Source organism: Methylosinus sp. LW4 (assembly GCF_000379125.1).
Taxonomy (GTDB): Bacteria; Pseudomonadota; Alphaproteobacteria; order Rhizobiales; family Beijerinckiaceae; genus Methylosinus.
The window spans coordinates 1805250-1861308 of the sequence record NZ_KB900626.1 but is presented as its reverse complement, the minus strand read 5'-3'; the positions used below and the strand labels follow the sequence as shown (position 1 = coordinate 1861308).

Annotated in this window: 54 protein-coding genes and 1 tRNA gene (2 of these 55 only partly in view); 37 read left to right on the top strand and 18 right to left on the bottom strand. The window is 65.3% G+C overall.

Going from position 1 to position 56059, the window contains the following annotated elements; translation table 11 throughout:
• The 21 genes from METLW4_RS0109465 to ssb form a co-directional block, all read left to right on the top strand.
• Window positions 1-704: the 3' portion of an ATP12 family chaperone protein gene (locus tag METLW4_RS0109465; RefSeq protein ID WP_018265969.1), read on the top strand. 118 nt of this gene lie to the left of the window's left edge; only the last 704 of its 822 coding nucleotides appear in the window; its start codon lies beyond the left edge, outside the window; it ends in the stop codon at window positions 702-704.
• 195 nt (window positions 705-899) lie between these two features.
• On the top strand, window positions 900-1265 hold the full coding sequence (locus tag METLW4_RS0109460) for an NADH-quinone oxidoreductase subunit A (protein WP_018265968.1): 366 nt from the start codon (window positions 900-902) through the stop codon (window positions 1263-1265).
• Window positions 1256-1840 (top strand): NuoB/complex I 20 kDa subunit family protein, encoded by a 585-nt coding sequence (locus METLW4_RS0109455; protein WP_018265967.1) that lies wholly within the window; start codon window positions 1256-1258, stop codon window positions 1838-1840. Before METLW4_RS0109460 ends, METLW4_RS0109455 begins: the two co-directional genes overlap by 10 nt.
• Before the next feature lie 98 nt (window positions 1841-1938).
• On the top strand, window positions 1939-2541 hold the full coding sequence (locus tag METLW4_RS0109450) for an NADH-quinone oxidoreductase subunit C (RefSeq protein WP_018265966.1): 603 nt from the start codon (window positions 1939-1941) through the stop codon (window positions 2539-2541).
• A gap of 73 nt (window positions 2542-2614) precedes the next feature.
• Window positions 2615-3805: an NADH-quinone oxidoreductase subunit D gene (locus METLW4_RS0109445; RefSeq protein WP_018265965.1), complete on the top strand. Its 1191-nt coding sequence runs from the start codon at window positions 2615-2617 to the stop codon at window positions 3803-3805.
• Window positions 3805-4431, top strand: coding sequence for an NADH-quinone oxidoreductase subunit NuoE (gene nuoE, locus METLW4_RS0109440; RefSeq protein WP_018265964.1), 627 nt, complete (start codon window positions 3805-3807; stop codon window positions 4429-4431). The genes METLW4_RS0109445 and nuoE overlap by 1 nt, the downstream gene beginning before the upstream one ends.
• Before the next feature lie 7 nt (window positions 4432-4438).
• On the top strand, window positions 4439-5743 hold the full coding sequence (nuoF, locus tag METLW4_RS0109435; RefSeq protein ID WP_018265963.1) for an NADH-quinone oxidoreductase subunit NuoF: 1305 nt from the start codon (window positions 4439-4441) through the stop codon (window positions 5741-5743).
• Between the two features lie 9 nt (window positions 5744-5752).
• A complete protein-coding gene (nuoG, locus tag METLW4_RS0109430) occupies window positions 5753-7816 on the top strand; it encodes an NADH-quinone oxidoreductase subunit NuoG (RefSeq protein WP_018265962.1) in 2064 nt (687 codons plus the stop codon).
• Between the two features lie 10 nt (window positions 7817-7826).
• Entirely contained in the window at window positions 7827-8846 is a 1020-nt protein-coding gene (gene nuoH / locus METLW4_RS0109425) for an NADH-quinone oxidoreductase subunit NuoH (RefSeq protein ID WP_018265961.1), read from the top strand.
• A 12-nt stretch (window positions 8847-8858) separates the two neighbouring features.
• Window positions 8859-9347 carry an NADH-quinone oxidoreductase subunit NuoI gene (nuoI, locus tag METLW4_RS0109420; protein WP_018265960.1) on the top strand — a complete coding sequence of 163 codons (489 nt, stop codon included), beginning with the start codon at window positions 8859-8861 and terminating at the stop codon, window positions 9345-9347.
• A gap of 49 nt (window positions 9348-9396) precedes the next feature.
• Window positions 9397-9999: an NADH-quinone oxidoreductase subunit J gene (locus METLW4_RS0109415; RefSeq protein ID WP_026191389.1), complete on the top strand. Its 603-nt coding sequence runs from the start codon at window positions 9397-9399 to the stop codon at window positions 9997-9999.
• Window positions 10000-10012: 13 nt separating this feature from the next.
• Window positions 10013-10321, top strand: coding sequence for an NADH-quinone oxidoreductase subunit NuoK (nuoK, locus tag METLW4_RS0109410; protein ID WP_018265958.1), 309 nt, complete (start codon window positions 10013-10015; stop codon window positions 10319-10321).
• A 6-nt stretch (window positions 10322-10327) separates the two neighbouring features.
• Window positions 10328-12373, top strand: coding sequence for an NADH-quinone oxidoreductase subunit L (gene nuoL, locus METLW4_RS0109405; RefSeq protein WP_018265957.1), 2046 nt, complete (start codon window positions 10328-10330; stop codon window positions 12371-12373).
• Window positions 12373-13884 (top strand): NADH-quinone oxidoreductase subunit M, encoded by a 1512-nt coding sequence (locus tag METLW4_RS0109400; protein ID WP_018265956.1) that lies wholly within the window; start codon window positions 12373-12375, stop codon window positions 13882-13884. The genes nuoL and METLW4_RS0109400 overlap by 1 nt, the downstream gene beginning before the upstream one ends.
• 13 nt (window positions 13885-13897) lie before the next feature.
• Complete coding sequence (gene nuoN, locus METLW4_RS0109395; RefSeq protein ID WP_026191388.1) at window positions 13898-15331, top strand: NADH-quinone oxidoreductase subunit NuoN; 1434 nt, start codon at window positions 13898-13900, stop codon at window positions 15329-15331.
• A gap of 5 nt (window positions 15332-15336) precedes the next feature.
• On the top strand, window positions 15337-16140 hold the full coding sequence (locus METLW4_RS0109390; RefSeq protein WP_018265954.1) for a biotin--[acetyl-CoA-carboxylase] ligase: 804 nt from the start codon (window positions 15337-15339) through the stop codon (window positions 16138-16140).
• Window positions 16137-17807, top strand: coding sequence for a ribonuclease J (locus tag METLW4_RS0109385; protein ID WP_018265953.1), 1671 nt, complete (start codon window positions 16137-16139; stop codon window positions 17805-17807). Before METLW4_RS0109390 ends, METLW4_RS0109385 begins: the two co-directional genes overlap by 4 nt.
• A 40-nt stretch (window positions 17808-17847) precedes the next feature.
• Window positions 17848-18252, top strand: a complete 405-nt coding sequence (mce, locus tag METLW4_RS0109380) for a methylmalonyl-CoA epimerase (RefSeq protein WP_018265952.1) — start codon at window positions 17848-17850, stop codon at window positions 18250-18252.
• A gap of 46 nt (window positions 18253-18298) precedes the next feature.
• Window positions 18299-18532, top strand: coding sequence for a DUF1467 family protein (locus METLW4_RS0109375; protein WP_018265951.1), 234 nt, complete (start codon window positions 18299-18301; stop codon window positions 18530-18532).
• Window positions 18533-18648: 116 nt separating this feature from the next.
• A tRNA-Lys gene (locus tag METLW4_RS0109370) sits at window positions 18649-18724 on the top strand.
• 323 nt (window positions 18725-19047) lie between these two features.
• Window positions 19048-19569 carry a single-stranded DNA-binding protein gene (ssb, locus tag METLW4_RS0109365; RefSeq protein ID WP_018265950.1) on the top strand — a complete coding sequence of 174 codons (522 nt, stop codon included), beginning with the start codon at window positions 19048-19050 and terminating at the stop codon, window positions 19567-19569.
• Window positions 19570-19670: 101 nt separating this feature from the next.
• Here ssb and METLW4_RS0109360 read toward each other — a convergent pair whose 3' ends face one another.
• The 5 genes from METLW4_RS0109360 to METLW4_RS0109340 form a co-directional block, all read right to left on the bottom strand.
• A complete protein-coding gene (locus tag METLW4_RS0109360; protein WP_018265949.1) occupies window positions 19671-21728 on the bottom strand; it encodes a YgiQ family radical SAM protein in 2058 nt (685 codons plus the stop codon).
• Between the two features lie 63 nt (window positions 21729-21791).
• Window positions 21792-22112 (bottom strand): type II toxin-antitoxin system RelE/ParE family toxin, encoded by a 321-nt coding sequence (locus METLW4_RS0109355; protein ID WP_018265948.1) that lies wholly within the window; start codon window positions 22110-22112, stop codon window positions 21792-21794.
• Window positions 22109-22390, bottom strand: coding sequence for a ribbon-helix-helix domain-containing protein (locus METLW4_RS0109350; RefSeq protein WP_026191387.1), 282 nt, complete (start codon window positions 22388-22390; stop codon window positions 22109-22111). The genes METLW4_RS0109355 and METLW4_RS0109350 overlap by 4 nt, the downstream gene beginning before the upstream one ends.
• A gap of 81 nt (window positions 22391-22471) precedes the next feature.
• The gene (locus tag METLW4_RS0109345; protein WP_018265946.1) at window positions 22472-22870 is read right to left on the bottom strand and encodes an ArsR/SmtB family transcription factor; all 399 of its coding nucleotides are present in this window, start codon (window positions 22868-22870) and stop codon (window positions 22472-22474) included.
• Entirely contained in the window at window positions 22867-23526 is a 660-nt protein-coding gene (locus tag METLW4_RS0109340) for a peroxiredoxin (RefSeq protein ID WP_018265945.1), read from the bottom strand. Before METLW4_RS0109340 ends, METLW4_RS0109345 begins: the two co-directional genes overlap by 4 nt.
• Before the next feature lie 90 nt (window positions 23527-23616).
• On the opposite strand from METLW4_RS0109340, the gene METLW4_RS0109335 reads away from it, so the two are divergent.
• The 3 genes from METLW4_RS0109335 to METLW4_RS0109325 are packed head-to-tail and all read left to right on the top strand — an operon-like array spanning window position 23617 to window position 27078.
• Window positions 23617-24537, top strand: coding sequence for an MBL fold metallo-hydrolase (locus METLW4_RS0109335; RefSeq protein WP_018265944.1), 921 nt, complete (start codon window positions 23617-23619; stop codon window positions 24535-24537).
• A gap of 53 nt (window positions 24538-24590) precedes the next feature.
• Window positions 24591-26282, top strand: a complete 1692-nt coding sequence (locus tag METLW4_RS0109330) for a bifunctional protein tyrosine phosphatase family protein/NAD(P)/FAD-dependent oxidoreductase (protein ID WP_018265943.1) — start codon at window positions 24591-24593, stop codon at window positions 26280-26282.
• 10 nt (window positions 26283-26292) lie between these two features.
• The gene (locus METLW4_RS0109325) at window positions 26293-27078 is read left to right on the top strand and encodes a sulfite exporter TauE/SafE family protein (protein WP_018265942.1); all 786 of its coding nucleotides are present in this window, start codon (window positions 26293-26295) and stop codon (window positions 27076-27078) included.
• On the opposite strand, the gene METLW4_RS0109320 is transcribed toward METLW4_RS0109325, so the two are convergent.
• The 4 genes from METLW4_RS0109320 to ribA form a co-directional block, all read right to left on the bottom strand.
• On the bottom strand, window positions 27075-30284 hold the full coding sequence (locus METLW4_RS0109320) for an efflux RND transporter permease subunit (protein ID WP_018265941.1): 3210 nt from the start codon (window positions 30282-30284) through the stop codon (window positions 27075-27077). The genes METLW4_RS0109325 and METLW4_RS0109320 overlap by 4 nt on opposite strands.
• Window positions 30281-33379, bottom strand: a complete 3099-nt coding sequence (locus tag METLW4_RS0109315; RefSeq protein ID WP_018265940.1) for an efflux RND transporter permease subunit — start codon at window positions 33377-33379, stop codon at window positions 30281-30283. The genes METLW4_RS0109320 and METLW4_RS0109315 overlap by 4 nt, the downstream gene beginning before the upstream one ends.
• Before the next feature lie 10 nt (window positions 33380-33389).
• A complete protein-coding gene (locus METLW4_RS0109310) occupies window positions 33390-34643 on the bottom strand; it encodes an efflux RND transporter periplasmic adaptor subunit (protein ID WP_018265939.1) in 1254 nt (417 codons plus the stop codon).
• Between the two features lie 142 nt (window positions 34644-34785).
• Window positions 34786-35865 (bottom strand): GTP cyclohydrolase II RibA, encoded by a 1080-nt coding sequence (ribA, locus tag METLW4_RS0109305; RefSeq protein WP_026191385.1) that lies wholly within the window; start codon window positions 35863-35865, stop codon window positions 34786-34788.
• A gap of 376 nt (window positions 35866-36241) precedes the next feature.
• On the opposite strand from ribA, the gene METLW4_RS0109295 reads away from it, so the two are divergent.
• From METLW4_RS0109295 to METLW4_RS0109285, 3 genes are all read left to right on the top strand, one after another.
• Complete coding sequence (locus METLW4_RS0109295; protein WP_018265935.1) at window positions 36242-37597, top strand: aryl-sulfate sulfotransferase; 1356 nt, start codon at window positions 36242-36244, stop codon at window positions 37595-37597.
• A 26-nt stretch (window positions 37598-37623) separates the two neighbouring features.
• Window positions 37624-37938 (top strand): acylphosphatase, encoded by a 315-nt coding sequence (locus METLW4_RS0109290; RefSeq protein ID WP_026191383.1) that lies wholly within the window; start codon window positions 37624-37626, stop codon window positions 37936-37938.
• Between the two features lie 118 nt (window positions 37939-38056).
• The gene (locus METLW4_RS0109285; RefSeq protein WP_018265933.1) at window positions 38057-39529 is read left to right on the top strand and encodes an MBL fold metallo-hydrolase; all 1473 of its coding nucleotides are present in this window, start codon (window positions 38057-38059) and stop codon (window positions 39527-39529) included.
• Between the two features lie 101 nt (window positions 39530-39630).
• Here METLW4_RS0109285 and METLW4_RS0109280 read toward each other — a convergent pair whose 3' ends face one another.
• Complete coding sequence (locus METLW4_RS0109280) at window positions 39631-39951, bottom strand: hypothetical protein (RefSeq protein ID WP_018265932.1); 321 nt, start codon at window positions 39949-39951, stop codon at window positions 39631-39633.
• Window positions 39952-40223: 272 nt separating this feature from the next.
• On the bottom strand, window positions 40224-41108 hold the full coding sequence (locus METLW4_RS24515) for a LysR family transcriptional regulator (protein ID WP_018265931.1): 885 nt from the start codon (window positions 41106-41108) through the stop codon (window positions 40224-40226).
• A 123-nt stretch (window positions 41109-41231) separates the two neighbouring features.
• Here METLW4_RS24515 and METLW4_RS0109270 point away from each other — a divergent pair, with 123 nt between their 5' ends.
• From METLW4_RS0109270 to METLW4_RS0109240, 6 genes are all read left to right on the top strand, one after another.
• On the top strand, window positions 41232-42419 hold the full coding sequence (locus METLW4_RS0109270; RefSeq protein ID WP_018265930.1) for a cupin domain-containing protein: 1188 nt from the start codon (window positions 41232-41234) through the stop codon (window positions 42417-42419).
• Window positions 42420-42490: 71 nt separating this feature from the next.
• Window positions 42491-43645 (top strand): cupin domain-containing protein, encoded by a 1155-nt coding sequence (locus METLW4_RS0109265; protein ID WP_018265929.1) that lies wholly within the window; start codon window positions 42491-42493, stop codon window positions 43643-43645.
• An 80-nt stretch (window positions 43646-43725) separates the two neighbouring features.
• Window positions 43726-44586 (top strand): bifunctional 5,10-methylenetetrahydrofolate dehydrogenase/5,10-methenyltetrahydrofolate cyclohydrolase, encoded by an 861-nt coding sequence (locus tag METLW4_RS0109260; protein ID WP_018265928.1) that lies wholly within the window; start codon window positions 43726-43728, stop codon window positions 44584-44586.
• A 210-nt stretch (window positions 44587-44796) separates the two neighbouring features.
• A complete protein-coding gene (locus METLW4_RS0109255; RefSeq protein ID WP_018265927.1) occupies window positions 44797-45135 on the top strand; it encodes a Rieske 2Fe-2S domain-containing protein in 339 nt (112 codons plus the stop codon).
• A gap of 60 nt (window positions 45136-45195) precedes the next feature.
• Entirely contained in the window at window positions 45196-45657 is a 462-nt protein-coding gene (locus METLW4_RS0109250; protein WP_018265926.1) for an SRPBCC family protein, read from the top strand.
• 240 nt (window positions 45658-45897) lie between these two features.
• Window positions 45898-46311 carry a hypothetical protein gene (locus METLW4_RS0109240; RefSeq protein ID WP_018265925.1) on the top strand — a complete coding sequence of 138 codons (414 nt, stop codon included), beginning with the start codon at window positions 45898-45900 and terminating at the stop codon, window positions 46309-46311.
• Here the strand turns inward: METLW4_RS0109240 and METLW4_RS0109235 are convergent.
• A complete protein-coding gene (locus METLW4_RS0109235) occupies window positions 46262-46720 on the bottom strand; it encodes a hypothetical protein (protein WP_018265924.1) in 459 nt (152 codons plus the stop codon). The genes METLW4_RS0109240 and METLW4_RS0109235 overlap by 50 nt on opposite strands.
• Window positions 46721-46883: 163 nt before the next feature.
• Between METLW4_RS0109235 and METLW4_RS0109230 the strand changes: the two genes are divergently transcribed.
• Both METLW4_RS0109230 and METLW4_RS26430 read left to right on the top strand, forming a co-directional pair.
• Complete coding sequence (locus tag METLW4_RS0109230; RefSeq protein ID WP_018265923.1) at window positions 46884-49496, top strand: HWE histidine kinase domain-containing protein; 2613 nt, start codon at window positions 46884-46886, stop codon at window positions 49494-49496.
• A gap of 14 nt (window positions 49497-49510) precedes the next feature.
• Complete coding sequence (locus tag METLW4_RS26430) at window positions 49511-50083, top strand: biliverdin-producing heme oxygenase (protein WP_157235006.1); 573 nt, start codon at window positions 49511-49513, stop codon at window positions 50081-50083.
• 7 nt (window positions 50084-50090) lie between these two features.
• Here METLW4_RS26430 and METLW4_RS0109220 read toward each other — a convergent pair whose 3' ends face one another.
• Together METLW4_RS0109220 and METLW4_RS0109215 are read right to left on the bottom strand one after the other, a co-directional pair.
• Complete coding sequence (locus METLW4_RS0109220; protein ID WP_018265921.1) at window positions 50091-50897, bottom strand: cyclase family protein; 807 nt, start codon at window positions 50895-50897, stop codon at window positions 50091-50093.
• Window positions 50898-50980: 83 nt separating this feature from the next.
• Window positions 50981-51679 carry an aquaporin gene (locus METLW4_RS0109215; RefSeq protein WP_026191381.1) on the bottom strand — a complete coding sequence of 233 codons (699 nt, stop codon included), beginning with the start codon at window positions 51677-51679 and terminating at the stop codon, window positions 50981-50983.
• A gap of 131 nt (window positions 51680-51810) precedes the next feature.
• On the opposite strand from METLW4_RS0109215, the gene METLW4_RS0109210 reads away from it, so the two are divergent.
• Complete coding sequence (locus tag METLW4_RS0109210) at window positions 51811-52980, top strand: amidase (RefSeq protein ID WP_043332525.1); 1170 nt, start codon at window positions 51811-51813, stop codon at window positions 52978-52980.
• On the opposite strand, the gene METLW4_RS27035 is transcribed toward METLW4_RS0109210, so the two are convergent.
• Entirely contained in the window at window positions 52862-53311 is a 450-nt protein-coding gene (locus tag METLW4_RS27035) for a winged helix-turn-helix transcriptional regulator (RefSeq protein WP_026191380.1), read from the bottom strand. The two genes, METLW4_RS0109210 and METLW4_RS27035, sit on opposite strands and share 119 nt — an antisense overlap.
• A 303-nt stretch (window positions 53312-53614) precedes the next feature.
• Between METLW4_RS27035 and METLW4_RS0109200 the strand changes: the two genes are divergently transcribed.
• A complete protein-coding gene (locus tag METLW4_RS0109200) occupies window positions 53615-54025 on the top strand; it encodes an MAPEG family protein (RefSeq protein ID WP_018265917.1) in 411 nt (136 codons plus the stop codon).
• A gap of 96 nt (window positions 54026-54121) precedes the next feature.
• Here the strand turns inward: METLW4_RS0109200 and METLW4_RS0109195 are convergent, their stop codons facing one another.
• The 3 genes in view from METLW4_RS0109195 to hisD are tightly spaced (at most 4 nt apart) and all read right to left on the bottom strand, a layout consistent with a single transcriptional unit that may run on beyond the window.
• Entirely contained in the window at window positions 54122-54580 is a 459-nt protein-coding gene (locus tag METLW4_RS0109195) for an arsenate-mycothiol transferase ArsC (protein WP_026191378.1), read from the bottom strand.
• Window positions 54581-54584: 4 nt separating this feature from the next.
• Window positions 54585-55109, bottom strand: coding sequence for a UPF0262 family protein (locus METLW4_RS0109190; RefSeq protein WP_018265915.1), 525 nt, complete (start codon window positions 55107-55109; stop codon window positions 54585-54587).
• A protein-coding gene (gene hisD / locus METLW4_RS0109185) for a histidinol dehydrogenase (RefSeq protein ID WP_026191376.1) crosses the window boundary here: on the bottom strand, window positions 55066-56059 show its 3' portion. 308 nt of this gene lie beyond the right edge of the window; only the last 994 of its 1302 coding nucleotides appear in the window; its start codon lies off the right edge, out of view; the stop codon is at window positions 55066-55068. The genes METLW4_RS0109190 and hisD overlap by 44 nt, the downstream gene beginning before the upstream one ends.

The window sequence follows — 56059 nt, the reverse complement described above, 5'->3', positions numbered from 1 at the left end:
AATCGGCCAGCGTCGGCGAGGCCGATGGCGGCTACGCCGTTCTGCTCGACGGGCGGACGGTCAAGACGCCGGCGCGGCGAATATTGACGACGCCATGCTCGCCCTTGACCACGGCGCTGGCCGAGGAATGGGGGGCGCAGGGGGAAAGGCTCAATCCGACGTCGATGCCTTTGACGCGGCTGGTGAACTCGGCGATCGACGGAGTCGCCGACCGGCTCGAGGAAGTCGCCGCCGACGTCGCCAAATATGCGGGCTCCGACCTCGTGAGCTATCGCGCCGACGAGCCGGCCGGCCTAGCAGCGGCGCAGGCGGCGGCCTGGGACCCGCTGCTCGCCTTCGCCAAGCAGCGGCTCGGCGCCGAGCTCGCCGTCACCTCGGGCGTGATGTTCGTCTCGCAGTCGCCGGAGGCGACGGCGGCGGTGGCCGAGGCCGTGCGCGCCTATGCAGGGCAGGGGGCGGAGGCGCCCTTCCGCCTCGCGGCGCTGCACGCCATGACGACGCTGACCGGCTCCTGCCTCATCGCGCTCGCCGTGGCGCTGGGCGAGATGGAGGTCGAGGCCGCCTGGGCCGCCGCCCATGTCGACGAGGACCATCAGATCGAGGCCTGGGGCGCCGACGCCGAGGCCATGGACAGACGCGAGCGCCGATTCGCGGAGATGAAGGCCGCCGCCCGGATCATCGAACTCTTGCCCGGCGACGCCTGATCGATGGGCGCCGGCGCATTTTTTTCCGGCGGGGGCGGGCGGGCGTAAGGTCGGCGCGTCCAATCCCTTCGGTAAAGACGCGCTCGGCTCTTGCTTTGACCTATACGCTGGGTTACGGAACGCGCGGTCAGACGGCGCCCGGGGCTCCCGCCCCGCGTCACATCGCCGCCCCCGCCGCAAAAGTCGGACATCGCCATGCCGAGCCTGCTCGAACAATATTTGCCGCTCGTGATCTTCATCGCCCTCGCGGCGATCATCGCCGGCGCGCTGCTGGTTCTCCCCTTCCTGGTCGCCTTCAAGGCGCCGGACCCGGAGAAGCTCTCCGCCTATGAGTGCGGCTTCAATCCTTTCGGCGACGCGCGCATGAAATTCGACGTGCGCTTCTATCTCGTCGCTCTGCTCTTCATCGTCTTCGACCTCGAGGTCGCTTTTCTCTTTCCCTGGGCGGTCGCCTTCAAGGAGGCGGGCAGCTTCGGCTTCTGGTCGATGATGTTCTTCCTCGGCGTGCTGACCGTCGGCTTCGTCTATGAATGGCGCAAGGGAGCGCTCGAATGGGATTGATCACTCGCCAGAGCCCGACTCTCGTCGCGCCCTCCGCCAAAGGGCTCGTCGATCCGCGCACCGGCAAGCCGGTGGGCGCCGACGATCCCTTCTATCTCGGCCTCAATGACGAGCTCGCCGACAAGGGCTTTCTCGTCACCGCGACCGACGATCTCATCAATTGGGCGCGCACCGGCTCGCTGATGTGGATGACCTTCGGCCTCGCTTGCTGCGCGGTCGAGATGATCCAGGCGGCCATGCCGCGCTATGATCTCGAGCGCTTCGGCTTCGCGCCGCGCGCCAGCCCGCGCCAGTCGGACGTCATCATCATCGCCGGCACGCTGACCAATAAGATGGCCCCGGCGCTGCGCAAGGTGTACGACCAGATGCCGGAGCCGCGCTACGTCATCTCCATGGGCTCCTGCGCCAATGGCGGCGGCTATTACCACTATTCCTATTCGGTGGTGCGCGGCTGCGATCGAATCATTCCCGTCGATATCTATGTCCCCGGCTGTCCGCCTTCCGCCGAAGCGCTCGTCTATGGCGTTCTGCTTCTGCAAAAGAAGATTCGCCGCAGCGGCACGATCGAGCGGTGATCGGTTCGCGCTTCTCCAGGGGAGCGCGCAAGAATGAAGAATGCGATGCGAGCCGACGCGCGAACAGCCGCCGGCTTTCCGTGACGCGAGGGTGAGAAATGAGCGCGGAACTCGAAAAGCTCGGCGAGAAGGTCGCCGCGGCCCTGCCGGGCGTGGTGAAGGGCCTCAAGATCGCCTATGGCGAGCTCACCGTCGAAGTGGAGCGCTCGCGCTGGCTCGACGCCGCGCGCGTGCTGCGCGACGATCCCGAATTCCTCTTCGTCAGCTTTACCGACATCACCGCGGCCGATTACCCGGAGCGCGATCTGCGCTTCGATGTCGTGCTGCACCTCCTCTCGCCCAAGCATAATCAGCGTATCCGCGTGAAGACGCAGACCGACGAGGCGACGCCCGTCGCCTCGCTGACCGGCCTCTATCCGGGGGCCGACTGGTTCGAGCGCGAGACCTATGATCTCTTCGGCGTGCTGTTCGACGGCCATCCAGACCTTCGCCGCATCATGACCGACTACGGCTTCGACGGTCATCCGCTGCGCAAGGATTTCCCGATGTCCGGCTATGTCGAGGTGCGCTACGACGACGAGCGCAAGCGGGTCGTCTATGAGCCCCTGAACCTCACCCAAGAATATCGGAAGTTCGATTTCCTCTCGCCTTGGGAGGGCGTGCAATACGATCTCCCCGGCGACGAGAAGGCGAGCAAGTGAGAGCGCCCGTCATGAAAATCGGCGCGCTCCGCCAGCCTCGCTATTCGCTCTTCCACCGGCTGGGACTGTCACGATGAACGACCAGAGCCTGCGAAACTTCAATCTCAACTTCGGCCCGCAGCATCCGGCGGCGCATGGCGTGCTGCGCCTGATCCTCGAGCTCGACGGCGAGGTGGTCGAGCGCTGCGATCCGCATGTCGGCTTCCTTCATCGCGGCACCGAGAAGCTGATGGAGGCGCGCACCTATCTGCAGAACGTGCCTTATTTCGATCGGCTCGACTATTGCGCGCCGATGAATCAGGAACACGCCTTCTGTCTCGCGATCGAGCAATTGCTCGAGGTCGAGGTGCCGCGTCGCGGCCAGCTGATCCGCGTGCTCTACGCCGAGATCGGCCGACTTCTCTCGCATCTCCTCAACGTCACCGCGCAAGCCATGGACGTCGGCGCGCTGACGCCGCCGCTCTGGGGCTATGAGGAGCGCGAGAAGCTCATGGTCTTCTATGAGCGGGCGAGCGGCGCGCGCATGCACGCCAATTACTTCCGTCCCGGCGGCGTCGCCCGCGATCTGCCGGATCGGCTGGTGGAGGACATCGGCGCATTCTGCGACCCGTTCCTGAAGGTCCTCGAGGATCTCGATGAGCTCTTCATCGGCAACCGCATCTTCAAGCAGCGCAACGCCGACATCGGCGTCATCTCGCTCGAGGATGCGTGGAAGTTCGGCTTCTCCGGCGTGATGGTGCGCGGCTCCGGCGCGCCCTGGGATTTGCGCAAGGCGCGTCCCTACGACTGCTACGAGGAGATGGAGTTCGACATTCCCGTCGGCAAGAATGGCGATTGCTACGACCGTGCGGTGATCCGCATGGAGGAGATGCGTCAGTCGACCTACATTATGAAGCAATGCGTCGATAAGCTGCTGAAGGCCGAGAATCGCGGCCCGGTGGCGACGGTGAACAATAAGATTTGCTCGCCGCCGCGCGCGGAGATGAAGCGCTCGATGGAAGCGCTCATCCATCACTTCAAGCTCTACACGGAAGGCTTCAAGGTGCCGGCCGGCGAGGTCTATGCGGCGGTCGAGGCCCCCAAGGGCGAGTTCGGCGTCTATCTCGTCTCCGACGGCACCGACAAGCCCTATCGCTGCAAGCTGCGCGCGCCGGGCTTCGCGCATCTGCAAGCCATGGATTTTCTCTGCAAGGACCATCTGCTCGCCGACGTCTCGGCGATCCTTGGTTCGCTCGATATCGTCTTCGGGGAGGTCGATCGCTGATGTCCATACGTCGTCTCGCCGAAGAGCAGCCCGCGAGCTTCGAATTCACGCCCGAGAACAAGGCGTGGCTCGAGGCGCAGATCGCCAAATATCCCGACGGCCGTCAGGCCTCCATGGTCGTGCCGGCGCTGTGGCAGGCGCAGAAGCAGAACGACTATTGGCTGCCGCAGAAGGCGATCGAGAAAGTCGCGGACACGCTGGGCATGCCCTATATCCGCGTGCTCGAGATCGCGACCTTCTACACGATGTTCAATCTCGAGCCGGTCGGCAAATTCTACATCCAGCTCTGTGGCACGACGCCCTGCATGCTGCGCGGCTCCGACGAGCTGATCGCCGTGCTGGAGCGCCGCGTCGGCCCGCAGCGTCATGTGACGGCCGACGGGCTGTTCTCCTGGCTCGAGGTCGAGTGCCTCGGTGCCTGCTGCAATGCGCCGATGGTGCAGATCAATGACGACTATTACGAAGATTTGACGGTCGAGAATTTCGAGAAGCTGCTCGACGATCTCGCCGCCGGCCGGCCGGTGAAGATCGGCTCGCAGACGGGCCGCGTCTCCTCGGAGCCGGAAGGCGCGCTGACGAGCCTCACTTCTTTCTACGGCGACGGCGCCAAAGCGCAGGCGGAGTGAACGACCAATGCTCGCCGACAAAGACCGCATCTTCACAAATCTCTACGGCATAGGCGACAAGAGCCTCGCCGGAGCCCGCTCGCGCGGCGCCTGGGACAACACCAAGGCGCTGCTGGAGCTCGGCCGCGACAAGATCATTCAGGAGGTCAAGGATTCGGGGCTGCGCGGCCGCGGCGGCGCCGGCTTCTCCACCGGCCTCAAATGGTCCTTCATGCCCAAGACGCCGGATCCCTTGCGTCCGTCCTATCTCGTCATCAACGCCGACGAGTCGGAGCCGGGCACCTGCAAGGATCGCGAGATCATGCGCAATGATCCGCATACGCTGATCGAAGGCGCGCTGATCGCCTCCTTCGCCATGGGCGCACACGCCTCTTATATCTATGTGCGAGGCGAGTTCATCGCCGAGCGCGTCGCGCTGCAGAAGGCGATCGACGAGGCCTATGAGGCGCGCCTCATAGGCAAGGACAATATTCACGGCTATCCCTTCGATCTCTACGTCCATCACGGCGCCGGCGCTTACATCTGCGGCGAGGAGACGGCGCTGATCGAGAGCCTCGAGGGCAAGAAGGGCATGCCGCGCCTGAAGCCGCCGTTCCCGGCCAATGTCGGCCTCTACGGTTGCCCGACGACGGTCAATAATGTCGAATCCATCGCCGTCACGCCGACGATCCTGCGTCGCGGCGCGAGCTGGTTCGCCGGCATCGGCAAGCCCAACAACACGGGCACCAAGCTCTTCTCCATTTCCGGCCATGTGAACAAGCCGTGCAATGTGGAAGAGGCCATGTCCATTCCCTTCCGCGAGCTGATCGATCGCCATTGCGGCGGCGTGCGCGGCGGCTCGGACAATCTTCTCGCCGTCATTCCCGGCGGCTCCTCGGTGCGCCTCGTGCCGGCGGACCAGATCATCGACTGTCCGATGGATTTCGACAGCCTCGTCAAGCTCGGCTCGGGCCTCGGCACGGCGGCCGTGATCGTCATGGACAAGTCCACCGACATCATTCGCGCCATCGCCCGCATCTCTTATTTCTACAAGCATGAGAGCTGCGGCCAATGCACGCCCTGCCGTGAAGGCACGGGCTGGATGTGGCGCGTCGTCACCCGAATGGCGGAAGGCCGCGCGCACAAGCGCGAGATCGACATGCTGTTCGACGTGTCGAAGCAGATCGAGGGACACACGATCTGCGCGCTCGGCGATGCGGCGGCTTGGCCGATCCAGGGTCTCATCAATCATTTCCGTGGCGAAATCGAGAAGCGCATCGATCGTTATGCGGCTAATCCGCATCCCGATCCTGTGCGCGTGGCGGCGGAGTAAGGCATTCCAATGACCAGAATTCTCGTCGATGGCGTCGAGGTCGATGTTCCGGCCGAATATACGCTGCTGCAGGCCTGCGAGGAGGCTGGCGCCGAGGTGCCGCGCTTCTGCTTCCATGAGCGTCTGTCGATCGCCGGCAATTGCCGCATGTGCCTCGTCGAGGTGAAGGGCGGCCCGCCCAAGCCGCAGGCCTCCTGCGCCATCGCGGTCAAGGATCTGCGTCCCGGCCCAGACGGCGCGCCGGCGGAAGTCTTCACCAAATCGCCCATGGTGAAGAAGGCGCGCGAAGGCGTGATGGAGTTTTTGCTGGTCAACCATCCGCTCGACTGTCCGATCTGCGATCAGGGCGGCGAGTGCGACTTGCAGGATCAGGCGCTCGCCTTCGGCGGTGACAGCTCGCGCTATGCCGAGAACAAGCGCGCGGTCGAGGACAAATATATTGGTCCGCTCGTCAAGACGGCGATGACCCGCTGCATCCATTGCACCCGCTGCGTGCGTTTCACGGCGGAGATCGCCGGCACCAGCGACATGGGCGCGATCGGCCGCGGCGAGGATATGGAGATCACCACCTATCTGCAGACGGCGATGACGTCGGAGCTGCAGGGCAATGTGACCGATCTCTGTCCCGTCGGCGCGCTGCTGCCCAAGCCGCAGAATTTCCGCGCTCGTCCGTGGGAGTATCAGAAGACCGAAACCATCGACGTGCAGGATGCGCTGGGCTCGGCGATCCGCGTCGATGCTCGCGGCCGCGAGGTGATCCGCATTCTGCCGCGTCTCAACGAGGCGGTGAATGAGGAGTGGATTTCCGACAAGACCCGCCAGGTTGTGGATGGTCTGAAGGCGCAGCGCCTCGATCGCCCCTATATTCGCGAGAACGGCCGGCTGCGTCCCGCGACTTGGCAGGAGGCGCTCGCCACTGTCGCCGCCAAGACCAAGGCGACGAAGGCCGAGAAGATCGGCGCGCTCGTCGGCGATCTCGCCGCGCTCGAGGAGATCTACGCGCTGAAGCTCCTCGTCGAGGGGCTCGGCAGCGCTAATCTCGACGCGCGTCAGGACGGCGCCAAGCTCGATCCGCGCTTCGGACGCGCCTCCTATCTCTTCAACGCCACCATCGCCGGCGTCGACGAGGCGGATTCGCTGCTGATCATCGGCTCCAATCCGCGCAAGGAAGCGCCCGTGCTCAATGCGCGCATCCGCAAGCGCTGGCTGAAGGGCGATTTCCACATTTCGCTGATCGGCGAAAAGGCCGATCTGACCTATGATTACGATTATCTCGGCGCCGGCCCCGACGCTCTGGCGCGCTTCGTCGAAAGCGCGCCGACGGGCTCCGCCAAGCGCCTCGTGCTGATCGGGCAGGGCGCGCTGGCGCGTCCCGACGGCCGCGCCATTCTGGCGCTCGCCGCTCAGGCGGCCAAGAAGCATGGCGGATTGTCGGAAGGCTGGAACGGCTTCAGCGTGCTGCATACGGCGGCGTCCCGCGTCGGCGCGCTCGATCTCGGCTTCACGCCGGGGCAGGGCGGCCTCGATGCGGCGGAAATCGCCAAGGCCGGCGCGCTCGATCTCGTCTTCAATCTCGGCGCCGATGAGATCGCGATCGAGCCGGGCGCCTTCGTCGTCTATATCGGCACGCATGGCGACAAGGGCGCGCATCGCGCCGACGTCATTCTGCCGGGCGCGGCCTATACGGAAAAATTCGGCCTCTATGTGAACACGGAAGGCCGTGTGCAGGAGGCGCTGCGCGCGACCTTCCCGCCGGGCGACGCCCGCGAGGATTGGGCGATACTGCGCGCGCTCTCTGGCGCTCTCGGCGCGCCGCTGCCCTTCGATTCGCAAAAGCAGCTGCGCGCCAAGCTCGGCGAGGCGCATCCGCATCTTCTGCGGCTCGATCAGATCGGCTCCGCCTCGGCGGCCGATCTCGAGGCGGTGGCGCTGCAGCCGGCGACCGCGTGGAAGGACGATTTCGCGCCTGCGATCACGGATTTCTATCTCACCAATCCGATCGCGCGCGCCTCGGCCACAATGGCGGAATGTTCGGCGCTGGCGCTGGATCGACTGAAGCAAGCGGCGGAATAGGAGCAAGGACGTGATCGACGGCTGGCTGCTGAACCTTCTCCTGATCATCGTGAAGAGCGTCGTTCTGACGGTCGTTCTGCTGGTCTACCTCGCCTATGCGATCTACATCGACCGCAAGGTCTGGGCCGCCGTGCAGCTGCGCCGCGGACCCAATGTCGTCGGACCCTGGGGCTTGCTCCAGAGCTTCGCCGACATGCTCAAATTCGTGCTCAAGGAGCCGGTGATCCCGGACACGGCCAATAAGGGCGTGTTCCTGCTGGCGCCTTTCGTCACGGCCATGCTCGCCGTCGCCGCCTGGGCCGTCATCCCCGTCAATGACGGCTGGGCGGTCGCCGATCTCAATGTCGGCATTCTCTATATTTTCGCCATCTCCTCGCTCGGCGTCTATGGCATCATCATGGGCGGCTGGGCGTCGAACTCCAAATATCCCTTCCTATCGGCGCTGCGCTCGGCCGCGCAAATGGTGTCCTACGAGGTCTCGATCGGCTTCGTCATCATCACCGTTCTGCTCTGCGCCGGCTCGCTCAATCTCACCGAGATCGTGCGCGCGCAGGATTCGCAATATGGCATTCTCGGCTGGTATTGGCTGCGCCTGCTGCCGATGTTCATCATCTTCTTCATCTCGGCGCTGGCCGAGACGAACCGCCCGCCCTTCGATCTGGTGGAAGCCGAGTCGGAGCTGGTCGCCGGCTTCATGATCGAATATTCGGCGACGCCCTACATGCTGTTCATGCTCGGCGAATATGTGGCGATCCTGACCATGTGCGCCTTGCTGACGATCCTCTTCTTCGGCGGCTGGCTGCCGCCGGTGAACATCGCGCCCTTCACCCTGATCCCGGGCGTCATCTGGTTCGTCCTCAAGGTCACATTCTTCTTCTTCTTCTTCGCCATGGTGAAGGCCTTCGTGCCGCGCTATCGCTACGACCAGCTCATGCGGCTCGGCTGGAAGGTGTTTCTGCCCATCTCGCTCGTCATGGTCATCGTCGTCGCCGGCATTCTGCAATTCGCCGGCTCGGCGGGCGCGAACTAAGGGAGTGACGTCATGAAGCTCGATTCTGCGGCCAAGTCGCTCTTCCTCGCCGAGTTCATCGCCGCCTTCTTCCTGTCGATGCGCTACTTCTTCAAGCCGAAGGCGACGCTCAACTATCCGCATGAGAAGAACCCGATCTCCCCGCGCTTTCGCGGCGAGCATGCGCTGCGCCGCTATCCCAATGGCGAGGAGCGCTGCATCGCCTGCAAGCTCTGTGAGGCGATCTGCCCGGCGCAGGCCATCACCATCGAGGCCGGCCCGCGCCGCAATGACGGGACCCGCCGCACGACGCGCTACGACATCGACATGGTGAAATGCATCTATTGCGGCTTCTGCCAGGAGGCCTGCCCGGTGGACGCCATCGTCGAGGGGCCGAACCAGGAGTTCGCCGTCGAGACGCGCGAGGAGCTCTACTACAATAAGGAGCGCCTGCTCGAGAATGGCGCGCGCTGGGAGCGCGAGATCGCGCGCAACATCGCGCTCGACGCCCCTTATCGCTGAGAAGCAACGAGAGCCGGACGCAACGAGACGCTCGAGAGAGGACGACAAAGTGGCTGTGGCATTCTTCTATCTTTTCTCGGCGGTGCTGATCGCATCGGCTTTCGCGGTGATCGTCTCGCGCAATCCGGTTCATTCGGTGCTCTATCTCATCCTCGCCTTCGTCAATGGCGCGGGGCTCTTCCTGCTCGCCGGGGCCGAATTTCTCGCCATGATCCTCGTCGTCGTCTATGTCGGCGCGGTCGCAGTGCTGTTCCTCTTCGTGGTGATGATGCTGGATGTCGATTTCGCCGAGCTGCGCCAGGGCTTCAGCAAGCATCTGCCGGTGGGCGCTGCTGTCGGCGCCGTGGTGCTCGGCGAGCTCGGCCTGCTCGCGCTCGGCTGGCAGAGCGCGCCCGGCGCGAAGGAAGCCGCTGCGGCGCCGATCGTCGCCGGCGTCTCCAACACGGCCGCGCTCGGGCAGGTGCTCTACACGAAATATTTCCTCTTCTTCCAGGCGTCGGCCCTGGTGCTGCTCACCGCCATGATCGGCGCGATCGTGCTGACGCTGCATCACCGTCCCGGCGTCAAGCGGCAGAAGATCGAGGAGCAGAACGCGCGCACGCGCGACAATGTCATCGAGATCAAGAAAGTGCCCTCGCGGGCGGGCGTCTGAGGGGATCGCAGCAATGGTCGTCGACCTCACCCATTATCTCGTCGTCTCGGCGATCGTGTTCACGCTCGGCGTCGCCGGCATCATTCTCAACCGCAAGAACATCATCATCATATTGATGTCGGTCGAGCTGATCCTGCTGGCGGTGAACATCAACCTCGTGGCCTTCTCGGCCTCGCTCGGCGATCTGACCGGCCAGGTCTTCGCCCTGTTCATCCTCACGGTGGCGGCGGCGGAGGCGGCCATCGGCCTCGCCATTCTCGTCACCTATTTCCGCAACCGCGGCACGATCGCGGTCGAGGACATCAACTCTCTGAAGGGCTGAGCGCCGATGATCCAAGCAATCGTCTTTCTGCCGCTCATCGGCTTTCTCATCGCGGGCCTATTCGGACGGCGCATCGGCGCGCGGGCGTCCGAGCTCGTGACGACGACGCTGCTGTTCATCGCCTGCGGCTTCTCCTGGATCGAGTTTTTCGACGTCGCGCTCGGCCATGGCCATGCGAGCGCGCCGGTGCTCGCCAATTGGTTCACCTCGGGCAAGCTCAGCGTCGATTGGGCCTTGCGCGTCGACTCGCTGACCGCCGTCATGCTGGTCGTCGTGACCAGCGTCTCGGCTCTCGTGCATTTCTACTCGATCGGCTACATGCACGAGGATCCGGCTCGTCCGCGCTTCTTCGCCTATCTGTCGCTCTTCACCTTCGCCATGCTCTCGCTGGTGACGGCCGATAATCTCGTGCAGATGTTCTTCGGCTGGGAGGGCGTCGGCCTCGCGTCCTATCTCCTCATCGGCTTCTGGTATCAGAAGCCTTCGGCCAACGCCGCCGCCATCAAGGCCTTCGTCGTCAACCGCGTCGGCGATTTCGGCTTCGCGCTCGGCATTTTCCTCATCTTCCAGCTCACCCAATCGCTGAGCTTCGAGCAGGTGTTCGCCGCCGTTCCCGGCATAGCCGGCCATAAGATTCATGTGTTCGGCGCCGATTTCGACGCGCTGACGCTGGCCACCTTCCTGCTCTTCATCGGCGCGATGGGCAAATCCGCGCAATTCCTGCTGCACACCTGGCTGCCGGATGCGATGGAAGGCCCGACGCCGGTCTCCGCGCTCATCCATGCCGCCACAATGGTGACGGCCGGCGTGTTCATGGTCGCGCGCCTGTCGCCGATCTTCGAATATGCGCCGGACACGCTCGCCTTCGTCACGCTGATCGGCGCCATCACCGCCTTTTTCGCGGCGACCATCGGCCTCGTGCAGAACGACATCAAGCGCGTCATCGCCTATTCGACCTGCTCGCAGCTCGGCTATATGTTCGTGGCGGAAGGCGTCGGCGCCTATTCGCTCGGCGTGTTCCATCTCTTCACCCACGCCTTCTTCAAGGCGCTGCTGTTCCTCGGCGCGGGCTCGGTCATCCATGCGATGCATCATGAGCAGGACATGCGGAACATGGGCGGACTGTGGAACAAGATTCCCTTCACCTTCGCCATGATGACGATCGGCACTCTGGCGCTGACCGGCGTCGGCATTCCGGGAACCGAGTTCGGCTTCGCCGGCTTCTTCTCCAAGGACGCCATCATCGAGGCGGCCTTCGCCGCCGGCGAGCATCGCAGCGTCGCCTATCTCGCCTTCATCTCGACGGTGGTGGCGGCTGGCCTCACCTCCTTCTATTCCTGGCGTCTCGTCTTCATGACCTTCTTCGGCAAGGCGAAGGAGTCTCATGCGGACGCTCACGCCGCGCATGGCCACGACGATCACGCGCATGCGGACGCTCACGGCCATGACGATCATGCCCATGACGCTCACGGCCACGGCCATCATGCGCCGCACGAGTCGCCGATCGTCATGCTGATCCCGCTCGCTGTTCTGGCGGTGGGCGCGGTGGCGGCGGGCGCCGTGTTCATCGGCGATTTCGCCGGCCATGGCTATGACGAGTTCTGGAAGGGCGCGCTCTATACCGGCCACGACAATCACATTCTCCACGCCATGCATGAGATCCCGCATTGGGTGTCCTATGCCGCGACGGTGATGATGATCCTCGGCTTCCTCGGCGCTTTCTTCGTCTATCAGCTCGCGCCCGGCACGGCGCAGAAGATCGCGCACGCCTTTCCGCGGCTCTACCGTTTCCTGCTCAACAAATGGTATTTCGACGAGCTCTATGACGCGATCTTCGTGCGTCCCGCCTTCGCGCTCGGTCGGCTGCTGTGGAAGGGCGGCGACGGACGCATCATCGACGGGCTCGGCCCGGACGGCATCGCCGCTCGCGTCGTCGACGGCGCCCGCCTCGCAGTGAAGCTGCAGACCGGCTATGTCTATCACTACGCCTTCGCCATGCTGATCGGCGTCGCGGCGGTCGTCACCTGGTTCGTCGCAGGAGGTCTGCGCTGATGTTCGGCTTCGGCATTCTCACCGGCCTCACTTTTCTGCCGCTGGTCGGCGCGGCCTTCATCCTCACGCTGAAGGGCGAGAGCGAGGCGACGCTTCGCAACGCCAAATGGGCGGCGCTGCTGACGACAGTCGTCGTCTTCCTGCTCTCGCTCGTCGTGTGGGGGCGTTTCGACACGGCGAGCGCCGCTTTCCAGCTCGTCGAGGAGAGGGCCTGGTTCGGCTCCGGCCTCACCTATAAAATGGGCGTGGACGGCTTCTCCATTCCCTTCGTGCTGCTGACGACCTTCCTGACGCCCTTCGCCATTCTCGCCTCCTGGGAATCGGTGAAGTTTCGCTTGAAGGAATATCTCGTCGCCTTCCTCGTCCTCGAGACGCTGATGATCGGCGTGTTCTGCGCGCTCGATCTCGTGCTCTTCTATCTCTTCTTCGAGGGCGGCCTCATTCCGATGTTCCTCATCATCGGCATTTGGGGCGGCAAGCGACGCGTCTACGCCAGCTTCAAATTCTTCCTCTACACGCTGGCCGGCTCGCTGCTGATGCTGATCGCCATTCTGGCGATCTACGGCAAGACGGGGACGACGGACATCGTCACTCTGCTCGAGACGAAATTCCCGCCGTCGATGCAGATTTGGCTGTGGCTCGCCTTCTTCGCCTCCTTCGCGGTGAAGATGCCCATGTGGCCGGTCCACACCTGGCTGCCGGACGCCCACGTCGAGGCGCCGACCGCGGGCTCGGTGATCCTCGCCGCCATCCTTCTGAAAATGGGCGGCTATGGCTTCATCCGCTTCTCTCTGCCTATGTTCCCGGACGCGTCCGCCTATTTCGCGCCGCTCGTCTATGCGCTGTCGGTGATCGCCGTCATCTACACCTCGCTGGTGGCGCTGGTGCAGGAGGACATAAAGAAGCTCATCGCCTATTCGTCGATCGCGCATATGGGCTTCGTCACAATGGGCCTGTTCACGCTGACGACACAGGGCGTGCAGGGCGCCATGTTCCTGATGATCTCGCATGGCTTCGTCTCCGGCGCGCTCTTCCTCTGCGTCGGCGTCATCTATGACCGCATGCATACGCGCGAGATCGCGGCCTATGGCGGCCTCGTCAATCGCATGCCGCTCTACGCCGTGACCTTCATGATCTTCACCATGGCGAATGTCGGCCTGCCGGGCACCTCCGGCTTCGTCGGCGAGTTTCTGACGCTCGCCGGCGCCTTCGTCGCCAATAGCTGGGTGGCGCTATTCGCGACATCGGGCGTGGTGCTGTCGGCGGCCTATGCGCTCTATCTCTACCGTCGCGTGGTGTTCGGCGCGCTGGAGAAGCCGTCGCTGCAGACGATCAGCGATCTCTCGGCGCGAGAGCTCGTCCTCTTCGTGCCGCTCATCGCGCTGACCATCTATTACGGCGTGCGGCCGCAGCCGATCATCGACGCCTCCGCGGCCGCCGTCGCCAATCTCCTGCAATCTCACACGGCCCTGGCCAATGCGGCGCATGTCGTCGCCCAGGCCGCTCAATGATCGGTCGCTGACGATGTCGTTCTCAACCGCCCTCGCGCATCACTTCCTGCCGGAAACCATCCTCGCCCTCGGCGTATTGGCGCTGATCCTCATCGGCGCCTGGCGCGGGACGCGCGCCTTCGGCCTCGTCAACGAGCTCGCGGCGGGGCTGCTCGGCCTCGCCATTCTGGCGCTGTTCTTCGGCCAGACTTCGGAGGCCTCGCTCTTCGAGGGCGCCTTCGTCGATGACGCTTTCGCGCGTTTCGTCAAAGTGCTGACGCTGATCGGCTCGCTCGTCACCATACTGATGTCGCGCGACTATCTGCAGCGCGCCAAGCTCGGCAATTTCGAGTTTCCGGTGCTGGTGATTCTGTCGACGATCGGAATGCTGCTGCTCGTCTCGGCGGATAATCTCATCGCGCTCTATCTCGGCATAGAGCTGATGTCGCTGGCGCTCTATGTCGTAGCCGCCTTCGACCGCGACGACGCCCGCGCCTCGGAAGCCGGCCTCAAATATTTCGTGCTCGGCGCTCTCTCCTCCGGCATGCTGCTCTATGGCGCCTCACTGCTCTACGGCTTCTCGGGGACGATCTCCTTCGACGGCATCGCCAAGGCGATCACCGGCGCGCCGCCGCTCGGCGTGATCTTCGGACTCGTCTTCGTGCTGGCCGGGCTCGCCTTCAAAATGTCGGCCGCGCCCTTCCATATGTGGACGCCGGACGTCTATGAGGGCGCGCCGACGCCCGTCACCGCCTTTTTCGCCTCGGCGCCGAAAATGGCCGCGGTCGCCATCACGGCGCGCATCGTCGTCACCGCTTTCCCCGGCATTGTCGCGCAATGGCAGCAGATCATCATCTTCCTCGCCATCGCCTCCATGCTGCTCGGCTCCTTCGCTGCGATCGGGCAGACCAGCATCAAGCGCCTGATGGCCTATTCCTCGATCGGCCATATGGGCTTCGCCCTGGTCGGCCTCGCGGCGGGCAATGAGGCGGGCGTGCGCGGCGTCGCCATCTATCTCGCCATTTATCTGGTGATGACGCTCGGCGTCTTCGCCGCCATTCTGCAGATGCGCGTCGAGGGTCGCCCGGTCGAGAAGATTTCCGATCTCTCGGGTCTTTCGCGCAATAATGGGACGGCGGCCTTCTTCCTCGCCATGCTGATGTTCTCGCTCGCGGGCGTGCCGCCGCTCGCCGGCTTCTTCGCGAAATATTACGTGCTGCTGGCGGCGGTGGACGCCGGGCTCTATCCGCTCGCCATCATCGGCGTGCTGGCGAGCGCGATCTCCGCCTTCTATTATTTGCGCGTCGTCAAGGTGATCTATTTCGACGAGCCGGCGCCGGCTTTCGATCAATCGCCTCTGTCGCTGCGCGCGGTGCTCGCCGTGTCGACCGTGTTCCTGCTCGGCTTCTGGCTCTATCCGGCTCCCGTGGTCGAGGCCGCGACGGCCGCCGCCAAGTCGCTGTTCTGAGCCCGATGGAGGGCGTGAGGCTCGGCGACCGCGCGCTCTCGCGCGGGGTTCGTCTCGAGATTTACGACGAAATCGACTCGACCAATGACGAAGCCAAGCGTCGGGCCGAGTCGGGCGATCCTGGTCCCTTGTGGGTCGTCGCCGCGCGACAGACCAAGGGGCGCGGCCGCCTCGGCCGCAATTGGGGCTCGATCGCGGGAAATCTCCACGCGAGCCTGCTCGTCTCCGGCTTCGGCCCGGCGGCGCTGGCGCCGCAGCTCGGCTTCGCCGCCGGCCTCGCGACGATCTCCGCTTTGATCGAGGCGACCGGCGCCGCCGAAAGGCTCGCGCTCAAATGGCCCAATGATGTGCTGCTCGATGGAGAGAAGCTGGCGGGCATTCTTCTCGAAGGCGTTCAGCCGGCGGGGCAGGGCGCGCCCTTCGGCTGCGTCATCGGCATAGGGGTCAATTGCGTCGCCGCGCCAGCCGATCTTCCTTACCCGGCGAGCGATTTGTCGCGATTGGGCGGTCTTTCGGCCGGCGCGCTGCTTGCTTTGCTCTCCGACAAAATGGAGGAGACGCTGGCCCTCTGGGCGGGCGGCTCGGGCTTCGCGGCGCTTCGCGAGCGCTGGCTCGGGCATGCCGCGGGATTGGGCGGGGAGATCGAGGCGCGTCTTCCGCGCGAGACGGTCTCCGGCCTTTTCGAGACCATAGACGCCGACGGGCGCCTCATTATTTCGACCCGCAGCGGCCGTCGCGCCATAGAAGCGGGAGACATCTTCTTGCCGGCCCTCGCGGCGGCCCGGCCCGAGCCGGAGCGTGGCCGATGAATGAGGAAGTGAGCGAATTCGTCTTTGCGCCTTTGGGCGGTCTCGGCGAGATCGGCATGAACGCCGCTCTCTATGGTTTCGGCCCGCCGAAGACGCGCAAATGGCTGATGGTCGATTGCGGCCTCGCCTTTCCCGGCCCGGAGCTGCCCGGCGTCGATCTCTTGATGCCCGACGTCACTTTCGTCGAGAAGATTCGTCGCGATCTCGTCGGGCTGGTGATCACCCACGCCCATGAGGATCACATAGGGGCGCTTTCCTTCCTCTGGCCCAAGCTCGGCTGCACCGTCTATGCGACGCGATTCGCCGCGAGCCTGCTGGAGGCGCGCCGCCTGCAGGAGGCGGGGTCGCCGAATATAAAGGTCATCACCGTGGCGACGGGCCAGCGTCTCGACATCGGCCCCTTCGACGTGGAATTCGTCGCCGTCGCGCATTCGATTCCCGAGGCCAATGCGCTGGCGATCCGCACGCCGGCCGGCCTCGCGATCCACACGGGCGACTGGAAGATCGACCCCGAGCCCGGCGTCGGCCATCGCATCGACGCCGCGCGGCTCACGGCGCTCGGCGACGAGGGCGTCGACGCGCTCATCTGCGATTCCACCAATATTCTGCGCGAGGGCGACAGCTTTTCCGAGAGCGATGTGGCGCAGACGCTGCGCAAGCTCATCGGCGACGCCGAGCAGCGCGTGCTGGTGACGACCTTCGCCTCCAATGTCGCGCGCATTCGCGCCGTGGCGGAGGCGGCGCAGGCGGCCGGGCGCAGCGTCGTCATCGCCGGCCGCGCCATGGAGCGGGTTATTCAGGTTTCGCGCGAATGCGGCTTTCTCGACGGACTGCCGCCTTTTCTCTCGCTCGACATGTTCACAGCCCTGCCGCGCGACAAGATCGTGGTGCTGGCGACCGGCAGCCAAGGCGAGCCGCGCGCCGCCATGGCGCGCGTCGCCGAGAAGGAGCATCCGGTCATCAAGCTCGCGTCCGGCGATACGGTCATTTTCTCCTCGCGCGCCATTCCCGGCAATACGCGGGAGGTGCATCGGGTCGTCAACAAGCTCTGCGACCAGGGCGTCGAGGTCATCACCGATCACGATCATCTCGTCCATTGCTCCGGCCATCCGCGCCGCGGCGAGGTCGCGCAGCTCTATGATTGGGTGCGGCCGCGCATATCGGTGCCGGCGCATGGCGAGGGGCATCATCTCTCCGTCCACGCCGCCTTCGCCAGGAGCAAGGGAGTGGAGGCGACGATCGGCGCCCGCAATGGCGACATCGTGCGCCTGTTTCCGGGCGCGCCGGCCATTGTCGGCAAGGCGCCGACCGGGCGCCTGCTGAAGGACGGCGACGTGCTGGTCTCCGAGGATGACGGCGCCGTGCGGGAGCGCGCGCGGCTGAGCTTCTCCGGCGTGGTGTCGCTGGCGCTCGCCATCGACAAGCGCGGCGATCTCGTCGGCGATCCCGACGTTCTGATCTCCGGCCTGCCCAAAAAGGGGCGCGACGGCGCGGATATGGGCGAGGTGGTGGACGACGCCATCTTCCGCACCTTCGACAATCTGCCGCGGCAGAAGCGGCGGGATTTCGACGCCGCCGCGACGGCGGTGGAGCGCGCCGTGCGCGCCAGCGTCAATGCGGTGTGGGGCAAGAAACCGCAAGTGCATGTATTGATCATCGAGGCGTGATGACGCATTTAGGTCTCTGGAGAAATTTCAGGGAAACGTCATGATCGGACGCTTGAATCATGTGGCCATCGCCGTCTCGGACCTCGCGGCGGCGACGGCGACATATAAAAATACGCTCGGCGCCAAGGTCTCCGAGCCGGAGTCTCTTCCCGAGCACGGCGTCACGGTCGTTTTCGTCGAACTGCCCAACACCAAGATCGAGCTGCTGCAGCCGCTCGGCGAAGGATCGCCGATCGCCGGCTTCGTCGCCAAAAATCCGGCCGGCGGCATTCATCATCTCTGCTATGAGGTCGATGACATTCTGACGGCGCGCGACCAGCTGAAAGCCGCAGGCGCGCGCGTGCTGGGCGATGGTGAGCCGAAGATCGGCGCCCATGGCAAGCCGGTGCTCTTCCTGCATCCGAAGGATTTCAACGGGGCCCTGGTCGAGCTCGAGCAGGCCTGAACGAGCGAGGGCCGAAGCCCGAGCGAAAGGTCGAGGAGCGCGGATCTTGCCATTCACGACGCCGCTCGCCGTGGCGATCTATCTGACGATCTGGTGGATCGTGCTGTTCGCGATCCTTCCTTTCGGCGTCCGCTCCTCGGAAGAGGAGGGCGACACGCCGGAGGGAGGGGATCCGGGCGCGCCCGTGGCCCCCAAGCTGTGGATGAAGGCCGTCGCGACGACGATCGTCTCGGCGGTCTTGTTCTGGCTGTTCGTGCTCTATGTGAAGTGGCTGGCATGAGGGAACGATCCGCTCGAGCCGGGGTTGACCGGCCCCTCGCCAACAGGTAGGGGTCGAGCCGCCGGGTCACGACGAGCCGCGCGGGCGCAGCCCCGCGGCGCGAAGCGAGTTCCAGCGAGCGCGTAGCTCAGTCGGTAGAGCATCTGACTTTTAATCAGAGGGTCATGGGTTCGAGTCCCATCGCGCTCACCACAACATTCATCGAAATGAGAAAATCGCCCCCCGGGGGCGGCGCGGTAGAGAAAGTTCTCGTCCGCGGGTCCGGTCGGGGCCTCGGTGAAACGACCATCCCGAATCGCTTCCGTCAAAGGCCGTCGCTTCCTACAGGAGGCCCGACGACGATCCTCGTCGACGGATCCTCAAAGAGCGATCCGTCGCGGCGTTGCGCGCCGGGGAGGGAGATGCTAGAACAAAAAAAGAACAGCGCGTGAATTGTGGACAAGGCGGCGGAACGCCTTCGCGCCCGCGCGTTTCGGACTAAGGTGCCGCGAGCATCATCGAGGCGGAGAAGCGTCATGGCGGTCAATAAGGTCATTCTGGTCGGCAATCTCGGCCGCGATCCAGAAGTGCGCACGCTGCCTTCGGGGGACCGCGTCGTCTCCTTTTCCGTGGCGACGACGGAGTCCTGGCGTGATCGCAACACGGGCGAGCGCAAGGACCGCACCGAGTGGCACAATGTGTCGATCTTCAACGAGAATTTGGGGAAGGTCGCCGAGCAGTACTGCCGCAAGGGCTCCAAAGTCTATCTCGAGGGCCAGCTGCAGTCGCGCGAATATCAGGATAAGGACGGCGTGCAGCGCAAAGTGACGGATGTCGTGCTGCAACGCTTCCGCGGCGAGCTTCAGCTGCTCGACAGCAAGGGCGGCGGCCGCAACGATGGCGATTACGAAGGCGGCGGCGGCTCCTATCAGTCGAGCGGCGGCGGCTCCAGCTTCGGCCGTTCCTCGCCGATGGAGCGTGCGCCCGCCGAGCGCTCGCCCGCGCCGGCCGGCGGCGGACGCCTGTCGGATCAGCTGGACGACGACATTCCGTTTTGAGTCTCGCGTCCGCTGAGCGCCCCCTCCCCAACCCTCCCCCGCTTTCGCGGGAGAGGGGGCAGAGTCGGCGCTTCATCGAGAGTTCGCGCAGCTCGAAGCGTTCAAGGCCCGCGCGAGCGCAGTCCATTCGTCCTGAATTCCCGCGACTGTGGCCGCGCGCTTTTCTGACCTGTGCGGCGGCCTTCGCCGGCCTTGCCGGTGCCCGCCGGTTGCCAGCCCGGCACGAGATGATGCTTGCCGGGGCCGATGAGATCGGCGCGGCCCATGGCTTTCAGCGCCTCGCGCAGCACCGGCCAATTCTCGGGATCGTGATAACGGAGAAAGGCCTTGTGCAGGCGGCGCTGGCGCAGGCCCTTCACGGCGTCGACCTTTTCCGACGCGCCGCGGCGCACCGGCTTCAGCGGATTGAAGCCCGAATGATACATGGCCGTCGACAGCGCCATGGGCGAGGGCAGATAGGTCTGCACCTGATCGGCGCGATAGCCGTTCTTCTTCAGCCACAACGCCAGATTCATCATGTCTTCGTCGCTCGTGCCGGGATGCGCGGCGATGAAATAGGGAATGAGGAAATATTGCTTCTTGGCCGCCTGCGCCGCGGCGTCGAACAGACGCTTGAAGCGGTCGTAGGAGCCTATGCCCGGCTTCATCATCTTGGAGAGCGGGCCGCTCTCCGTATGCTCGGGCGCGATTTTCAGATAGCCGCCGACATGATGCTCGACCAGCTCGCGCACATAGGCCGGGCTCTTGACCGCGAGGTCGTAGCGCACGCCAGAGGCGACCATCACCTTCTTCACGCCGGGAAGCGCGCGCGCCTTGCGATAGAGCTGGATCAGCGCGTCATGGCTGGTCTCCAGATTCTTGCAAATATCGGGATAGACGCAGGAGGGCCGCCGGCACAGCGCTTCGGTCTCGCGATCCTTGCAGGCGAGGCGATACATATTCGCCGTCGGCCCGCCAATGTCGGAGATGATGCCGGTGAAACCTTCGGTCTTGTCGCGAATCGTTTCGATCTCTTTCAGGATCGAGTCTTCCGAGCGCGATTGAATGATGCGGCCCTCGTGCTCGGTGATCGAGCAGAAGGAGCAGCCGCCGAAGCAGCCGCGCATGATCGTCACCGAATGGCGAATCATCTCCCAGGCGGGAATCGCCTGCGTGTAGGAGGGATGCGGCGCGCGTGCGAAGGGCAGGTCATAGACGCCGTCCATCTCCGCCATGGTCAGCGGAATGGGCGGCGCGGTGAGCCAAATGTCGCGCGTTCCATGACGCTGCGTCAGCGGCCGCGCATTGCCCGGATTGCTCTCCCGATGCAGCACGCGCGAGGCGCGCGCGTAGGATTCGGGATCATTGGCGACCTGCTCGAAAGCAGGCAGGCGAATGACGACAGTCTCGCTCTGCGCATCCTTGCGCATGCGGCCTTCGTCGGGCTCGTCGATGTCCTCGGCCGATGCCTCGAGCCAGCCCTCGGGCGTCGCGTCGCGCGTGAAGGCGAGGCCGCGCACATCGGAGAAATCCTGCGCCATGCCGCGCTTGGCGATGCGATGCGCCACCTCGACCAGCGCCCTCTCGGCGTTGCCATAGAGCAGCAGATCGGCCTTGGCGTCGAAGAGAATGGAGCGGCGGACCTTGTCCGACCAATAGTCGTAATGGGCGATGCGCCGCAGCGACGCCTCTATGCCGCCGAGCAATATCGGCGCATCGGAAAACGCCTCGCGGCAGCGCTGGGCGTAGACGATGACGGAACGGTCCGGCCTTTTGCCGCCCTCGCCGCCGGGCGTGTAGGAATCATTGTGCCGCAGCCGCCGGTCGGAGGTGTATCGGTTCACCATCGAATCCATATTGCCGCTGGTGACGCCGAAGAAGAGGTTCGGCTTGCCGAGCGCGCGGAAGGCGGAAGCGTCGCGCCAATCCGGCTGCGCGATAATGCCGACGCGAAAGCCCTGCGCCTCGAGCAGGCGGCCGATGATGGCCATGCCGAAGCTCGGATGGTCGATATAGGCGTCGCCGGTGACGAGGATGATGTCGCAGCTGTCCCAGCCGAGCGTCTCCATCTCGGCGCGCGACATGGGCAGAAAAGGCGCGACGCCGAAGCGATGCGCCCAATGCTTGCGATAGGAGAACAGCGGCTTGGCCGCGCCTCGGGTCTCGGCGGCTTTCGTCATGGTCTCGTGAATATCATGGAAGGCGGGTCGGATGCGAGGAGGCGCTGCGGCTGGATTCGCCTTTCATTCGTCGGCGATCGATAGCGAAGCTTCGAAATCCTGTCCGCCGTAAAAGACGCCGATGATCGTCACGAGGTCGGCTTCGACTGCGAAAGCGATCGTCACGCGGCGGCGAAAGCCGATCGTTCGCAGGCCCGGCCGCAAATCGTCGCGGCATGTCCCGCGCTCAGGAAAGCTGCGCAGATTTTCGCAATAGTCGACGATCGCGCCGGTGAAACGCTCGGCGATCGTCGGCGTGGCGCGGTCGGCGATCCAGCGATAGAGGGCGACGAGCTGCGTCTCGGCTTCGGGCGAGAAAATGACGCTATAGGACGAGGCGATCACGGGGTCGTTTTCGTCGTCCGCTCATGCTCGGCGGCGAGGGTCGTGCGGACTTCGACGGCGGATCGTCCGCGTGATGGATCGGCCTTCATCCTGTCATAGGCGGGCGCGACCTCCTGCAATAGCCAGCTCTCGACCGCGCGGTCGCGCGCCAGCAAAGCGCGCAGCCCGTCGCGAATGACCTCGCTTTCACTGGCGTATTCCCCGGATGACACCTTTGCCTTGACCATTCGAGCCATTTCGGTCGGCAGCGTCACGCTGAATTGCTGAGTGCTACGCATTGGTTCCCCCGATAATGCTCAATAGGATTTAACACTATCCTCGGCCGCGCGTCGAGGCGCCGCCGCCGCCGAGGCCAAGGGCTACACGATCTTCGCGAACGCCGCCGCGCCGGCCTTGCCCGGCGGCTCGCGCTCGGCCGGCGGCGCGCGCAGCGCTTCGGCGAGGGCGCCTTGGGGGTCGGCGGCTCCTTCGAAGATCGCCTCCACGCATTTGACGCAGAGCGTCACCTTGGCGTCGGCCAGGCGGTAGAAGACCTGCTTGGCGGCGCGGCGCGTTTCCACCAGCTCGGCGCGGCGCAGCTCGGCGAGCTGCTGGCTCAAGGCCGGCTGCTGAATCGCGGTCGCGGCCTCGATCTCGCCGACCGTGTGCTCGCCGGCGAGGAGATAGGACAGGATCATCAGCCGCTGCGGCTGCGCGAAAATCTTCAGCCTTTCGGCGGCCTCATTGGCGCGCTCACGCGATTCGTACAGTGCGGTCATTTGCCCGTATCTTTGCAAGTCCGATAGAACCAGCTGTCGGTCGCGCCGGGCGCGAGCGCGTCCTCAGCCGCGTTGGTCGGCGGCAGCAGAAGATCGCCGCCGGGCGTCCAGCCCTCCGGCGTCATCACCTCGCCGGAGGCCGCCTTCTTCAGCGCCGTGACGAGGCGCAGCATCTCCTCCACCGAGCGGCCGACCGTCAGCGGATACCAGGTGAGGGCGCGCACCACGCCCTGCGGGTCGATGTAATAGGTCGCGCGCATCGCCGAGGAATCTCGGGCGGTCTCGTCCAGCATTCCATAGGCGCGACCAATGGTCATGGTCGGATCCTCGACGATGGGGAAGGGGACGGTGACGCCGAAAAGGTCACGAATCGCCCGCACCCAGGCGAGATGCGAATAGAGGCTGTCGACCGAGAGCCCCAGCAGCGCGCAGCCGACCGCCTCGAAGCGCGGCGCGGCGCGCGCCAGCGCCACGAATTCGCTGGTGCAGACCGGCGTGAAATCCGCCGGATGCGAGAAGAAGATCAGCCAGCGGCCGCGGAACTGATCGAGACGAATCTCGCCGCCGGTGGAGCGCGCCTGAAAAACCGGCGCGAGATCGCCGACGCGCAGCGCCCGCACGCCCGTCGTCGAAGCCGGAATCGGTTCTTTTTCCATGGATTTCCTCTGCTCCCATTCCGAGCTTGACACAAGCTGACCATTTATTTACATATACAATGTAATTATGAAATTAAAGAGGAGGTCGCCATGACGGATGCAGCGCTAGAGCGCGCCAGGGAGCAAATCCTCGCCGCCGCGAAACGGCCCGCGGTCCAGGTCGAAACCTTCTTCGATGAACCGACGTTTACCGCGTCGCATGTCGTCTATGATCCGGCGACGCGCCGTGCGGCGATCGTCGACAGCGTGCTGAATTTCGACGCGGCGTCGGGCCGCACCTCGACCAAGGGCGCGGATGAGATTATCACTTACGTTAATAATGAAAGTCTTACGGTCGACTGGCTGCTGGAAACCCACGCCCATGCCGATCACCTTTCCGCCGCGCCCTATCTCCAGGCCGAGCTCGGCGGCAAGCTGGCCATCGGCCGCGAGATCACCACGGTTCAGAACGTCTTCGGCAAGGTCTTCAACTTCGGGACGGAGTTCGCCCGCGACGGCTCGCAATTCGATCATTTGTTCGTTGACGGCGAGACTTTCGCGATCGGCGAGATTCCGGCGATCACGCTGCATGTGCCCGGCCATACGCCGGCCGATGTCGCCTATGTGATCGGCGACGCCGCCTTTATCGGCGACACGCTGTTCATGCCCGACTATGGCACGGCGCGCGCCGATTTCCCCGGCGGCGACGCCCGCGCGCTCTACCGCTCCATTCGCCGGCTGATGACGCTGCCGGACGCGACGCGGCTGTTCCTCTGCCACGACTATAAGGCGCCGAACCGCGACTCTTTTGCCTGGGAGACGACGGTCGGCGCCGAGCGCAAGGGCAATGTCCATGTGCATGACGGAATCGGCGAGGAGGAGTTCGTCGAGATGCGCACGCATCGCGACGCGACCTTGGAGCTGCCGCATCTGATCCTGCCGTCGGTGCAGGTGAATGTGCGCGGCGGGCGTCTGCCGCCGCCGGAGGACAATGGCGCACGCTATCTCAAGCTTCCTCTGGACGTCTTCTGACGCCGCCCGCCGACACACAAAAAAAGCGAAGAAAAAAGAGGAAACGCATCGTCATGAGCTTCACGAGATTATCGTCCGCTTTTTCTGTTTCCCCCCAGATTTCCGAAGCCGATGTCGAGCGCGCCGCGCGCGACGGCTTTCGTCTCGTCATCGATTGTCGTCCCGATGATGAGGAGCCGGGCCAGCCCAATTTCCGCGACGTCGCCGAATGGGCGGCGAAGCATGGTCTTTCGGCGAGGCATGTTCCGGTGACGCCCTCGAATATAGACGATGCGTCCGTCGCCGATTTCGCTGGCGCGCTCGCGACCGCCGGCGGTCCCGCGCTCGGCTATTGCAAGAGCGGCCGGCGCGCGAGCGCATTTTGGGCGCTGTCTCAGGCCATGCCGCTCGGCGCCGAGGCGGTGCTCGCGGCGGCGAAAGAGGCCAGAGTCGATCTCGAGCCGTGGAAGACGCGCATCATTGCGCGCGGCGGCACGCCCGCGGGCGACCGCGGTCCGGGTTCCTATGATGTGGTGATCGTCGGCGGCGGCAGCGGCGGCGTCGCCGCGGCGGCGAGCCTGTTGAAGCGCCGGCCCTCGCTCTCCATCGCCATCGTCGAGCCGGCCGAATTTCACTATTATCAGCCCGGCTTCACCCTCGTCGGCGCCGGCGTGTTCAAGCCGGAAGTGACGAAGCGTCCGATGGCCTCGGTGATGCCGGACAGGGCGGTCTGGATCAAGAAATCCGTCGCCGAATTCGCGCCCGATTCCGATGAGGTCATTCTCGACGATGGCGCGCGGCTGCGCTATCGCGCTCTCATCGCCTCGCCCGGCATAAAGCTCGATTGGGACGCCATTCCCGGCCTCGTCGAGACGCTCGGCCGCAATGGCGTCACCTCAAATTACCGCGCCGATCTCGCGCCCTACACGCATTATCTCGCGCAGACTCTGCGCGGCGGACGCGCGCTGTTCACGCAGCCCCCGATTCCCATCAAATGCGCGGGCGCGCCGCAAAAGGCCATGTATCTCTCCTGCGACGCCTGGCGGCGCGCCGGCGCGCTGTCGAACATCGAGGTCGAGTTTCACAACGCCGGCGCCGCGTTGTTCGGCGTGCCGGCCTATGTGCCGGCGCTGATGGAATATGTGAAGCGCTACGGAATCGATCTGCGCTTCGAATCCAAGCTCGTCGCCGTCGATGGGCCGGCCAAGATCGCGACCTTCGAGGAGAAGGACGCCAATGGCGCCGTGGTGCGCGTGCAGCGCGATTTCGCGATGATGCACGCCGTGCCGCCGCAGCGCGCGCCCGATTTCGTCGCCAAAAGTCCGCTGGCCGGCGAGACCGGCTTCATCGCCGTCGATCCCGAGTCGCTGCGCCATACGCGCTACGGCAATGTCTTCGCGCTCGGCGACGCGATAGCGACGACCAACGCCAAGACGGCCGCCGCTGCGCGCAAGCAGGCGCCGGTCGTCGCCATCAATGTGCTCTCTGTGCTCGACGGCGAGGCGCCGCATGTCGGCTATGACGGCTATGGCTCCTGTCCGCTCACGGTGGAGCGCGGCAAGATCGTGCTGGCCGAGTTCGGCTATGGCGGCAGGCTGCTGCCGAGCTTCCCCAAATGGCTGATTGACGGCACACGTCCGTCGCGCGCGGCGTGGTTCCTGAAGGAGCGGCTGCTGCCGCCGATCTATTGGCGCGCCATGCTCAAGGGCCAGGAATGGCTCTGCGCCCCGCATATGATCGAAAGACGCGAGCAGCCCGCGGAATGAGGAGGGCCGGGTGCATCTCGAGCTCGTTCAATATCTCATCGGCGCCGGATGCGGCGCGGCCATCGGCTTCACGCTCGGACTCATCGGCGGCGGCGGCTCGGTGCTCGCCGTGCCGCTGCTGGTCTATGTCGTCGGCATGAAGGATCCGCATGTCGCCATCGGCACCAGCGCATTCGCTGTCGCCGTCAATGCGGCCTTCAGCCTGTGGAGCCATGCGCGCAACGGCTCTGTTAAATGGCGCTGCGGCGGCATATACGCCGCCGCCGGAATGTTGGGGGCCGTCGTCGGCTCGACGATCGGTAAGAGCTTCGACGGACAGCGCCTGCTGTTTCTCTTTGCGCTAGCGATGATCATGACCGGCGTGATGATGCTCCGCGGTCGCCGCGCCGCAGGCGACGCAACTGTCGAATGCACGCTGGACCGTGCGCCGCGCGTCGCCTCCTTCGGACTCGTCACCGGGCTGTTCTCGGGCTTTTTCGGCATAGGCGGCGGCGTGCTCGTCGTGCCGGGCCTCGTCGGCTCGACGGGAATGCCGATGATCAACGCCGTCGGCACGTCGCTCGTCGCCGTCACCGTTTTCGGCATGACGACGGCGGCGACCTATGCGTTCTCCGGCCTCATCGATTGGCTGCTCGCCATCGTCATCATCTGCAGCGGCGCGATGGGAACGCTGATGGGCGCGGCATTGGCGCGGTGCCTCTCCAAGAACACCGGACAGCTCACCATCGCCTTCGCGATCGTCGTTTTCGCCGTCGCCGCCTACACGCTGTTCAACTCGCAGATCATGACGCGCTAGCCACGGCGTAGCGCCGGGACAGGCGCATCGCTCGCGCGCCTTCTGCGAAAGGCGCTCCAGAACGACGCCCCTGCGTTGATGCGGGACCGCAGCGTGTCTATGTAGAGGAACACCACCGGCGTCGTGTAGAGCGTCAACACCTGGCTCACCAGCAGGCCGCCGACGATGGCGATGCCGAGCGGGCGACGCATCTCCGCGCCTTCGCCCGTGCCGAGCGCCAGCGGCAGCGCGCCGAACAAGGCGACGAGCGTGGTGATGAGAATGGGACGGAAGCGCGCGACGCAGGCCTCGCGGATCGCTTCCCTGGACGAGAGCCCGCGCCGCGTCGCCTCGAGCGCGAAATCGACGAGAATAATGGCGTTTTTCTTCACGACGCCGATGAGCAGCAGCACGCCGATCATGGCGATGATGCTGAGCTCTGCGCCGCAGCCGAGCAGGGCGAGAAAGGCGCCGACGCCGGCCGAGGGCAGAGTGGACAATATGGTCAGTGGATGCAGGAAGCTCTCATAGAGAATGCCGAGCACGATATAGACCGCCGCCAACGCCGCGGCGATCATGATCGGCTGATTGGCGAGCGCTTCCTGATAGCCGGCGGCGGTTCCGGCGAAGACGCCCTGCAGCGTCGCCGGCGCGCCGGCTTTCGCCATTGCGTCCTTGATCGCCTCGGCGGCGTCGCGCAGCGATTTTCCCGGCGCCAGATTGAAGGAGATGGTGATCGCGGCGAAATGGCCCTGATGATTGACCTGCAGCGGCGTCACCCCTTCCGCGAATTGCGAGAAGGAAGAGAAGGGCACCATGGGCTGCGTCGCCACATTCACCGCGCTGCCCGGGCTGCCGAGATCGCGCGCCGAGAATACGCGGCTCGCCGCGCGCGGATTGGCGCCGATATAGAGATTGTCGAGCGCCGCCAGAGTGTCGCGAAACTGCGGCGCCGATTCCATCACCACATGATATTGATTGAGCGGCTCGAAGATGGTCGACACCTGCCGCTGGCCGAAGGCGTCGTAGAGCGTGTTGTCGACGGCGCTCGTCGTGAGGCCGAGGCGCGCCGCCTTGGCGCGATCGATCATCACATCGCTGCGCAGGCCTTTGTCCTGCTGATCCGAGCTGACGTCGAGCAGCGCGCCGCCGCGCCGGAGAATCTCGACGATGCGCGGCGCATAGAGGCGCAGATCGTCGAGCTCGTCGGCGAGCAGCGTATATTGGAACATTGCGTTGCTGGGCCTGCCGCCCATGCGTATGTCCTGCGCGGATTGCAAGAACATGCTCGCCCCGCTGATGCGCGCGAGCTTGGGCCGCAGCCGCGCCATGATCGCATCGGCGGAGACCTTGCGCTCGGCGAGCGGCTTCAAGGTGACGAGCAATTCGGCGACATTGATCGCGCCGCCGGGGCTGAAGCCGCCGCCTATGCTGCCGGTCGCCGAGGATATGCCGGGATCGGAGGTGAGGATGGCGACGAATTGCTCGAGCTTTTCCTTCATCACTGGGAAGGAGACGCTCTGATCGGCGACGATCGCGCCGCGCATGCGTCCCGAATCCTGAATCGGGAAGAAGCCCTTCGGCACGCAATCGAAGAGATAGAAATTGAGCGCCATGGTTGCGAGCAGCACGGCGAGCGTCACGCGCGGAAAGCGCAGGGCGACATCCAGCGTGCGCACATAGGAGCGATGCAGCGTCGCAAAGGCGCTTTCGCTCCAGCGCAGCAGGAAGAAGCGCGGCGGGCCGGCGTGATCGCGCAGCACGCGCGAGCACAGCATGGGCGTCGCCGTCAGCGAGAGGATGAGCGATACGAGAATGGCCACCGACAAGGTCATGGCGAATTCGCGCATCAGCCGGCCGACGATGCCGCCCATGAACAGAATGGGCAGAAACACGGCGAGCAGAGACAGGCTCATGGAGACGAGCGTCGGAACCACCTCGCGCGCGCCCTCGAGCGCGGCCGCGCGCGCCGGCTGGCCCGCCTCTATGCGGCGCATGACATTCTCGACGACGACGATGGCGTCGTCGACGATGAATCCCGTCGCGATGGTGAGCGCCATCAGCGAGAGATTGTTGAGGCTGTAGTCGAGAAGATACATCGCGCCGAAGGCGCCGATCAGCGACACGGGCACGCAGACGCTGGGCGCGATTGTGGCGCGAGCGTTCTTCAGCGACAGATAGACGATGAAGATGGCGAGAAATATGGTCACGATCAGCGTCAGGCCGATCTCGTGCAGCGAGGTGCGGATGGTCAGCGTGCGATCCTGCACGAGGCTCATCTCGACATCGGCGGGGAGCGCTGCGGCGAGCGGCGGCATCAGCCCCTTGATGTGATCGAGCACCTCCACGAAATTGGCGCCGGGCTGACGGAAAATCTGCACCTGCACGGCGGTGCGGCCATTGCTCATGCCGAAATTGCGAAGATCCTCCACCGAATCCTCGACCGCCGCTATGTCGCGCAGCCGCACCGTCGCGCCATTGCGATAGGCGACGACGAGGCCCTCATAATCGGCGGCGCGGCGCGATTGGTCATTGGCGTAGAGGGTGAGGCGGCCGTCGCCTTCCTCTATCGCGCCTTTGGGACTGTTGTAATTGGCGGAGGCGAGCGCCGCGCGCACGTCCTCGAGCGAGACGCCATGCTCGAACAGCGCCGGCGGATTGAGCTCCACCCGCACCGCGGGCAGAGAGGAGCCGCCGACCGTCACCTGGCCGACGCCGTCGAGCTGCGCGAATTTCTGCTGCAGCACATTGGCGGCGATCTCATAGAGCTGGCCGGAGCTCATCCGCTCCGAGAAGAGCGCGATGATCGCCACCGGCACTTCCGAGGGATTGGAGGTGCGGAAGGTCGGATTATTGCGCAAGGTCGCCGGCAGATCGGCGCGCGCCGCGGCGATCGCCGCCTGAATGTCGCGCTGCGCGCCGTCGATGTTGCGGTCGAGATCGAATTGCAGCGAGATGCGCGTCGAGCCGAGCGAGCTCGAGGAGGTCATCTCGGTGACGCCGGCGATTTGGCCGAGCTTCTTCTCCAGCGGCGTCGCCACCGAGGCGGCCATCGTCTCGGGACTGGCTCCGGGCATGGAGGCGGAAACGGAGATGACCGGAAAATCGATATTGGGGACCGGCGCCGTCGGCAGCAGGAAGAATGCGGAAACGCCGGCCAGCACCACGCCGAGCATCAGCAGGCTGGTCGCGACCGGCCGAGCGATCGCAGCCGCGGCGAGATTCATGCCGCCTCCCGCGCGGGGACGGGGGCCGGACGCGGCCGCAGAGATTTCGCCCAGAAGTCGAAGGCGAGATAGATCACCGGCGTCGTGTAGAGCGTGAGAATCTGGCTGAAGATCAGCCCGCCGACGATGGCGACGCCGAGCGGCTGCCGCAGCTCCGCGCCTTCGCCGGAGCCGAGCATCAAGGGCAGGGCGCCGAGCAGCGCCGCCATGGTCGTCATCAATATGGGGCGAAAGCGCAATATGCAGGCCTTGTAGATGGCCTCGCGCGGCGCGAGCCCGTCGTCGCGCTCCGCCTGCAGCGCGAAGTCGATCATCATGATGGCGTTCTTCTTGACGATGCCGATGAGCAGTATGACGCCGATGACGCCGATGACGGAGAAATCATCGCCCGCGAGCATCAAGGCGAGCAGCGCGCCAATGCCGGCGGAGGGCAGGGTCGAGAGGATCGTGATCGGATGAATATAGCTCTCATAGAGCACGCCGAGCACGATATAGACGGTGACGATGGCCGCGAGGATCAGCAGCAGCGTGCTCACCGATGATGCGTTGAAAGCCTGGGTCGCGCCCTGGAACACGGTGATGACGCTGGCCGGCGTCTGAATTTCCGTCTGAGCGAGAGAGAGAGCCTCCATCGCCGCGCCGAGCGAGGCGCCGGGCGCGAGATTGAAGGAGATCGTCGTCGAGGGGAATTGCGCGAGATGATCGATCGAAAGCGGAGCGGTGATCTCTTTTATCTTCACGATGGAGGCGAGCGGCGTCTCCTGTCCGCCATTGGCGGGAATGCGCAGGCCGGCGAGCGTGTCGAGGCCGGATGTCGCACGCTTCGCCGTCTCCAAGATCACGCGATATTGATTGGTCTGCGTGAACAGTGTCGAGACGATGCGCTGGCCGAAAGCGTCGTAGAGAATATTGTCGATCGTCGCGACGGAAATGCCGTAGCGCGCGGCGGCGTCGCGGTCGATCTCGACAAAGAGCGCGCGGCCGCCGTCCTGCGCGCTCGAGGAGACGTCGCGAAATTGCGGCAGCAGGGATAGCTTGTCGACAAGACGGCGGGAATAGTCGGAGAGCTCGGCCGGATTGGCGTCCTGCAGAGCGAAATGATATTCGCCGCGCGAGACGCCGGCGTCGATGGAGAGATCTTGCGCCGGCTGCAGGAAGAGTGAGCCGATGGCGTGGGTGCGCGCGGCGTCCTGCAGACGGCGCGTGACGGCGGAAATGGATCCGCGCTCGGATTTCGGCTTCAGCTCGATCAGCAGGCGGGCGCTGTTGAGCGTGCGATTGACGCCGTCCACGCCGAGATAGGAGGAGACGCGCGAAACGGCGGGATCGGCGAGCAGAAGCTCGACGAGATCGAGCTGCTTGCGCGTCATCGCCTCATAGTTCAGCGATTGTCCGCCTTCGAAAAATCCTTGCACCAGTCCCGTGTCCTGCACCGGAAAGAAGCCCTTGCCGATGGCGGCGTAGAGCGCGCCGGTGAGCGCGAGCGTGGCGACGAAGCTGACGAGCGTCGCGCGTGAATGGGCGAGCACGAAGCGCAAGGTCGCGCCATAGCCGTCGATCAGCCGATCGAACCAGCCGCCGGCCGAAGGACCGTCGTGCGAATGCAGGTCATTGGCGCGCAGCAGCTTGGCGCTGAGCATGGGCGCGAGCGTCAGCGACACCACCGCCGAGATCACTATGGTGACGGCGAGCGTCACCGCGAATTCGCGGAACAGGCGGCCGACGACATCGCTCATGAACAGCAAAGGGATGAGCACGGCGATGAGCGAGATCGTCAGCGAGACGATGGTGAAGCCGATCTCGCGCGCGCCGATGAGCGCGGCGGACAGCGGCGTCTCGCCCTTCTCTATGTAGCGAGAGATGTTCTCGATCATCACAATGGCGTCGTCCACGACGAAGCCCGTCGCGATGGTGAGCGCCATCAGCGTGAGATTATTGAGGCTGTAGCCGAGCAGATACATGGCCGCTAGCGCGCCGATGAGCGACAAAGGCACGGCGACGCTCGGAATGATCGTGGCGCGCGGGCTGCGCAGAAAGAGAAAGATGACCGCGACGACGAGCGCGATGGAAAAGAGCAGCTCGATCTCCACATCATGGATGGAGGCGCGGATCGCCGTGGTGCGGTCGCTGAGCACGGCGAGATCGATTGCTGCGGGCAGCGAGGCGGAGAGCGCCGGCAGCAGCGTCTTGATCTGATCGACGACGGCGATGACATTGGCGCCGGGCTGGCGCTGCACATTGACGATGATCGCCGGCTCGAGATCGGTCCAGGCGCCGAGCTCGCGATTCTCCGCGCCCGGCGTCACCTCGGCGACGTCGGCGAGCCGCACCGGTCCGCCATTGCGATAGGCGACGACGAGGCCTTCATAATCCTTGGCGTTGCGGATCTGGTCATTGGCGTCGATCGCGAATTGCTGCGTGCGGCCGTCGATATTGCCCTTGGGAAGATTGACATTGGCGTTGGAGATGACGGAGCGCAAATCTTCGAGCGACAAGGCGTGGGCCGCGAGCTTCGACGGATTGGCGCGCACCACCACCGCCGGGCGATTGCCGCCGGAGACGCTGACGAGGCCGACGCCGGAGAGCTGCGATATCTTTTGCGCGATGCGGCTGTCGGCGAGATCCTGCACCTCGGTCAGCGGCAGCGTCTTGGAGCGCAGCGCGAGGGTGAGAACCGGCGCGTCGGCCGGATTGATCTTGGCGTAGATCGGCGGCGCCGGCAGGTCGGTCGGCAGAAAGCTCTGCGCGGCGTTGATCGCCGCCTGCACCTGCTGCTCGGCGAAATCCAGCGAGAGCTTCAAATTGAATTGCAGCGTGATGATCGAGGCGCCGCCGGAGCTCGTCGAGGCGATCTGCGTGAGGCCGGGCATTTGCCCGAGCTGGCGCTCGAGCGGCGCGGTGATGGTCGCCGCCATCACCTCCGGGCTGGCGCCGGGATAGAAGGTGCGCACCTCTATCGTCGGATAGTCGATCTGCGGCAGCGCCGAGACGGGCAGGAGCCGAAAGCCGATCGCGCCGGCGAGGAAGATCGCCGCCATCAGCAGAGTGGTGGCGACGGGACGCTCGATGAAGGGGCGGGAAATATCGACGCTCATTGGCGGGCGCTCACGGCGCGGGGGCTTTTTCTGGACGACGTCCCTCGGCTGGCGGGGATTTCTTCTCCGCGCCCGGCCCGGCGGCGAGCGTCGCCTTGGCGCCGTCGCGCAGCTTGTCCACGCCTTCCACCACCACGCGCTGGCCGGGCGTGAGGCCGCCTTCGATCACCGCGCGCTCGCCGTCGCTGGGGCCGATCCGCACCGGCTTCACGGCGACCTTGTCGTCGTTCTCCAGCACATAGACGAAAGGCCCTTTGGCGCCGCGCTGAATCGCGGGCGCCGGGGCGAGCGTGACATTGAGCAGCGTCTCCACCGTCAATTCGGCGTTGACGAATTGATTTGGGTAGAGCTTCTCGTCCTCATTGGAGAATTCGGCGCGCAGCTTCACCGTGCCGGAGGTCGCGTCGATCTGATTGTCGATCGCATAGAGAACGCCATGCGCGAGCGCCTGCGAATGCTCGTGGTCATAGGCGACGACGGCCAGCGCCTCGCCGGAGCGAAAACGCTTCAGCACGCTCTGCAGCCTCACCTCCGGCAGAGTGAAGATCACCGTGATCGGCGAGAGCCGCGTCACCACCGCTATGCCGTTCTGATCATTGGTCTGAACGATATTGCCCGGGTCGACGAGGCGCAGGCCGATGCGGCCGTCGATCGGCGCGGCGATATCGGCGTAGCTGAGATTCAATTTCGCCTGTCCGACCTGCGCGCGGTCCATCTCGACGGCGGCGCGATATTGGCCGATGAGCGCGCGCTGCGTGTCGAGCTGCTGGCCGGAGACGCTGTCCTTCACCTTCGTGCGCAGCAGCTCGTAGCGGGCGAGATCGCGCTCGGCGTTCTGCAGCAGCGCCTCGTCCTTCTGCAGCTGGGCCTGCGCCTGCGCCACGGCGAGATCGAAAGGCCGTGGGTCTATGCGCGCGAGAATGTCGCCGGCCTTGACGATCTGGCCCTCCTTGTAGCGCACCTCCACCAGCGGGCCGGACACCTGCGCTTTCACCACCGATGTCGCGGAGGCGGTCACTGTGCCGAGCCCGGAGAAGACGACCGGAAAGTCCCCGCGCGTGATTTCGGCGACCGCGACGGCGACGGCGGGGCCGCGGCCGGGCGTGGGAGCCGCAGGCGTTTCGGCGGCCCAATAGCGCCACGCGCCGAGCGCGACCGCGCCGACGAGGCCAGCGGCGATCCAGCGGGTGGCGTTCCGACGCGGCAGGAAGCGTCTCGCCGCTCCGATGAAAGGAGGGGCGGCTTCGGTCAGATCGGAACTCATTTCGTCGAAACTCCGCGAGAATCGCATTGTGCGTCGGCGCGCACGCCATCGTGACCGCCGCCGCGCCGACGGTTCTTGGATAAGGATATATTGAATATAGGAATAATCAACATATTCGGAGGCGCGCTCCCGGCCTTTTGCGTCAGGCGGGGGCGCGGTCGAGGTCGATGAGATGTCCCGCCTTGTCGCGCTTGGCGGCCAAATAGCGGACATTATGGGTGTTTCGGCGCCCCATTATGCGCTGGTCGGCGACCACCTCGAGACCGCCCTGCGTGAGCGCGTCGATCTTCTCGGGATTATTGGTGAGCACCTGCACGCGGCGCGCGCCGAGCAGCTTCAGCATTTCGGCGGCGAAGGAGAAGCGGCGCTGGTCATTGTCGAATCCCAGCGTCTCGTCGGCGTCGTAGGTGTCGAAGCCGCGCGCCTGGAGGTCATAGGCGCGAATCTTGTTGGCGAGCCCGTTGCCGCGGCCCTCCTGATCGAGATAGAGCAGCACGCCGCCGCCATTCTCCGCCATGAAGCGCGCCGTATAGCGCAATTGATCGCCGCAATCGCATTTGAGGCTGCCGAAGAGATCGCCGGTGAGGCAGGCCGAATGCAGGCGCACATTCACGGGCCGCGCGAAATTCGGCGCGCCGATGACGATCGCCACCTGATCGCGTAATCCTTCGCCGCCGCGAAAGACGACGAATTCGCTGTCCGGCGCGCCCTCCAGCGGCACGCGCGCGCGAGAGACGATGCGCAGCGCCGCGAGGCGGGCGGGGCGATAGGCGACGACATTGGCGCGGGCGGCCTCGAGCGGGCGCGCGAAAACGGCCTCGGCGCCCGACGCGCCGGCGATGATCGCCGCGGGAAGCACTTGCGCGAGGCGCATCAGTTCCAAAGCGCATTCCTCGAGCGCGGAGAGCGCGGCGGCGGGCGCGTCGAGCCGCGCGTCGGAATCGAATGCCAGCGCATGCGCCCGGGCGGCGTCCAGCGCGGGCATGGCGACGGCGCCGGCCTCGCGACGCTGCGCGCCGAGGCGGCGCAAGCGCGGCCCAGAGAGGGCAAGGCGCGCGTCGGCGCGGCCGAGACGTTCGAAGCTCTCGCAATAGAAGGAGTCGAGCGCCTCGGCGGCGAGAGCGAGGATGCGCTCTCCATTCTCATGCAGAATGATCGGCCGTCCGGCGCGGATTTCGGCGATGGCGCGCTCGACTTCGATTTCCCCCGGGGCGTCGCGCAAACCCGGTCGCGAGGATGAGATTGTCACAATGCCTCCGGCGATTTTTACATAAGCTCGACAGATATAGTTTTTCTTGTCCATCCAACAAGCGCAAATTTTCGAGCGGAAGGGCGCGGGCGCGCCTTTCGTCGGAGACGCGCGCGAGCGGACCGCATATGCGGAAAAACAATATCGAAAGCGATCTTTCCGCGAGGCGCCGAGTCTCTCGTGACGAGGCGCGATGCAAATTCCTTCTTATGTGCAGAACTCGAGCGTTTTGCTATTTATCATAGCTGATAAGTGTGAATATAATGGCGGCATCGCAGCAAGACGGGAGCGTCCGATGGCCCGCGGCAGGCATCGCTTTTCGATCGAAACCCTTTTCAGAGCGTGGTTTTTGCGCAGCGCTTGCGTGGGCGTTCTCGCGGCGGCGGCGGCCGGGGCCTCGGCGGAGCCCAGCGTCTATCCGACGGGCGCCACTATCTACGATCCTGCGCGCGCCTATAATTCTTATGTTCTCTTCGCCGGCGGAGACGATGTGACGAGGCTCGTCGATCTCACCGGCAAGGTCGTGCGCGAGTGGAAATATACGGGCCAGCCCGTCTCCTTCATCGATCCGGCGCTCGTCGACGGCGCGCGCGGGCATATCTTCGTCACGCTCGAGAGCGAAGAGGGCAGGGGAACCGATCTCACGCCCGGCCGCGCGCAGACGCGCGTGCGCAAGACGGTCGGCGAGGTCGATTGGGACGGCAAGCCCGTGTGGAGCTTCGGCTCCGCGGCGCCGGGCGGCGTCGCGCGGCAGCATCACGACATAACGCGCCTGCCCAATGGCAACACGCTGCTGCTCGCCAATATCTCCTATCCGCTTCCCGGCTTCGCCGCGCCGCAAGTTCTGGACGATGTCGCCTATGAGGCGAATCCCGACGGCGATATCGTGTGGACCTGGGCGGCGTCGGATCATCTCGACGAGATCGGCTTCACCGCCGATGAGCTGAAGCTGATAAAGAGCTCGAAGAATCCCGACTATCTCCATGTCAATGATCTGAAGCCCGTCGGCCCCAATCATTGGTATGACGAGGGCGATGCGCGCTTTGCGCCGGACAATCTCATCTTCGACTCGCGCAACGGCAATTTCATCGCCATCGTCGATCGCAAGACGCGCAAGATCGTCTGGACGCTGGGACCGCATTTCCCGCCGGTGTCGGAGGATGGAACGACGACATCGCGCAAGGTTCCGCGGCCCGTCGATCAAATCTCCGGCCAGCATGACGCGCAGATCATTCCCAAGGGCCTGCCCGGCGCCGGCAATCTTCTCGTCTTCGACAATCAGGGCGAGGCCGGCTATCCGCGCGCTTCCGTCACTGTTACGGGCGGCTCGCGCGTGCTGGAGATCGATCCGGTCACGAAGCAGATCGTCTGGCAATATACGGGCGCGAGCTCCGGCAACCCCGGCTGGACCTTCCGCAGCACGCATATCAGCAATGCGCGGCGTCTGCCCAATGGCAACACATTCATCGACGAAGGCCAGATCGGGCGCTTCTTCCAGGTGACGCCGGAGGGCGAGATCGTCTGGGAATATCTCAATCCCTATCCGCGGCGCGGCAAGGATGCCGAGAGCGGCCGCCCGACGCTCAACTACAGCGTCTATCGCGCGCAGCCAGTGCCCTATGACTGGGCGCCGGAGGGAACGCCGCATGCCGAGACGGCCATCGCGCCGCCGGAGAACGCAGGCTTTCGCGTGACGTCCAAATGAGACCGCACATCATCTGGGAGAATCCTGTGACGTCGCCGCAAAGCGAGAGGCGCATCGCCCGCATCATCGTCGAAGGGCATGTGCAAAATGTCGGCTATCGCGTTTTCGTGGCCCGCGAGGCCGGGCGGCTGCATCTCGCCGGCTGGGTCCGCAATCGCGCCGACGGCTCGGTGGAGACGCTGATCGCCGGCCATGCTGCGGTCGTCGACGAGTTTCTCGCTCTCGCGGCGAGAGGGCCGGCGACGGCGCGCATCGATTCCTATCGTGTCGACGAGGCCGACGCTCACGCGCTCGCGGAAGGCGGCGGCGAGAGCGGTTTCGTCGCCGCGCCGGCGGCCTGACGCCCCCTTCGGTCCGCCCGCCGAGAGTCCGCGAGCAGAAGACGCGGCCATTTCCCCCGCATCGGCGCGTCACGACGCGCTGATGAAAATCTGCGCCACCCGAAGAAGAGAGGTTCTCATGTCGATACGCAGTTTCAAGACGCTCGCCGGTTTAGGACTGACGGCGTCGGTCTTTGCGGGAGCGGCGCATGCCGCCTCGCTGCAGGAGGCGGCGACGCTCGCTTCCGCCGCCAGCGTCAAGACGCTGGAATTCGCCGGCGCCGGCCATTGGTATCAGTTCGGCCAGGCCCCGATTCCCGGCGGCGATTGGCCGAAGTTCGACGTCTCCGCCTTCAGCGCGGCGATCGACTTCGACAAGGCGGCCGAGCGCGTGCTCATCACCCGCTCGCAGACGCCCGACGGCCGCGCCCGCCCCGCGCCCGTCGAGCAGAAGCTCGAATGGTCCATCGTCGGCGACAAGGCGTGGAATGTCGCCCCGCCGCAGGGCGCGGCTCCGGGCGCCGCTCCGGTGGCGACGCCGGCTCCGGCGGCCGTCGACGAGCGCGTCGCGGAAATCTGGACGACGCCGCAAGGCTTCCTGAAAGCCGCTCTCGCCAATAATGCGAAATCGGAGACGGTCGGCTCCGGCGTCGAGGTCTCCTTCGCCATTGGCGCGCGCCGCTTCGTCGGCACGATCGGCGCCGATAATCACGTGTCGGCGATCAAGACCTGGATCGACACGCCGGTGCTGGGCGACACGCTGATCGAGACGCATTTCTCGGGCTATAAGGATTTCGGCGGGCTGCATTTCCCGGCCGAGATTCATCGTAGCGAAGGCGGCCACGAGATTCTGCATGTCGCCGTCGCCTCGGCCAAGGCCAATGGCGCGGTCGATATCGCGGTTCCCGCCAATGTCGCGAGCGCGCCCGCGCCCGTCGTCACCGTGGCGTCCGAGAAGCTCGCCGACGGCGTCTACTATCTCACCGGCGGCACGCATCACAGCCTCGCCGTGGAAGAGAAGGACCATGTCGTTCTGATCGAGGCGCCGCTGAGCGAGGAGCGCTCGATCGCGCTGATCCAGAAGATCGGCGAGATCATTCCCGGCAAGCCGGTGAAATATGTGGTCAACAGCCATGTGCATTTCGACCACTCGGGCGGTCTGCGCACTTTCGTTGACGCCGGCGCGACCATTGTGACGCAGGACATCAGCAAGGCCTATTACGAGAAGGCCTGGGCCGCGCCGCATACGCTGCGTCCCGATCGTCTCGCGGCCTCGAAGAAGGCGGCGAAGTTCGAGACCTATGAGCATAAGCACGCGCTCGGCGATCTGCATGCGGTCGAGATTCATCACATCGCCGGCAGCGGCCATTCGGATGATCTCGCGCTCGTCTATCTGCCGAAGGAGAAGCTGGTGATCGAGGCGGACGCCTATACGCCCGGCCCGGTCGGCGCGCCGGCGCCGGCGACGCCCAATCCCTTCTCGGTCAATCTCTACGAGAATATTCAGAAGCTCAATCTCGACGTCGAGCGCATCGCCGGCCTGCATGGCCGCGTCGCGACCATCGACGAGCTGCGTGCGGCGATCGGCCTGAAGAAAGCCGCCGCCAACTGAGAAAAGTGAGCCCCGGCGGCGCGCTGGCGCAGTCGGGGCTCGCGAATTGATCTCGAATCAGGAGGACGCCGGGCCCGACGGTCCGGCGTCTTTCGTTTGGTTCAGCCCATTCCGGCGGTCTTCAGCACCGTTCGCGCATCGACGAGGGCGGCTTCGACGCCTTCGTCCTTGTCGAGCGCATCGACGAGCTGCTTGAGGCAGTCGATCGCCGTCGGCTCGAAGAGCCGCTTGGTCGTCAGGCTCTGCTCGCGCGATTCTTCGACCGCGCGCAGGATCGCGCGGACATGGCGCAGCTTATCCGCCAGCGGCTCGCTGCTCGCGGGCTTGGCGGCGTTGCTTTCGGAAGGAGAAGGCAGTGATCGCCGGCGGGCGCGCTCCTGCTTCGGATCAAAATTGATCGAGGGATCTTCTTTCTTGCTCATCTTTCATTTCACTGTGTCATTTTGGCGCGGCGATCGAGAGCTCCACAACGCAAGACTCTCAATGGATTGAAGATACTCAATATTTTTACAGGGACAGAGAATTTGCCGTTTTCAAAATGAAACGCGCGCCCGATCCCGTTAACCTTAACGCAATCGGCATGCCTCCAAATCCCTCGAATGGAGGAGATTTCCAAAAAAACAGGTGAAATCAAAGACGAGCGGCGCCGCCTTTCGACTGCGTCGTTTTGCGACATTCGGGAATAGATTGCTATCTAAAGTTGTATATCTCGGCGCTTTCGCGGGGCGGCGGCTTTTCGATCGATCGCCTGCGACAGCTCGGCGAGCAGCTTGCGGTCTCCCGCCTTGCGCTCGATCTGGATGAAATCGACGGAGCCCAATGGCGGCAGGCGCTCATCCTCCTCGCAGGCGGCCAGTCCCAGCGGGATCAGCGTGCTGGCGTGCGCCATCATGCCGAGGCCTATGCCGGTCGCGGTGGCGAGCCCGTTGAGATCGCCGCTGGTGCAGGCGATGCGCCAGGGAACGGCGGCCTTCTCCAGCGCCGTCAGCGCCATGAAGCGCGTGATGCTCGGCGGCGGATAGAGGACGAGCTGCGCCTCGTCGTTGCGGAACACCGGCGCCTTTGTCGCCGCTGTCCAGACGATGCGGTCGCTGAAGACGAGCCGGCCCCGATCGCCGTCCGGCCATCTTTTGCACAGCACGAGATCGAGCCGGCCTTCGTCGAAGGCGGTCAGCAGATGATTGCTGAGCGCAATGGTGAAATCGAGATCGACGTCGGGATGCGCCTCCATGAAGGGCCGGATGATGTCGCCGAGCCAGCCGATGGCGAGATCCTCGCAAGCGCCGAAACGCAGCGCCCGTCGCTTGGACGATTGCCCGAAATGCCGCTTGGCGCGGGCGTTGGTCTCGAGAATGGAGCGGGCGAATTCCAGCATGGCGCGGCCATGCTCGGTCAGCGTGTTGGAGTGCGTGTCGCGCTCGAACAGCTTCCGCCCGGCGAATTGCTCGAGCCGCTTCACATGCTCGCTGACGCTCGATTGCGAGAGGCCGAGCTGACGTCCCGCCTCGGAGAAGCTCTTCACCTCGGTAATGGCGACGAAAGTGCGCAGATGGATCGGATCGAGCATTGGCGCGGCCATCGGAATTTTCGATAGCTGTTATCTAATCATCGGCCATTCCGATTTGCAACGCTTCCGCGGATAGTCGGTCTCATAGAAAAATATTCGCTTCGTCCATGAAGGCGAGGCGGGAGGAGGAAGCAAATGTTCACGAATCGGCGTGATTTCCTGGGTTCCGCCGCTCTGGCGAGCGGCCTGGTGACATTCTCCAGCGTCGCCGAGGCGACCGACAAATATCTCGCCAAAGCCGGCGACGGCGGCTTCGGGCGTCAGGCGGTGGGGCTGCCGCCGGGCGAAACCGTCGCCTATCACGATCCCAAAGAGGTCGCGGCCATGCCGGACTTCAAATTCTCGCTGGACGGCAACAAGCCGAAGGTCACTTCCGGCGGCTGGGCCAAGGAGGCGACGGTCCATCAATTCCCGATCAGCAAGGGCATCGCCGGCGTCCATATGTATCTCGAGCCCGGCGCCTCGCGCGAATTGCATTGGCACGCCATTGCGGCGGAATGGGCCTTCGTCATCGAGGGGCGCTGCCAGACCGTCGTCATCGAGCCGAGCGGCGCGAGCGAGATCAATAATTTCGAGCCCGGCGACCTCTGGTATTTCGCCAAGGGCCACGGCCATTCCATCCAGGCGATCGGCGACAAGCCCTGTCATTTCATCCTGTCCTTCGACAATGGCGCCTTCTCCGAGCACGGCACATTTTCCATCACCGATTGGATCGATGTGACGCCGAAGGAAATGCTCGGCCTCGAATTCGGCCTGCCGAAAGATCTGTTCGACGCGTTTCCCAAGGGCGAGGCCTATATTCAGTCCGGCCCGATATTGAAGGCGTCGGACGCGCTGGAGGCGCCCTGGCCGAAGGAGTCGACGCATAAGTTCCGCCTGCTGCGCGATCCGAAAGCCGCGCGCGATTTCGACGGCGGCGCCTTCCGCCTCGCGACGATCGACGAGTTCCCGGCGCAAAAGACCATGTCGGGCGGCCTGATGACGTTGAAGCGCAATGGGCTGCGCAAGCTGCATTGGAACGTCAACGCCAATGAATGGCACTATTATCTGAAGGGCAGAGGCCAGGTCGCGATCTTCGGCTCCGGCGGGCGCGGCAAGGTCGCCGAATTCGGACCCGGCGACGTCGCCTATATTCCGCAGGGCTTCGGCCATGCGATCCGCAATATCGGCGATGAGGATCTCGAGATCGTCCAGACCTGGGACAATCCCAAATTCGAGGAGATCGACCTCGACAAATGGGTGCAGTCGAGCCCGCGCTATCTGCTCGGCAATAATTTCACCGGCGTGCCGGAGGCGACCATATCGCAATTGAAGCGCGGCTGATCCTTCGACGAGACGGCGAGCCGCGCGCGGCTCGCCGCTTCCCCATTTTTGCGAATGGAAAGGGATGGCCCATGCTCGCGCATAGACGCAATTTTCTCGAGATCGCCGCCTGGGGCGCGGTGCATTTCTCGACTCTCGCCGTCGCCGTCTCGGCCGAGCGGCTGACCGTCAAATCCGCTCACGCCGAGGCGGTTCACGCCCATGCGACGACCGCTGCGACCATTGAGTTTCGCTTTCCGCTCGACGCCGGCCGTCCGCGCGTCGCTTCCGGCGGCTGGGCGAAGGAAGTCTCGGTGCGCGAATTTCCGATCGCGCACAGCATGGCCGGCGTGCACGCTTTTCTGGACGCCGGCGGCTCGCGCGAGTTGCATTGGCACGCCACCGCGGCGGAATGGGCGCTGGTGCTCGGCGGGCGTTGCCAGACCGTCGTCATCGATCCGAGCGGCGCGAGCGAGATCAATAATTTCGAAGCCGGCGATCTCTGGTATTTCGCCAAGGGCCATGGCCATGCGATCCAGACCATAGGCGACGAGCCTTGCAACATATTGCTGGTCTTCGACGACGGACGCTTCACGCCCGACGCCAGCGCCTTCTCCCTCACCGATTGGATCGATCTCACGCCCAAGGATCTTCTCGCGCAGGAGTTCGGCGTTCCGAAGGATATTTTCGACGCTTTCCCGAAAGGCGAGACCTTCATTCAAGCGGGGCCGATCCTGCGGCCGGAGGATGCGCTCGAGGCGCCTTGGCCGAAAGAATCGACGCACAGATTCCGCCTGACGCGCGAGACGAAAGCGGCGCGCGATCTCGACGGCGGGACCTTCCGTCTGGCGACGGCGAAGGAGTTTCCGGCCTCGACGACAATGTCCGGCGGGATCATGACGCTCGAGCCCGGCGCGATGCGCAAGCTGCATTGGAACGTCAACGCCGACGAGTGGCACTATTATCTGCGCGGCAAAGGCCAGGTCGCGATTTTCGGCTCCGGCGGACGCGGCAAGGTCGCGGAGTTTCGGCCCGGCGACGTCGCCTATATTCCGCAGGGCTTCGGCCACGCCATTCGCAATATAGGCGATGAGCCGCTGGAGATCGTGCAGACATGGAACAGCGGCGCTTTCGAGGAGATCGACCTCGACCAATTCGCGCGCGCGGCGCCGCGCCATCTGCTCGCCAATAATTTCGCCGGCGTGCCCGGCGCGACGATCGACGCGATGCGGAGACCACGCTCGTGACAGCGTCGAAACGCCGCGCATAGATTGCGCGGCTTTCGTCTTATAGCGAGGCCGGGCCGGGCGCAGAAAAGGCGTGTTCCATGCAGAAGCTCTACAGCAAGGAGATCGTCGCCGCCCGCAAGGCGGCGCTCACCGAGGCCATTGTCGCGTTGAAGGCGCGCGGCGTCACGCCGAAGCTCGCCGCCGTCGTCTGCTCGTCCGATCCGGCGGCGCTGAGCTATGTCGCCGTCAAGCGCAAGCATGCGGAAGAGGTGGGCGCGGCTTTCGAGGGCGTCGATCTCTCACATGCCGGCTCCTACGCCGACATAGCGGCGCATATGCGCGACCTCTGCGCGCGCCAGGATATTCACGGCGTCATCGTCGTGATGTCGTCCAAGCCCGCATTCGACGAGATCGACGTGACCAATCTCATCCCCGCGAGCAAGGACGCGGATGGGCTCTCCGTCGGCAATCTCGGCGCGCTGCTGCAGAATGGGCCGCATCAGCGCTTCATCGCGCCCGCCACGCCGCGCGCCTGCATCGCCATGGCGGAGACGCAAGGGCCGCTCGCCGGCAAGACGGTCGCCGTCATCGGCCGCGGCCGCACGGTCGGCAAGCCGCTCGCCAATATGCTGGTCAACGCCGGCGCCACAGTGACGATCTGCCATTCGGCGACGCCGGACATTCCGAAATTCTCGCGCGCGGCCGATATCGTCTTCGTGGCGACGGGCCGTCCACATTTCTTCGGCCGCGATTATTTTGCGGATGGGCAGCTCGTCGTCGACGCCGGCGTCGGCTTCATCGACGGCAAGCTCGCCGGCGATGTGGATGCGGCCGCGCTCGAGGGGCTGGACATTCGCCTCACCGCGGTTCCCGGCGGAGTAGGGCCGCTGACCTCGGTCCTCATTCTAGAAAATCTCCTGTCGCTGATCGCCCACGCCGAGGCGGCGCATCGCCTGTGAACGATTGCGACAATCGGTCCGCTGTTTTTAGCGAAATTATGCGCCACATTGATATTCGTGGCGCCGGCCCTGCGATCCCGCCCGGGAGCTTACGGTAGATCTCCGAGGCTCGAAGGTGCGCATCCGGGAGAGCAGGGGGCGTCGCGGGGCGCGTTTGGTCCGCAACTTGCGTGTCGCGACGGGAAGCTTCTTGAAACGAGGGCGATCCCGATGGCGTTCACCTTTATCTGCAACACCAGCGCCGTGAGCGAAGGGGCCATGGGCCTGTTTCAGGCCGGCCGCAAGAGCGTTCTGCTGGTCTGGCCGGCCGGCGGCGAGCTGAAGGCCTTTCGCGGCCGCTGTCCACATGCCGACATGCCGCTCAATGAAGCGAGCTTCGACGGCAAGACCGTGCTCTGCAATTATCACAATTGGGGCTTCGACGGCGTCAACGGCAAATGCGTGACGCATCTCGTCCGCAACGCCCTGCATCCCTACGAGCTGAAGATAGAGGGCGACGAGATCCAGGTCGATCTCGGTCCGGCCAAGGTTGCGCGCGCGCCGGCGTGAGCCGCCGCCCGGCGTTTTGGCAGGGTTGTTGCTTCTAATTCTGAAACAGGAGCGATAGCCGTGACCGAGACGCGAAGCATCACGACCGAGAAAGATTTCGAGCATCCGGTCGACGCAGTCTGGCGCGCCATGACGGATTCGGAATGGCTCGCCGTCTGGTTTTTCCCCAATGACATCCGGCCGGAGGTCGGACATTCCTTCACCATCTGGAGCCGCCCGATCGAGCGTTGGGACGGCGAGTTCCAATGCAAGGTGCTCGAGGTCGTCCCCGGCGAGAAGCTCAGCTTCCGCTGGAAGGGCGGCCATGAGGAGCTGAAGGGATTCGGTCACTATATGGATGTGACCGTCACCTGGACGATCTCCGCTCTGCCCGATGGCGGCACGCATTTCCACTTCATCCAGGAGGGGATCTCCACCGAGCCGACCTCCGACGCGCTCTATGACATCATGCTCAAAGGCGCGGACAGCGTGATGCGCAGCCTCGCCAAGCGCATTCCCGATCTCCTCGAGCACGAGCCCTGATCCTCGAGGCGGCCTCGGACACGCCGGCGCGGCGTGTGCCGGCCGGCGGCCGTGTTCCCGTCGGGCCCGCGGTGAATGTGACTGCGTGATCGCGGCGCTCTGGACGATGCGGTGCCGCCGGGGCCGAGGCTCCGGCGGCGCCGTCGTCTGTCGAGACTTGCGCGGCCCTATGGCGCCGGGCCGCGTCAAAGCTTAAAAAGCCGGGCGCTCGTCTCGCGCATCGACGAACCCGGAGGGCAAATGGAGGAGATCGCCGCATCCATCGGCAATTACGTCGGCATTTCGGCGCCGACCGCCCGTCTCGCGATCGGCCATATTTTCGCGTTTCTGGAGAAGCGCGACGCCGCCATAGGCGCGGAGCTGATCGCGCGCGTTCCCGGCGGCCGCGAGACGGTCGAGGCGGCGCTCGCCGCGCCGCGCCGTGGCCTGCTCGGGCTGGCGCTCGGCGGGATCGGGGCTCTGGCCGGGAAAAATCAAAAGGACGTGATCGAGCTGACCTCGCGGCTGACCAGCATGGGGCTCTCCGCCGCGCAGCTGCAGAAGCTCGCCAAAGCGGTCTTCGTGCTCGCCGAGCAGGCGGTCGGCCGCCCCAAGCTGCAGACCATCACCGATACGATTCCGGGCTTCTCGAAATTTCTCTGGCCGAACGGCTGACCCAGCCGCTCGCCGTCCGCCGCGTCTTGGGGGCGGGGCTCGTCTCCTCCTGCCGGGGCGGCGTCGAGCCCGTGGCCGTCAGATCGATTTCCGCGCGCTCCGCCTTTTGCGCAGGCGCCGCCGGCTGCAGCCCCACTTGCCGGATCGGCGGCCGTGTTTCTTCGGCGGCGATCGCGGCCGGCTCTGTCCGCGTCGCGTCGAGATAGGCGTGTCCGGCGAAGAGCGGCGCCGCCAGCGTCGCGCCGACGAGGACCGCGCGTGCGAATGGCGATTTGCGCGGCGCGGCGGGCTCGCTGGCGCGCGCGGCCGAGCGCGCCGCCAAAACCAGATCGCTGGCGGTCTGCGGCGTCGCGGCCTTGCGGAATCTCTCTCCGTCCGCGCGGTAATTGCGGCCGACATGAAAGCGCATGGAAATTCAGTCCCGTTTGGTCTGGCAATGGTTGCGGAGCTTAAGGGGCGAATGGTTAATTTTGATTCACCGTGAGGCGGTCCGGCGGCGGCGCCCCTACAGGCCGAGGCGTCCGGCCTTATATGACGCCTCATCGCAGACATGACGCTGGAGCGGCGACGCGATGACGCCAGGAGACGCCCCGCAGAGCGTCGATCTATCGATTTGCGATCGGGAGCCGATCCACACGCCGGGGGCGATCCAGCCGCATGGCGTGCTTCTGGCGCTCGACCCGGACGACATGCGCATCGACCAGATCGCCGGCGACACGCAGGCGCTGCTCGGCGCCTCGCATAGCGCTCTGCTCGGCCAGAATTTGGAGGCGCGGCTCGGCGCGGTCGCGGCGACGCGGCTGACGCGCCTCGTCGCCGACGAGGGGCCGCGCTCCTGCCTCGCCTTCGAGACCGAGGCGAGCGGCGGCGCGCCCGCGCTCGAGGGCGTCGTCCATATCGGCGATCGGGCGATCCTCATCGAGCTGGAGCCGCGTCGCGACGATGTCGAGCGCGATCCGCTCGGGCTCGTGCAGAAAATGCTCGCTGCGACGGCGCCGGCCGAGACCATAGAGGCCTATGCCGAGGCGATAACGCGAGAGACGGCGAAGGCGACGGGCTTCGACCATGTGATGGTCTATCGCTTTCTGCCGGACGGCTCGGGGAGCGTCATCGCCGAGACGGCGGCGGAGGGCTGCGATTCCTATCTCGGGCTGCGCTTTCCCGCCTCCGATATTCCGCAGCAGGCGCGCAAGCTCTATGTGACCAATTGGCTGCGCGTCATTCCCGACGCGCGCTACACGCCGGCGCCGATAGAGCCGGCGCTCTCGCCCTCCACGGGCCGTCCGCTCGATCTCAGCTACAGCATGTTGCGCAGCGTCTCGCCGGTGCATTTGCGCTATCTCGCCAATATGGGCGTGCGCGCCTCCATGTCCTTGTCGATCGTCGTCGGCGGCAAGCTGTTCGGCCTCGTCGCCTGCCATCATCGCACGCCGCATTTTCTCGATTTGCGTCGCCGCGCCGCCTGCGAATTGTTCGCGCAGATGATCTCGCTCGAGTTTCAGAGCCGCCTCGAGGGGGAGACGGCCAAGCGGCGCATGCGCGCTGGCGAGACGCAGAGCCGTCTCGTCGGCGCCATGTCCGGCCGCGGCGACCTCGCCGGCGCGCTGCTCGGCGGACAGCCCAATCTGCTCGATCTGATCGAGGCCGACGGCTGCGCGGTCTGCGTCGAGGGCGAATGCGCGACGCTCGGCCGCGCGCCTTCCGCCGCGCAAATCGGCGCGCTGCTCGGCTGGATTCACGGGCGCGCGCAACAGGGCGTGCTGGCGACCGACCGCCTGCCGCTCTCCTACGCGCCGGCGGAGGCCTTTTGCGACGTCGCCTCCGGCGTGCTCGCCATCGCCGTCTCGCGTGAGCCGAAGGATTATGTGCTGTTTTTCCGCGGCGAGCTGCGGCAGGTCGTGCGCTGGGCGGGAAATCCCGCCAAGGCGGTGGAGGCAGATGGCGAGACGCTGACGCCGCGCGCCTCCTTCGAGGCCTGGGAAGAGACAGTGCGCCTGCAATCGCGGGCCTGGAGCGACACGGAGATCGAGATCGCGCGGTCGCTGCGCTCGGCGATCCTCGAGGTCTTCGTCCATGCGCTCGATCTCGCCGTGCGCGAGCGGCAGGCGGCGCAGGCGCGTCAGGATTTTCTGATGGCCGAGCTCGAGCATCGCGTGAAGAACACGCTATCGGTGATCCAATCGTTGGTGCGCTTCACGGCGCGCTCCTCGGTTTCGCTCGAGGAGTTCAACGCGACATTGCAGAGCCGCCTGCTGACGATGGCGCGCGTGCAAAATCTGCTGACGCAGAGCCGATGGGAAGGCCTGTCGATCCGCGCCATCGTCGAGGACGAGCTCGCACCTTTTCGCCAGGGGGAGACGAACGCCTGCCACATCAGCGGCGAGCCGATCGCCTTGAAGCCCAAGGCGGCGCTCGCCGTCAGCATGGCGATCCACGAACTCGCCACCAACGCCGCCAAATATGGCGCGCTCTCCGCGCCGGGCGGCGTGGTGCGCGTCGATTGGCGCCGTCGCCGCGAGAAGGGCGAGGAGCGCGTCGAGCTGATCTGGAAGGAGAGCAAAGGCCCGAAGGTCGTTCCGCCGGAGCGCTCCGGCTTCGGCCGCATGCTGATCGAGCGCACGCTGGCGATCGATCTCGGCGGCGCGGCGGAGCTGAGCTTTGCTGCGAGCGGCGTCGAATGCCGCCTGCGCATTCCCGTCTCGCAGATCGCCTTCGCCAAGGGGCCGCGCGAGAGCGAGAAGCGGCCGCCGCGCGGCGACGGCGACGAGCCGACTCCGCGAGCCCTGTCGCATCGGCGCGTTCTGCTGGTCGAGGACGCCGCTCTCGTCGCGATCTCCGTCCGCGAGCTGCTGGAGGAATGGGGCATGGAGATCGCGCATAGCTGCGCCACCGTCTGGGACGGCCTGCGCGCGGCGCTGCGGCCCGATTTCGACGTCGCTCTGCTCGACATAGATCTCGACGGCGAGCCGGTGTGGCCGGTCGCCGACGCGCTGGCGCAGGCGCATGTTCCTTTCGTCTTCACCACGGGATTCGAGAGTCGCATCGTGACGCCTGCGCGCTTCGCCGGCCGTCCCGTCGTCGCCAAGCCCTATGCGTCGGAGGAGCTGGTCGGCGCGCTCTCGCGCGCAATGTCGCAAGACGCCTCGACAAGCGCGGCCTCGCGGCCGCGGGCGTCGCGCGCGTGAGCGTCGCGGGCGACATGGCGTCACCAGCGCGAGCGGCGCTGCGCAGCGCGACGCAGGCGGCGCATCTGCGGCTGCATGCGCATCCGACGCTGGCGGCGCTCGCCGCGGGGACGATCGCAGCGCCGCAATATTCGCGCCTGCTCGGGCGGCTCTATGGATTTCATCTGCCTTTCGAGCGCGCGCTGATCGAGGCCGCGCTCGGCCATGGCGTCGATCTGCGCATCGGCGCCCGCGCGCATCTTTTGACGCGCGATCTTCTCGATCTCGGCGCGAGCGGCGAATCCATCGCGCGCCTGCCCATGGCGGAGGCGCCGGCGCTGCGCGAGCCGGGCGAATGGCTCGGCGCGCTCTATGTGCGTGAAGGATCGAGCTTCGGCGCGGCCTTTCTCGCCGCCGCGCTCGATCCGCTGCTCGGCGCCGGCTGCGCGCGCGGCCGGCGCTTCCTCTCGGGCGGCGAGACGGAGGATTGGCGTCTCTGCTGCGCGGCGCTGGAGGCGGGCGCGGCGCGCGGCCTGCTGCCGTCGATGATTCATGGCGCGCAGGCGAGCTTTCACGCGCTCGAGCATTGGCTCGCCGATCACGAATAGGCGCGGCTCATTGCGCCACGACGGCGACGATGCGCGCCGGCCCGCCGGTGCCGCCGGAAATCTTCATCGGCAGGGCGAAGACAATGGCGCCGGTGGCCGGCAATTTGTCGAGATTGTCGAGATTCTCGAGCCCCGCGGCGTCGGCGCCGGCGACGATGCGATGCACGAGAAAATCCTGCGACGGGCCATGGTCCACGCTCGCCGTGTCGATGCCGATGAGCTTGGCGCGGCGATCGACGACGAGCAGCGCCGCCGCCTGCGCGCCATAGCCGGGGAAATGCAGATGCGTGGCGTCGCCGGGCGCATCATCGCCGAGATAGGCCTTGCGGTCGCTCCAGCGCGCGCTCCAGCCAGTGCGCAGCAGCACGATGGCGCCTTGCGGAATGCGTCCATGCGCGTCCTCCCATTCGGCGATGTCTTCCGGCGTCAGCAAGTAATCGGGATTGGCGGCGGCCTTGGCGCTCACATCGATGACGAAGGCCGGCCCGACGAAGCGATCGACGGGAATTTCGGCGTTCGTCCAATGGCCGCGCGCGAAATGCAATGGCGCGTCGAGATGGGTGCCGCCATGCTCGGGCGAGCAGAAGCTGTTCGCCGCAAAGAAATAGCCGCGCTCGGTGAGGCCATTGTGCAGCGATTTGAGCTCGAAGCCGGAGGGCGAGGTCGGCCAATAAATGGTCTTGGAGTCGAAGGGGTGGGTGAGATCGACGATGGTCGATTTGGAGAGATCGAGGCTCTGGCCGAAGGCCGGCGCCGCGATCAGGGATGAGAAAATGGCGGCCAGAGCGAAGCCGCGGATCGGGTGATGCGCCATCGATCGATCTCCTCGTGAAAGAGGAGCGATCCTGCCATGCGCGAAAGCTCCGGCTCAATCGTGTGGAGGCCGGAGCGATCCCGTCAGGGCTCCAGGCCGCGCCAGCGGAACAGCAGGCCGGCCGTCAGCCCGCCGAGCAGCGGCGCCGCGAAGAACAGCCACAGCTGCTCCAGCGCCTTGCCGCCGACGAAGACCGCCGGGCCGAGCGAGCGCGCCGGATTGACCGAAGTGCCGGTCACGCGAATGAGCGCGATATGGATGACGACGAGGGCGAGGCCGATGGCCAGGCCCGCCGAGGCGGTGCCGCCATTGGTCGAGGTCGCGCCGAGGATGACGACGAGAAACAGGAATGTGCCGACGAATTCCGCCAGAAAGGCCGAGGCCGTCGAAATATTGCTCCAGCCGTTCTGACCGAGGCCGGCGGCGGCGACGTCATATCCGCCTTCGCGGCCTTTCAAAATGGCGTAGAGGATCGCCGCGCCGGCGATGGCGCCGAGACATTGCGCGATGACATAGCCGATGAGATTGCGCGTCGAGAGCCGCCCCGCGGACCAGACGCCGATCGAGACCGCCGGATTGATGTGGCAGCCCGAGACCGGCCCTATGCCATAGGCGAAGGCGGTGACGGTGAGGCCGAAGGCGAAGGCGATCGGCAGCACGGCGAGCGGGCCGATTCCTTGCGTCGAGCCCAGCACGCCGCCGAGCTCGCCCAGCGTCACCGAGCCGCATCCGAGCAGCACCAGAGCGCCTGCGCCGATCGCCTCGGCGACATATTTCTTGATTGTCATTTCCGCACCTGTCGTTTCGTGAAAATTCAATCCGCATCTTGCAAAAGTCGGATCGTCGTCGAAAATCGCCATCGCCGATGAACCCGCAATGAATGATCGCGCGGCGCTCGATGGGAGGAAACGGAATGTCGGGCTCTTCGTCCGCTCTGATGCATTCGCTCGATGTTTCGGCTTCGGCGCAGGGGCCGCTTTCCGGCGCGCGCTTCGTCGTCAAGGAGAACATCGACGTCGAGGGCCTCGTCTCCGCCAATGGCCAGCCGACATGGGCGGCGACTCACGCGGCCGCGGCGATGAACGCGCCTGTCGTCGATCGGCTACTCGCCTGCGGCGCGCGGCTCGTCGGCAAGGCGCATATGGACGAGATGGCCTATAGCCTGCTCGGCGCCAACGCCCATTACGGAACGCCGAAAAATCCCGCCGCGCCGGATCGCCATCCGGGCGGCTCCTCCTCCGGCTCGGCTTCCGCCGTCGCCGCTGGGCTCGCCGATTTCGCGCTCGGCACGGATACGGCCGGCTCCTGCCGCGCGCCGGCGGCCTTTTGCGGAATTTACGGATTTCGTTCCTCGCATGGCGCGATCAGCGTGAATGGCGTCGTTCCGCTCGCCGCCTCGCTCGACGTCATCGGCTGGTTCGCGCGCGATATCGATCTCATGGCGCGAGTCGGCGACGCGCTGCTGCCGCGCGATCTCACGCAAGGCGCATTCGACGAGGCCGTCTTCCTCGATGAGGCTTTCGCGCAATGCGACGCCGAGACCGCCGCCGCCATGGCGCCGGCGCGCGCCATCGTCGCGCAAGGATTTTCCGAGCGAGACGCGGCGCTCGGCGAGGAATTCTGGACCGAGTCGCTGCGTCATTTCCGCAATCTCCAAGCCTATGAGGCCTGGGGCGCGCATGGCGCCTGGATCGCGGCGGAACATCCGCAATTCGGTCCCGGCATTGCAGAGCGCTTCGACATGGCGTCGAAAGTGACGCCTGCCGCCAAAGCCGAGGCCGACGCTTTTCGGCGCGATGCGCGCGCGCGCATCGCGGCCATGTTCGGCGAGAACAGCCTCATCATCGTTCCGACGACGCCTTTCGCCGCGCCGCGGCTGGACGAAAGCGAGGAAGAGCTCGACGCCAAGCGCTATCGGATGTTCCGCACGTTTCTCTTCGCGAGCTTCTTCGGACTGCCGCAGATCAGCGTTCCGCTTTCACGGCCCGCGGGCGCGCCGCCGCTCGCGATTTCGCTGATCGGCCCACGCTGGTCGGACCGTCGGCTGATCGCCGCGGCGCGGGGGCTTGTCGAGCTTCTGTAGCCTTTTCCGCCAGCACATTGTCGACGCCCCAGCGGAACAAGAGCGCCAGCACCGGCTCCAGCGAGCGGCCGCGCTCGGTGAGGCTGTATTCGACGCGCGGCGGCACTTCCGCATAGACGTGGCGCGAGATCATGCGATCGCGCTCGAGATCGCGCAATTGCTGCGTCAGCGTGCGCTGCGTGATCGTTTTCAGCAGCCGCTGCAATTCGGAAAAGCGCTTGGTTCCATCGGCGAGACGAAAGAGGATCGACGGCTTCCACTTGCCGCCGATAATGTCCATCGCGCCCTCGATCGGGCATTCGTCATATTCTACGTGCCGCTGCTTGCGCATGTGACGGTGCTCTCAATTTCTCGCCGAGGGCGGCGTTTCCACCTCCCCCTCGAGGGGGGGAGGTCGAGCGCGAATGCGCTCGGGAGGGGGTGACGCCCCGAGTCTTCGCCGTTGAACCCCACCCCGTCCGGCTATCGCCGGCCGACCCTCCCCCTGAAGGGGAGGGTGGATCGTGCATTAGTATCATTTATTGCCGTATCGACATAACACGTCAGTATAAGCGATATTTCTGCGTACTTCACCAATTGAAATCGCTTCGCTAGCTTGCCTCTCGTCTTCGACGAATGAGGAGCGCGACACGCTATGACCAACGCAATTTCTCCCGAGCTCTATTGGACCGTGCTGACCGCCGGCCTCGCCTCGGTCTTGTGGATTCCCTATATTCTGCAGCGCATTTTGGAGCTGGGGCCGATCGCGACATTCAGCGATCCTCGGCATGATGTGGCCACGAAGGCGCCATGGGCGCAGCGCGCCAAGAGCGCCCATACGAATATGATCGAAAATCTCGTCGTCTTCGCTGTGCTCGCATTGACGATTCAGATCGTCGGCGGCGGCACATCGGCGACGGCGCTCGCAGCGCTCTTGTTCTTCGCCTCGCGCGCCGCGCATTATGTCGTCTACACGCTCGGCCTGCCATGGCTGCGCACGCCGATGTTCCTCATCGGCTTCGCCTGTCAGCTCACGCTGCTCTTCGCTATTCTGGCGCGTGGGTGACGTTTCCCGTCATTGCGAGCGGAGCGAAGCAATCCAGAGTCGTCGGGCGGCCCCTGGATCGCTTCGCTTCGCTCGCGATGACTGCTTTGGGCCGCCTCAATCCGATCCATGCTCCACCGACAGCAGCTTCAAAATGCGTTTCGACAGCGAATCCCGCACGGCGCGATAAGAATCCAATATCGTCTCGCGCGAGCCGCTGGTCGCGGTGGCGTCGAGCGTCGGCCAATAGACGACGTCGACCGCCATTGTGCGCGTGAATTCCAGCGCCTTGTGATGCGACTCCGGCGACAAGGTCACGATGAGATCGAAGTTGGAATCTTCCAAATCCTCGAATGTGTGCGGCTTGTGGCGGGAGATGTCGACGCCGAGCTCGTCCATCGCGGCGATGGCGAAAGGGTCGGGCTCGCCGCGCTTCAGGCCGGCGGAGGCGAAATAGATCTCGCGGCCGAAATAATGTCGCCCCAGCGCCTCGGCCATGGGCGAGCGCACGGCGTTCTGCGTGCAGGCGAACAGCACGGCGCTCGGCCGTGATACGGGTCCGCCTCCCTCCGGCATGGGCTCAGCCCTTCCAGTGCAGGGCCGTGACCAGCGTGAAGAGGCGGCGCGCAGTGTCCGTGTCGCAGTCGATCTTGCCCTTCAGCCGTTCGGCGAGCAGGGCCGCGCCCTCATTGTGCAGCCCGCGCCGGCCCATGTCGATCGCCTCGATCCGGCTCGGCGTCGCGGTACGGATCGCGGCGTAATAGGTCTCGCAAACGAGAAAATAGTCTTTCAGCAGACGCTTGAAGGGCGTCAGCGACAAAATATGCGTGACGATAGTGGCGCCGGCCTCGTCGCGGACGTCGAAGACGAGCTTGGCGTCATGCAGGGCGATGACGAGGGCGTAAGGCCCGCCGTCATGCCCTTCCAGCGCGAAGCTGTTGTCCTCGATGAGATCATAGATGGCGATGGCGCGCTCATGCTCCTGATCCGCGGTGCCGCGCCCGATGGATGCCTCATCGAGCGTGACGGAGATCAGCCGCTTGGTCGCGCTCGTCGCCACCTCACGCCCCGCGCTGATCGAGGCGCACGGCCACAGAGCGCGCATGCGCCTGCAGCCGCTCGGCGTCGCCGAGAGCGACGGCGGCGGGGCCGATCGCCTTCAGCGAGGCGGCGTCGCACTTCAAGATCGACGTGCGCTTCACGAAATCCAGCACGCTGAGGCCCGACGAGAAGCGCGCCGAGCGCGCCGTCGGCAGAACGTGATTGGAGCCGCCGACATAATCGCCGATCGCCTCCGGCGTATAGGCGCCGATGAAGATCGCGCCGGCGTTGCGCACCTTGGCGGCCAATTCCTCGGCGTCTTCAGAGACGATCTCCAAATGCTCGGCGGCGATGCGGTCGGCGAGCGGAATGGAAGCGGCGAGGCTCTTGGTCACGATGATCGCGCCATAGTCGCGCCAGCTCTTGGAGGCGATCTCGAAGCGCGACAGCGTCGCCAGCTGGCGCTCCACGGCGGCGGCGGCCGCGTCGGCGAAGGCGGGATCGTCGGTGATGAGGATCGACTGCGCCGATTCGTCATGCTCCGCCTGGGCGAGCAGATCGATCGCCACCCAATCGGGATTGGCGGTCTTGTCGGCGAGCACCAGAATTTCCGAAGGGCCGGCGATCATGTCTATGCCGACGAGGCCGAAGACGCGGCGCTTGGCGGCGGCCACCCAGGCGTTGCCGGGGCCGACGATCTTGGCCACGGGGCGAATCGTCTCGGTGCCATAGGCGAGCGCCGCGACGGCCTGCGCGCCGCCGACGCGATAGACCTCGTCGACGCCGGCGCGCTTGGCCGCGGCCAGCACCAGCGGGTCGATCACCCCATGCGGGGCGGGGACCACCATCACCAGCCGATCGACGCCGGCCACCTTGGCCGGCACGGCGTTCATCAGCACGGAGGAGGGGTAGGAGGCGGTGCCGCCCGGCACATAGAGGCCGACCGATTCGAGCGCGCTCCAGCGCCAGCCGAGCTCGACGCCGGCTGCGTCCTTATAGCGCAGGTCCTGCGGG

Bases quoted from the DNA above. Each gene is read 5' to 3' on its own strand.
- METLW4_RS0109200 (WP_018265917.1), top strand. From the start codon at position 53,615: ATGACCAACGCAATTTCTCCCGAGCTCTATTGGACCGTGCTGACCGCC.
- nuoE (WP_018265964.1), top strand. From the start codon at position 3,805: ATGTCCATACGTCGTCTCGCCGAAGAGCAGCCCGCGAGCTTCGAATTC.
- METLW4_RS0109345 (WP_018265946.1), bottom strand. From the start codon at position 22,870: ATGACCGCACTGTACGAATCGCGTGAGCGCGCCAATGAGGCCGCCGAA.
- nuoK (WP_018265958.1), top strand. From the start codon at position 10,013: ATGGTCGTCGACCTCACCCATTATCTCGTCGTCTCGGCGATCGTGTTC.
- nuoN (WP_026191388.1), top strand. From the start codon at position 13,898: ATGTCGTTCTCAACCGCCCTCGCGCATCACTTCCTGCCGGAAACCATC.
- nuoG (WP_018265962.1), top strand. From the start codon at position 5,753: ATGACCAGAATTCTCGTCGATGGCGTCGAGGTCGATGTTCCGGCCGAA.
- METLW4_RS0109390 (WP_018265954.1), top strand. From the start codon at position 15,337: ATGGAGGGCGTGAGGCTCGGCGACCGCGCGCTCTCGCGCGGGGTTCGT.
- nuoF (WP_018265963.1), top strand. From the start codon at position 4,439: ATGCTCGCCGACAAAGACCGCATCTTCACAAATCTCTACGGCATAGGC.
- METLW4_RS0109335 (WP_018265944.1), top strand. From the start codon at position 23,617: ATGACGGATGCAGCGCTAGAGCGCGCCAGGGAGCAAATCCTCGCCGCC.
- METLW4_RS0109265 (WP_018265929.1), top strand. From the start codon at position 42,491: ATGCTCGCGCATAGACGCAATTTTCTCGAGATCGCCGCCTGGGGCGCG.
- METLW4_RS0109320 (WP_018265941.1), bottom strand. From the start codon at position 30,284: ATGAATCTCGCCGCGGCTGCGATCGCTCGGCCGGTCGCGACCAGCCTG.
- METLW4_RS0109315 (WP_018265940.1), bottom strand. From the start codon at position 33,379: ATGAGCGTCGATATTTCCCGCCCCTTCATCGAGCGTCCCGTCGCCACC.
- METLW4_RS0109235 (WP_018265924.1), bottom strand. From the start codon at position 46,720: ATGCGCTTTCATGTCGGCCGCAATTACCGCGCGGACGGAGAGAGATTC.
- METLW4_RS0109445 (WP_018265965.1), top strand. From the start codon at position 2,615: ATGAACGACCAGAGCCTGCGAAACTTCAATCTCAACTTCGGCCCGCAG.
- METLW4_RS0109280 (WP_018265932.1), bottom strand. From the start codon at position 39,951: ATGAGCAAGAAAGAAGATCCCTCGATCAATTTTGATCCGAAGCAGGAG.
- METLW4_RS0109460 (WP_018265968.1), top strand. From the start codon at position 900: ATGCCGAGCCTGCTCGAACAATATTTGCCGCTCGTGATCTTCATCGCC.
- nuoI (WP_018265960.1), top strand. From the start codon at position 8,859: ATGAAGCTCGATTCTGCGGCCAAGTCGCTCTTCCTCGCCGAGTTCATC.
- METLW4_RS0109210 (WP_043332525.1), top strand. From the start codon at position 51,811: ATGTCGGGCTCTTCGTCCGCTCTGATGCATTCGCTCGATGTTTCGGCT.
- mce (WP_018265952.1), top strand. From the start codon at position 17,848: ATGATCGGACGCTTGAATCATGTGGCCATCGCCGTCTCGGACCTCGCG.
- METLW4_RS0109360 (WP_018265949.1), bottom strand. From the start codon at position 21,728: ATGACGAAAGCCGCCGAGACCCGAGGCGCGGCCAAGCCGCTGTTCTCC.
- METLW4_RS0109330 (WP_018265943.1), top strand. From the start codon at position 24,591: ATGAGCTTCACGAGATTATCGTCCGCTTTTTCTGTTTCCCCCCAGATT.
- METLW4_RS0109255 (WP_018265927.1), top strand. From the start codon at position 44,797: ATGGCGTTCACCTTTATCTGCAACACCAGCGCCGTGAGCGAAGGGGCC.
- METLW4_RS26430 (WP_157235006.1), top strand. From the start codon at position 49,511: ATGGCGTCACCAGCGCGAGCGGCGCTGCGCAGCGCGACGCAGGCGGCG.
- METLW4_RS0109195 (WP_026191378.1), bottom strand. From the start codon at position 54,580: ATGCCGGAGGGAGGCGGACCCGTATCACGGCCGAGCGCCGTGCTGTTC.
- nuoL (WP_018265957.1), top strand. From the start codon at position 10,328: ATGATCCAAGCAATCGTCTTTCTGCCGCTCATCGGCTTTCTCATCGCG.
- METLW4_RS0109455 (WP_018265967.1), top strand. From the start codon at position 1,256: ATGGGATTGATCACTCGCCAGAGCCCGACTCTCGTCGCGCCCTCCGCC.
- METLW4_RS0109190 (WP_018265915.1), bottom strand. From the start codon at position 55,109: ATGCGCGCTCTGTGGCCGTGCGCCTCGATCAGCGCGGGGCGTGAGGTG.
- METLW4_RS0109220 (WP_018265921.1), bottom strand. From the start codon at position 50,897: ATGGCGCATCACCCGATCCGCGGCTTCGCTCTGGCCGCCATTTTCTCA.
- METLW4_RS0109310 (WP_018265939.1), bottom strand. From the start codon at position 34,643: ATGAGTTCCGATCTGACCGAAGCCGCCCCTCCTTTCATCGGAGCGGCG.
- METLW4_RS0109285 (WP_018265933.1), top strand. From the start codon at position 38,057: ATGTCGATACGCAGTTTCAAGACGCTCGCCGGTTTAGGACTGACGGCG.
- METLW4_RS0109450 (WP_018265966.1), top strand. From the start codon at position 1,939: ATGAGCGCGGAACTCGAAAAGCTCGGCGAGAAGGTCGCCGCGGCCCTG.
- METLW4_RS0109400 (WP_018265956.1), top strand. From the start codon at position 12,373: ATGTTCGGCTTCGGCATTCTCACCGGCCTCACTTTTCTGCCGCTGGTC.
- METLW4_RS0109340 (WP_018265945.1), bottom strand. From the start codon at position 23,526: ATGGAAAAAGAACCGATTCCGGCTTCGACGACGGGCGTGCGGGCGCTG.
- METLW4_RS27035 (WP_026191380.1), bottom strand. From the start codon at position 53,311: ATGCGCAAGCAGCGGCACGTAGAATATGACGAATGCCCGATCGAGGGC.
- METLW4_RS24515 (WP_018265931.1), bottom strand. From the start codon at position 41,108: ATGGCCGCGCCAATGCTCGATCCGATCCATCTGCGCACTTTCGTCGCC.
- METLW4_RS0109230 (WP_018265923.1), top strand. From the start codon at position 46,884: ATGACGCCAGGAGACGCCCCGCAGAGCGTCGATCTATCGATTTGCGAT.
- METLW4_RS0109385 (WP_018265953.1), top strand. From the start codon at position 16,137: ATGAATGAGGAAGTGAGCGAATTCGTCTTTGCGCCTTTGGGCGGTCTC.
- METLW4_RS0109240 (WP_018265925.1), top strand. From the start codon at position 45,898: ATGGAGGAGATCGCCGCATCCATCGGCAATTACGTCGGCATTTCGGCG.
- METLW4_RS0109270 (WP_018265930.1), top strand. From the start codon at position 41,232: ATGTTCACGAATCGGCGTGATTTCCTGGGTTCCGCCGCTCTGGCGAGC.
- ssb (WP_018265950.1), top strand. From the start codon at position 19,048: ATGGCGGTCAATAAGGTCATTCTGGTCGGCAATCTCGGCCGCGATCCA.
- METLW4_RS0109350 (WP_026191387.1), bottom strand. From the start codon at position 22,390: ATGCGTAGCACTCAGCAATTCAGCGTGACGCTGCCGACCGAAATGGCT.
- METLW4_RS0109260 (WP_018265928.1), top strand. From the start codon at position 43,726: ATGCAGAAGCTCTACAGCAAGGAGATCGTCGCCGCCCGCAAGGCGGCG.